At 59.3% G+C, this 57,167-nt stretch carries 53 protein-coding genes and 1 pseudogene (2 of these 54 only partly in view); 27 read left to right on the top strand and 27 right to left on the bottom strand.

Translation table 11 applies throughout. From position 1 onward, the window contains the following. From ACA056_RS28570 to ACA056_RS28590, 5 genes are all read right to left on the bottom strand, one after another. Positions 1-138, bottom strand: the 5' portion of a protein-coding gene (locus ACA056_RS28570; protein ID WP_497269456.1) for a DUF3299 domain-containing protein. The gene continues 399 nt to the left of window position 1, outside the view; 138 of the gene's 537 nt are visible here — the first part of the coding sequence; the start codon lies at positions 136-138; its stop codon lies off the left edge, out of view. 88 nt (positions 139-226) lie between these two features. Further along, positions 227-472 (bottom strand): GlsB/YeaQ/YmgE family stress response membrane protein, encoded by a 246-nt coding sequence (locus tag ACA056_RS28575; protein WP_033059272.1) that lies wholly within the window; start codon positions 470-472, stop codon positions 227-229. 107 nt (positions 473-579) lie between these two features. Continuing rightward, the gene (locus tag ACA056_RS28580; RefSeq protein ID WP_403099900.1) at positions 580-1,662 is read right to left on the bottom strand and encodes a 5-(carboxyamino)imidazole ribonucleotide synthase; all 1,083 of its coding nucleotides are present in this window, start codon (positions 1,660-1,662) and stop codon (positions 580-582) included. 11 nt (positions 1,663-1,673) lie between these two features. Then, entirely contained in the window at positions 1,674-2,165 is a 492-nt protein-coding gene (purE, locus tag ACA056_RS28585) for a 5-(carboxyamino)imidazole ribonucleotide mutase (RefSeq protein WP_008150032.1), read from the bottom strand. Positions 2,166-2,635: 470 nt separating this feature from the next. Continuing rightward, positions 2,636-3,553: a LysR substrate-binding domain-containing protein gene (locus ACA056_RS28590; RefSeq protein ID WP_497269459.1), complete on the bottom strand. Its 918-nt coding sequence runs from the start codon at positions 3,551-3,553 to the stop codon at positions 2,636-2,638. Between the two features lie 180 nt (positions 3,554-3,733). Here ACA056_RS28590 and aspA point away from each other — a divergent pair, with 180 nt between their 5' ends. Further along, a complete protein-coding gene (gene aspA / locus ACA056_RS28595; RefSeq protein WP_010465341.1) occupies positions 3,734-5,158 on the top strand; it encodes an aspartate ammonia-lyase in 1,425 nt (474 codons plus the stop codon). 69 nt (positions 5,159-5,227) lie between these two features. On the opposite strand, the gene ACA056_RS28600 is transcribed toward aspA, so the two are convergent. Next, positions 5,228-5,539: a hypothetical protein gene (locus tag ACA056_RS28600; RefSeq protein ID WP_497269461.1), complete on the bottom strand. Its 312-nt coding sequence runs from the start codon at positions 5,537-5,539 to the stop codon at positions 5,228-5,230. Between the two features lie 144 nt (positions 5,540-5,683). Here ACA056_RS28600 and ACA056_RS28605 point away from each other — a divergent pair, with 144 nt between their 5' ends. The 5 genes from ACA056_RS28605 (at position 5,684) to ACA056_RS28625 (ending at position 11,736) form a co-directional block, all read left to right on the top strand. Beyond that, positions 5,684-7,135, top strand: a complete 1,452-nt coding sequence (locus tag ACA056_RS28605; protein ID WP_192408838.1) for an alanine/glycine:cation symporter family protein — start codon at positions 5,684-5,686, stop codon at positions 7,133-7,135. Between the two features lie 141 nt (positions 7,136-7,276). After that, positions 7,277-8,281, top strand: a complete 1,005-nt coding sequence (locus ACA056_RS28610) for an asparaginase (RefSeq protein ID WP_497269463.1) — start codon at positions 7,277-7,279, stop codon at positions 8,279-8,281. Between the two features lie 164 nt (positions 8,282-8,445). Further along, a complete protein-coding gene (locus ACA056_RS28615; RefSeq protein ID WP_497269465.1) occupies positions 8,446-9,438 on the top strand; it encodes an AraC family transcriptional regulator in 993 nt (330 codons plus the stop codon). Between the two features lie 153 nt (positions 9,439-9,591). After that, entirely contained in the window at positions 9,592-10,623 is a 1,032-nt protein-coding gene (locus ACA056_RS28620) for a histone deacetylase family protein (RefSeq protein WP_497269467.1), read from the top strand. 12 nt (positions 10,624-10,635) lie between these two features. Then, a complete protein-coding gene (locus ACA056_RS28625) occupies positions 10,636-11,736 on the top strand; it encodes a polyamine ABC transporter substrate-binding protein (RefSeq protein WP_497269469.1) in 1,101 nt (366 codons plus the stop codon). A gap of 22 nt (positions 11,737-11,758) precedes the next feature. Here the strand turns inward: ACA056_RS28625 and pdxR are convergent, their stop codons facing one another. Further along, positions 11,759-13,309, bottom strand: coding sequence for a MocR-like pyridoxine biosynthesis transcription factor PdxR (gene pdxR / locus ACA056_RS28630; protein ID WP_497269471.1), 1,551 nt, complete (start codon positions 13,307-13,309; stop codon positions 11,759-11,761). Positions 13,310-13,399: 90 nt separating this feature from the next. Between pdxR and ACA056_RS28635 the strand changes: the two genes are divergently transcribed. From ACA056_RS28635 to ACA056_RS28645, 3 genes are read left to right on the top strand one after another with little or no spacing between them, the layout of a single operon-like run. Beyond that, positions 13,400-14,023 carry an FMN-binding negative transcriptional regulator gene (locus ACA056_RS28635; RefSeq protein WP_497269473.1) on the top strand — a complete coding sequence of 208 codons (624 nt, stop codon included), beginning with the start codon at positions 13,400-13,402 and terminating at the stop codon, positions 14,021-14,023. A gap of 9 nt (positions 14,024-14,032) precedes the next feature. Then, positions 14,033-14,479: a GNAT family N-acetyltransferase gene (locus ACA056_RS28640; protein ID WP_497269475.1), complete on the top strand. Its 447-nt coding sequence runs from the start codon at positions 14,033-14,035 to the stop codon at positions 14,477-14,479. Between the two features lie 17 nt (positions 14,480-14,496). Continuing rightward, positions 14,497-15,168, top strand: coding sequence for a GNAT family N-acetyltransferase (locus ACA056_RS28645; RefSeq protein WP_497269477.1), 672 nt, complete (start codon positions 14,497-14,499; stop codon positions 15,166-15,168). Between the two features lie 106 nt (positions 15,169-15,274). On the opposite strand, the gene ACA056_RS28650 is transcribed toward ACA056_RS28645, so the two are convergent. Beyond that, positions 15,275-16,174 (bottom strand): homocysteine S-methyltransferase family protein, encoded by a 900-nt coding sequence (locus tag ACA056_RS28650; protein WP_497269479.1) that lies wholly within the window; start codon positions 16,172-16,174, stop codon positions 15,275-15,277. A 112-nt stretch (positions 16,175-16,286) separates the two neighbouring features. Between ACA056_RS28650 and ACA056_RS28655 the strand changes: the two genes are divergently transcribed. Together ACA056_RS28655 and ACA056_RS28660 are read left to right on the top strand one after the other, a co-directional pair. Then, on the top strand, positions 16,287-17,108 hold the full coding sequence (locus tag ACA056_RS28655) for an ABC transporter substrate-binding protein (RefSeq protein WP_033059249.1): 822 nt from the start codon (positions 16,287-16,289) through the stop codon (positions 17,106-17,108). Beyond that, positions 17,105-17,941, top strand: coding sequence for an amino acid ABC transporter permease (locus ACA056_RS28660; RefSeq protein WP_258618363.1), 837 nt, complete (start codon positions 17,105-17,107; stop codon positions 17,939-17,941). Before ACA056_RS28655 ends, ACA056_RS28660 begins: the two co-directional genes overlap by 4 nt. 73 nt (positions 17,942-18,014) lie before the next feature. On the opposite strand, the gene ACA056_RS28665 is transcribed toward ACA056_RS28660, so the two are convergent. From ACA056_RS28665 to ACA056_RS28675, 3 genes are all read right to left on the bottom strand, one after another. Beyond that, entirely contained in the window at positions 18,015-18,284 is a 270-nt protein-coding gene (locus ACA056_RS28665) for a hypothetical protein (RefSeq protein ID WP_497269481.1), read from the bottom strand. A gap of 289 nt (positions 18,285-18,573) precedes the next feature. Next, positions 18,574-18,852 (bottom strand): helix-turn-helix domain-containing protein, encoded by a 279-nt coding sequence (locus ACA056_RS28670; protein ID WP_497269483.1) that lies wholly within the window; start codon positions 18,850-18,852, stop codon positions 18,574-18,576. Beyond that, positions 18,849-20,201 (bottom strand): HipA domain-containing protein, encoded by a 1,353-nt coding sequence (locus ACA056_RS28675; protein ID WP_497269485.1) that lies wholly within the window; start codon positions 20,199-20,201, stop codon positions 18,849-18,851. Before ACA056_RS28675 ends, ACA056_RS28670 begins: the two co-directional genes overlap by 4 nt. A gap of 425 nt (positions 20,202-20,626) precedes the next feature. On the opposite strand from ACA056_RS28675, the gene ACA056_RS28680 reads away from it, so the two are divergent. Next, complete coding sequence (locus ACA056_RS28680) at positions 20,627-22,879, top strand: autotransporter outer membrane beta-barrel domain-containing protein (RefSeq protein ID WP_497269487.1); 2,253 nt, start codon at positions 20,627-20,629, stop codon at positions 22,877-22,879. A 78-nt stretch (positions 22,880-22,957) separates the two neighbouring features. Here ACA056_RS28680 and oadA read toward each other — a convergent pair whose 3' ends face one another. Both oadA and ACA056_RS28690 read right to left on the bottom strand, forming a co-directional pair. After that, positions 22,958-24,766: a sodium-extruding oxaloacetate decarboxylase subunit alpha gene (gene oadA / locus ACA056_RS28685; RefSeq protein WP_497269489.1), complete on the bottom strand. Its 1,809-nt coding sequence runs from the start codon at positions 24,764-24,766 to the stop codon at positions 22,958-22,960. 11 nt (positions 24,767-24,777) lie between these two features. After that, positions 24,778-26,193: an acetyl-CoA carboxylase biotin carboxylase subunit gene (locus tag ACA056_RS28690; protein WP_008156643.1), complete on the bottom strand. Its 1,416-nt coding sequence runs from the start codon at positions 26,191-26,193 to the stop codon at positions 24,778-24,780. Between the two features lie 190 nt (positions 26,194-26,383). On the opposite strand from ACA056_RS28690, the gene ACA056_RS28695 reads away from it, so the two are divergent. Continuing rightward, on the top strand, positions 26,384-27,346 hold the full coding sequence (locus tag ACA056_RS28695) for a LysR family transcriptional regulator (RefSeq protein ID WP_497269491.1): 963 nt from the start codon (positions 26,384-26,386) through the stop codon (positions 27,344-27,346). Here ACA056_RS28695 and ACA056_RS28700 read toward each other — a convergent pair. From ACA056_RS28700 to ACA056_RS28710, 3 genes are all read right to left on the bottom strand, one after another. Further along, positions 27,288-27,497 (bottom strand): PA3496 family putative envelope integrity protein, encoded by a 210-nt coding sequence (locus ACA056_RS28700; RefSeq protein WP_046044971.1) that lies wholly within the window; start codon positions 27,495-27,497, stop codon positions 27,288-27,290. The two genes, ACA056_RS28695 and ACA056_RS28700, sit on opposite strands and share 59 nt — an antisense overlap. 216 nt (positions 27,498-27,713) lie before the next feature. Continuing rightward, entirely contained in the window at positions 27,714-28,580 is an 867-nt protein-coding gene (gene hexR / locus ACA056_RS28705) for a transcriptional regulator HexR (protein WP_008156648.1), read from the bottom strand. 135 nt (positions 28,581-28,715) lie between these two features. Beyond that, on the bottom strand, positions 28,716-31,589 hold the full coding sequence (locus ACA056_RS28710; RefSeq protein WP_497269494.1) for an EAL domain-containing protein: 2,874 nt from the start codon (positions 31,587-31,589) through the stop codon (positions 28,716-28,718). A gap of 257 nt (positions 31,590-31,846) precedes the next feature. Between ACA056_RS28710 and uvrD the strand changes: the two genes are divergently transcribed. The 3 genes from uvrD (at position 31,847) to ACA056_RS28725 (ending at position 35,774) form a co-directional block, all read left to right on the top strand. Beyond that, a complete protein-coding gene (gene uvrD, locus ACA056_RS28715; RefSeq protein ID WP_497269496.1) occupies positions 31,847-34,030 on the top strand; it encodes a DNA helicase II in 2,184 nt (727 codons plus the stop codon). Positions 34,031-34,354: 324 nt separating this feature from the next. Then, positions 34,355-35,230 (top strand): Tim44 domain-containing protein, encoded by an 876-nt coding sequence (locus tag ACA056_RS28720; RefSeq protein ID WP_497269498.1) that lies wholly within the window; start codon positions 34,355-34,357, stop codon positions 35,228-35,230. Positions 35,231-35,366: 136 nt separating this feature from the next. Beyond that, positions 35,367-35,774 (top strand): SMI1/KNR4 family protein, encoded by a 408-nt coding sequence (locus tag ACA056_RS28725; RefSeq protein ID WP_008156656.1) that lies wholly within the window; start codon positions 35,367-35,369, stop codon positions 35,772-35,774. A gap of 21 nt (positions 35,775-35,795) precedes the next feature. Here the strand turns inward: ACA056_RS28725 and ACA056_RS28730 are convergent, their stop codons facing one another. After that, the gene (locus tag ACA056_RS28730; RefSeq protein WP_497269500.1) at positions 35,796-37,559 is read right to left on the bottom strand and encodes a cation:proton antiporter; all 1,764 of its coding nucleotides are present in this window, start codon (positions 37,557-37,559) and stop codon (positions 35,796-35,798) included. Positions 37,560-37,764: 205 nt separating this feature from the next. On the opposite strand from ACA056_RS28730, the gene ACA056_RS28735 reads away from it, so the two are divergent. Further along, a complete protein-coding gene (locus tag ACA056_RS28735; RefSeq protein WP_074872148.1) occupies positions 37,765-38,247 on the top strand; it encodes an acyl-CoA thioesterase in 483 nt (160 codons plus the stop codon). A 54-nt stretch (positions 38,248-38,301) separates the two neighbouring features. Here the strand turns inward: ACA056_RS28735 and pdxY are convergent, their stop codons facing one another. Further along, positions 38,302-39,174: a pyridoxal kinase PdxY gene (pdxY, locus tag ACA056_RS28740; RefSeq protein WP_201184571.1), complete on the bottom strand. Its 873-nt coding sequence runs from the start codon at positions 39,172-39,174 to the stop codon at positions 38,302-38,304. Between the two features lie 120 nt (positions 39,175-39,294). Between pdxY and ACA056_RS28745 the strand changes: the two genes are divergently transcribed. Next, the gene (locus ACA056_RS28745; RefSeq protein WP_348125050.1) at positions 39,295-39,708 is read left to right on the top strand and encodes a DUF3301 domain-containing protein; all 414 of its coding nucleotides are present in this window, start codon (positions 39,295-39,297) and stop codon (positions 39,706-39,708) included. A 1-nt stretch (position 39,709) separates the two neighbouring features. Here the strand turns inward: ACA056_RS28745 and ACA056_RS28750 are convergent, their stop codons facing one another. Continuing rightward, positions 39,710-40,681, bottom strand: coding sequence for a CobW family GTP-binding protein (locus tag ACA056_RS28750; protein WP_497269503.1), 972 nt, complete (start codon positions 40,679-40,681; stop codon positions 39,710-39,712). Positions 40,682-40,708: 27 nt separating this feature from the next. Between ACA056_RS28750 and ACA056_RS28755 the strand changes: the two genes are divergently transcribed. Then, positions 40,709-41,065 carry a hypothetical protein gene (locus ACA056_RS28755; RefSeq protein WP_008156668.1) on the top strand — a complete coding sequence of 119 codons (357 nt, stop codon included), beginning with the start codon at positions 40,709-40,711 and terminating at the stop codon, positions 41,063-41,065. Between the two features lie 4 nt (positions 41,066-41,069). On the opposite strand, the gene ACA056_RS28760 is transcribed toward ACA056_RS28755, so the two are convergent. From ACA056_RS28760 to ACA056_RS28770, 3 genes and pseudogenes are all read right to left on the bottom strand, one after another. Continuing rightward, entirely contained in the window at positions 41,070-41,720 is a 651-nt protein-coding gene (locus ACA056_RS28760) for a DUF1826 domain-containing protein (protein ID WP_497269505.1), read from the bottom strand. Beyond that, complete coding sequence (gene zigA / locus ACA056_RS28765) at positions 41,720-42,928, bottom strand: zinc metallochaperone GTPase ZigA (protein ID WP_497269507.1); 1,209 nt, start codon at positions 42,926-42,928, stop codon at positions 41,720-41,722. Before zigA ends, ACA056_RS28760 begins: the two co-directional genes overlap by 1 nt. 201 nt (positions 42,929-43,129) lie before the next feature. After that, positions 43,130-43,478 (bottom strand): annotated as a pseudogene (locus tag ACA056_RS28770) (AMIN domain-containing protein); the annotation flags it as partial. An 86-nt stretch (positions 43,479-43,564) separates the two neighbouring features. Between ACA056_RS28770 and folE2 the strand changes: the two are divergent. The 7 genes from folE2 to ACA056_RS28805 are packed head-to-tail and all read left to right on the top strand — an operon-like array spanning position 43,565 to position 49,675. After that, complete coding sequence (gene folE2, locus ACA056_RS28775; RefSeq protein WP_497269509.1) at positions 43,565-44,461, top strand: GTP cyclohydrolase FolE2; 897 nt, start codon at positions 43,565-43,567, stop codon at positions 44,459-44,461. Further along, a complete protein-coding gene (locus ACA056_RS28780; protein WP_497269511.1) occupies positions 44,458-45,126 on the top strand; it encodes a metal ABC transporter ATP-binding protein in 669 nt (222 codons plus the stop codon). Before folE2 ends, ACA056_RS28780 begins: the two co-directional genes overlap by 4 nt. Continuing rightward, positions 45,126-45,989 (top strand): metal ABC transporter permease, encoded by an 864-nt coding sequence (locus ACA056_RS28785; RefSeq protein ID WP_497269513.1) that lies wholly within the window; start codon positions 45,126-45,128, stop codon positions 45,987-45,989. The genes ACA056_RS28780 and ACA056_RS28785 overlap by 1 nt, the downstream gene beginning before the upstream one ends. Before the next feature lie 14 nt (positions 45,990-46,003). Continuing rightward, positions 46,004-46,879 carry a metal ABC transporter substrate-binding protein gene (locus ACA056_RS28790; protein WP_497269515.1) on the top strand — a complete coding sequence of 292 codons (876 nt, stop codon included), beginning with the start codon at positions 46,004-46,006 and terminating at the stop codon, positions 46,877-46,879. After that, positions 46,876-47,436 carry a gamma carbonic anhydrase family protein gene (locus ACA056_RS28795; protein ID WP_497269517.1) on the top strand — a complete coding sequence of 187 codons (561 nt, stop codon included), beginning with the start codon at positions 46,876-46,878 and terminating at the stop codon, positions 47,434-47,436. The genes ACA056_RS28790 and ACA056_RS28795 overlap by 4 nt, the downstream gene beginning before the upstream one ends. A gap of 2 nt (positions 47,437-47,438) precedes the next feature. Then, the gene (locus ACA056_RS28800; RefSeq protein WP_497269519.1) at positions 47,439-48,776 is read left to right on the top strand and encodes a dihydroorotase; all 1,338 of its coding nucleotides are present in this window, start codon (positions 47,439-47,441) and stop codon (positions 48,774-48,776) included. Between the two features lie 17 nt (positions 48,777-48,793). Continuing rightward, complete coding sequence (locus tag ACA056_RS28805) at positions 48,794-49,675, top strand: His/Gly/Thr/Pro-type tRNA ligase C-terminal domain-containing protein (RefSeq protein WP_497269521.1); 882 nt, start codon at positions 48,794-48,796, stop codon at positions 49,673-49,675. 24 nt (positions 49,676-49,699) lie between these two features. Here the strand turns inward: ACA056_RS28805 and ACA056_RS28810 are convergent, their stop codons facing one another. Beyond that, on the bottom strand, positions 49,700-50,221 hold the full coding sequence (locus ACA056_RS28810) for a DUF3617 domain-containing protein (protein ID WP_497269523.1): 522 nt from the start codon (positions 50,219-50,221) through the stop codon (positions 49,700-49,702). 131 nt (positions 50,222-50,352) lie between these two features. Between ACA056_RS28810 and cls the strand changes: the two genes are divergently transcribed. Next, a complete protein-coding gene (cls, locus tag ACA056_RS28815) occupies positions 50,353-51,792 on the top strand; it encodes a cardiolipin synthase (protein ID WP_497269525.1) in 1,440 nt (479 codons plus the stop codon). On the opposite strand, the gene cfaB is transcribed toward cls, so the two are convergent. The 4 genes from cfaB to hflC all read right to left on the bottom strand — a co-directional run. Beyond that, positions 51,789-52,973 (bottom strand): C17 cyclopropane fatty acid synthase CfaB, encoded by a 1,185-nt coding sequence (gene cfaB / locus ACA056_RS28820; protein ID WP_497269527.1) that lies wholly within the window; start codon positions 52,971-52,973, stop codon positions 51,789-51,791. The genes cls and cfaB overlap by 4 nt on opposite strands. 225 nt (positions 52,974-53,198) lie before the next feature. Next, complete coding sequence (locus ACA056_RS28825) at positions 53,199-55,109, bottom strand: cation-translocating P-type ATPase (protein WP_497269529.1); 1,911 nt, start codon at positions 55,107-55,109, stop codon at positions 53,199-53,201. Continuing rightward, positions 55,106-56,164 (bottom strand): protease modulator HflK, encoded by a 1,059-nt coding sequence (gene hflK, locus ACA056_RS28830; RefSeq protein ID WP_497269531.1) that lies wholly within the window; start codon positions 56,162-56,164, stop codon positions 55,106-55,108. Before hflK ends, ACA056_RS28825 begins: the two co-directional genes overlap by 4 nt. Beyond that, positions 56,161-57,167: the 3' portion of a protease modulator HflC gene (hflC, locus tag ACA056_RS28835; RefSeq protein WP_429533197.1), read on the bottom strand. It continues 34 nt past the right edge of the window; the window shows 1,007 of its 1,041 coding nt (coding positions 35-1,041); the start codon falls outside the window, past its right edge; it ends in the stop codon at positions 56,161-56,163. The genes hflK and hflC overlap by 4 nt, the downstream gene beginning before the upstream one ends.

Raw genomic sequence — 57,167 nt, forward strand, 5'->3', positions numbered from 1 at the left:
GTGGTCGATTTCAGGCATGGCCTCGAGGGCTTTCTGGTCCGACTTTGGCATCAGTTCGAGCCAGTCGGTTTCCGGCAGTTCGCCGGCGTGGGCAAGGCCCGTACCCAGTAATAGGAAAGTCAGCAAAAGACGGCGCATGGAGGTGCTCGGTTAAGAATAGGACTATGCAACGCCGAGCATTCTAGCCCTCCCCGGCTGCGCAGCAGAGAGGGCTTTGTCGCCTGAATCAGTTCTTTTTGATCAAGCCGTAGATCACCAGCAAGATCACGGCGCCCACCAGCGCACCAAGGAAGCCTGCGCCTTGGCCGGCCTGATAGAAGCCCAGAGCCTGGCCGCCATAAGTGGCCGCCAGCGAACCGCCGATACCGAGCAGGATGGTCATGATCCAGCCCATGCTGTCATCGCCCGGTTTCAGGAACCGAGCCAGCAGGCCGACGATCAAGCCGATAAAGATGGTTCCAATAATTCCCATGGCATTTCCCTCTGATTGGTTTGGCTATGCGAAAGCCTAGTCAGACTTTGGCATCCTGCCATGAGAGAACGGCGGGCCCTGAATGGTTCCGCCGCTGCCACATGAAACTATTCGGCGATGAGCGCTTCGACCTTGAGGATCTGCTGCTCCAGCGTGGCCTTGTCGGCGCAGCGCAGGTTGGCGTGACCGACCTTGCGACCGACCTTGAACGCCTTGCCATAGTGATGCAGATGGCAATCGGCAATGGCCAGGACTTTCTCGGTCTCCGGCACTTTACCGATGAAGTTGAGCATCGCGCTCTCGCCGACCTTGGCCGTCGAACCCAGCGGCAGACCGGCAACGGCCCGCAGGTGGTTTTCGAACTGGCTGCACTCGGCACCTTCAGTGGTCCAGTGACCTGAGTTGTGCACGCGCGGAGCAATCTCGTTAGCCTTGAGGCCACCGTCGACTTCAAAGAACTCGAACGCCATCACGCCAACGTAGTTCAGCTGCTTGAGCACACGGCTGGAATAGTCTTCCGCCAAGGCTTGCAGCGGGTGATCGGTGCTGGCCACGGACAGTTTGAGGATGCCGCTGTCGTGGGTGTTGTGAACCAGCGGATAGAACTTGGTTTCGCCATCGCGAGCCCGCACAGCGATCAGCGAGACCTCACCCGTGAACGGCACGAAGCCTTCCAACAGGCAGGCCACGCTGCCCAGTTCCGCGAACGTGCCGACGACATCTTCAGGCTTGCGCAGAACCTTCTGGCCCTTGCCGTCGTAACCCAGGGTGCGGGTTTTCAACACGGCCGGCAGACCGATGGAAGCCACGGCAGCGTCCAGATCGGCTTGCGATTGAATGTCGGCGAACGCCGGGGTGGGAATCCCCAGGTCCTTGAACATGCTCTTCTCGAACCAGCGATCACGGGCGATGCGCAGGGCTTCGGCGCTCGGGTAGACCGGGACGAATTGCGACAGGAAGGCCACGGTTTCGGCCGGGACGCTTTCGAACTCGAAAGTCACCAGATCGACTTCATCGGCCAGCTGACGCAGGTGATCCTGATCGCCGTAATCGGCCCGCAGGTGTTCGCCCAACGCGGCTGCGCAAGCATCCGGCGCGGGGTCCAGGAAAGCGAAGTTCATGCCCAGCGGAGTGCCCGCCAGCGCCAACATGCGACCCAACTGGCCGCCACCGATTACACCGATCTTCATCGTCAACAACCTCAGGCGATGCGTGGGTCTGGATTTTCCAGGACGCTGTCTGTCTGCTCAGCGCGGAATTTTTTCAGCACCGCGTGGAACTGCGGGTGCTTGGCGCCAAGGATGCTCGCCGAGAGCAGCGCTGCGTTGATCGCGCCAGCCTTGCCGATGGCCAGGGTGGCGACCGGAATGCCGGCGGGCATCTGCACGATGGACAGCAGCGAATCGACGCCCGAGAGCATCGACGACTGCACCGGCACGCCCAGTACCGGCAGGTGGGTCTTTGCCGCACACATGCCTGGCAAGTGGGCTGCGCCGCCGGCACCGGCGATGATCACCTCGATGCCACGCGCCTCAGCCTCTTCGGCGTACTGGAAGAGCAGGTCCGGGGTGCGGTGGGCAGAGACCACTTTCACCTCGTAAGGAATGCCGAGCTTTTCCAGCATATCGGCGGTGTGGCTAAGGGTGGACCAATCGGATTTGGAGCCCATGATCACGCCAACCAGTGCACTCATCGTCGTGCCTCTTCTCTCTGGGCGCCCGCAGGCGCGTCAAAAAACAACAAGCCACGCAAATGCGTGGCTTGATTGTACGAATTAGTTTCGGGTGAAAACTGCCTGCGCTCAATCATGCTGCGTTAAAAACAATCTCGAAATGCTCATTGGCTAAAGCCAACTCCGCTTTCTCGCTTGTTTTTGCCTTGCCTGATCTTCGCTCGGCGAGTTTTCACCCTCGAAACTTGGCCGGACGAACCGGCCGAAGGCCGCGCAGTATACCTCAATGAAGCAGATAAACAGCCCCCGATACGACCATCTGTCATTCGGCGCAAAGTACCGGTTTTATTGACTCGAAGGTCAACGGAAGATCGACACTATTCCCTGTGGGAGCGAGCTTGCTCGCGATGGCGTCATAACAGTCGACATTGAAATTGAATGTGAATCCGTCATCGCGAGCAAGCTCGCTCCCACAGGGTTCTTCAGCAGTCTCAAGTGCCGGTTGTACCTTGCGCTGCGCCGCCTTCCAGCTTGCGCCACAGCAACCGCACATTCGCCTTGCGCACCAGCGCGCAGCGATACAGACGAATCTCCAGTGGCACATGCCATTGCGGACCGCCGCAAACCACCAGTTCACCCCGAGCCAATTCGGCGCGCACGCTGAGCTGCGGCACCCAGGCAATGCCCAATCCTTCCAGCGCCATGCTTTTAAGGCTGTCGGCCATGGCGGTCTCATAGATGGTGGTGAAGCGCAGCGCGCGCTGACGCAGCAGCATGTTCACCGAACGCCCGAGAAATGCACCGGCGCTGTAGGCGAGCAGCGGCACACTGCCTTCGCCTTCCAGATCGAACAGCGGCTTGCCCTCGGCGTCCGCCGCGCAGACCGGGAGCATTTCAGTGTCGCCAAGGTGCAGCGACGGGAATATTTCCGGGTCCATCTGCATCGCAGCATCCGGGTCGTAGAACGCCAGCATCAGATCACAACCGCCTTCGCGCAGCGCATGCACTGCATCCCCGACGTTGGTTGCTACCAGGCGCGTCGCGATGTTCAGGCCTTCATTACGCAATTGCGCGATCCAGCGCGGGAAAAAACCCAACGCCAGGGAGTGAGCGGCGGCGACTTGCATCACCTCGCCCTGCCCGCCTTCCAGGTGATGAAGGTGACGCAACACTTCACCGAGCTGCTCGACCACCGTCCGCGCGGTGACCAGAAACAGCTGCCCCGCCGCCGTCAGCTCGATCGGCGTGCGCGAGCGATTGACCAGGGTCAGCCCCAGCGCGGCTTCAAGGCTGCGGATCCGTCGACTGAATGCCGGCTGAGTCACGAAGCGTCGTTCGGCAGCCTGGGAGAAGCTGCGGGTGGCGGCCAGAGCACTAAAGTCCTCAAGCCATTTACTTTCAAGGTTCATCACGGCCTCCCGGACACGCACCAATTTAGGTCACACGCTCGCCGCAGACACGGCGTCACACGGGCATTATGCCGAATGTGCATAGGCTAGTGTTTAACAGCATTGGCCCAAAATTCTCCACAAGCCTAGCATTTGCAGTGTTCCGGCACAGACCGGGTCCATATCGAGATGATTTCTATCATGTCCTCCGCTGCATCTTTCCGCACAGAAAAAGACCTGCTTGGCGTACTCGAAGTACCTGCTCAAGCGTATTACGGCATCCAGACCCTGCGAGCGGTGAACAACTTCCGTCTCTCCGGCGTTCCGATTTCGCATTACCCGAAGCTGGTTGTCGGCCTGGCAATGGTCAAACAGGCCGCCGCTGACGCCAACCGCGAACTGGGTCACCTGAGCGAAGCCAAGCACGCTGCCATCAGCGAAGCCTGTGCACGTTTGATCCGCGGCGATTTCCACGAAGAGTTCGTGGTGGACATGATTCAAGGCGGCGCTGGCACTTCAACCAACATGAATGCCAACGAAGTCATTGCCAACATCGCGCTGGAGGCCATGGGTCACCAGAAGGGCGAATACCAATACCTGCACCCGAACAACGACGTGAACATGGCGCAGTCGACCAACGACGCCTACCCGACCGCGATCCGTCTGGGTCTGCTGCTGGGTCACGACGCGCTGCTGGCTAGCCTCGACAGCCTGATCCAGGCGTTCGCTGCCAAGGGTGTTGAGTTCAGCCACGTCCTGAAGATGGGCCGTACCCAGCTGCAAGACGCCGTGCCGATGACCCTGGGTCAAGAATTCCGTGCCTTCGCCACAACCCTGAGCGAAGACCTGGCTCGCCTGAAAACACTGGCACCTGAACTGCTGACCGAAGTGAACCTGGGCGGCACCGCGATCGGTACTGGCATCAACGCCGACCCGCGTTACCAGCACCTGGCCGTTCAGCGTCTGGCGCTGATCAGCGGTCAACCGCTGGTTCCGGCTGCCGACCTGATCGAAGCCACCTCCGACATGGGCGCCTTCGTGCTGTTCTCCGGCATGCTCAAGCGCACCGCGGTCAAGCTGTCGAAAATCTGCAACGACCTGCGCCTGCTGTCCAGCGGCCCACGCACCGGCATCAACGAAATCAACCTGCCAGCGCGTCAGCCAGGCAGCTCGATCATGCCAGGCAAGGTCAACCCGGTTATCCCGGAAGCGGTTAACCAGGTGGCGTTCCAGATCATCGGCAACGACTTGGCTCTGACCATCGCGGCCGAAGGCGGCCAGTTGCAACTGAACGTGATGGAGCCGCTGATCGCGTTCAAGATCTTCGACTCGATCCGCCTGCTGCAACGCGCCATGGACATGCTGCGCGAGCACTGCATCGTCGGCATCACCGCCAACGAAGAGCGCTGCCGCGAACTGGTCGAGCACTCGATCGGTCTGGTCACCGCGCTGAACCCGTACATCGGCTATGAAAACGCCACCCGCATTGCCCGTATCGCCCTCGAAAGCGGCCGTGGCGTGCTGGAACTGGTGCGCGAAGAAGGCTTGCTCGACGACGAAATGCTCGCCGACATCCTGCGCCCGGAAAACATGATTGCTCCGCGTCTGGTGCCTCTGAAGGCTTAACCGAACGCAACACCGGCGCTTGCTCCTTTAACGAAGAGCACGAAGCGCCACGCTCACCAGGTCGAGGGACTAGACACCTCTCACCTTTTGAGGGCTTGGGGATTTATTCCCCAAGCCCTTTTTTTTAACTTCTGAAAGGAAACCGTCTTCTGTAGGAGTGAGCCTGCTCGCGATGCAGGCACCGCGGTATTTCAGTTGCACCGCGTTATCGTTCATCGCGAGCAGGCTCACTCCTACAAAGACCTGGCGCAAAAAAGTCAGGTGTTTCAAAGGCTTCAATTCGTCGCTTGCACCACAACCGTGCAGACGGACGGCACGCTCATAGGTATAGTGCCGCCCCTCTTCGCGTGAGCGGTCGTCGGTAACGAGGCCCAAACCCATGCGAAACCCGAACTAATAACAAACCCGCAATATGAAATCGGGACGAACACGCGCCTCATCTGTTGTGCCACGCGCACAGCGGTGTAACGCGATGTTTCTGCCTGTCCAACATTTGCCTACACAAAAAACAGCGAGGAATAATCCATGCTCGAAGTCATTAACGACTTCCTCTCAGGGAAAGTACTGATCGTGCTCATTGTCGGGCTCGGTAGCTACTTCACGATCCGCTCGCGTTTCGTTCAATTGCGCCACTTCTTCCACATGTTCGCGGTGTTCCGTGACAGCCTGAAAAGCAGCGCCGGTCAACTCAGTTCGTTCCAGGCCCTGATGCTCAGCCTCGCCGGCCGCGTCGGTGCGGGTAACATCGCCGGTGTCGGTATCGCCGTGACCCTGGGTGGTCCGGGTGCGGTGTTCTGGATGTGGGTGACTGCGCTGGTCGGCATGTCCAGCAGCTTCTTCGAATGCTCCCTCGGCCAGCTCTACAAGCGCTGCGATTCCGACGGAACCTACCGTGGCGGCCCGTCCTATTACATCCAGCACGGCCTGCAAAAACGCTGGCTGGGCATGATCATGGCGTTCCTGCTGCTGATCACCTTCGGCTTCGCCTTCAACGGTCTGCAATCCCACGCCGTGACCCACTCGCTGAACAACGCGTTCGGCCTCGACACCACCTATACGGGCTTGGCCCTGGCGGTGTTGTTGGGTCTGGTGTTCATCGGTGGTATCAAGCGCATCGCCAAGGTCGCTGACTTGCTGGTGCCGGTGAAAACCCTGGTGTACATCGGCGTGACCATCTATGTGATCGTGCTGCAATTCGACCACGTTCCGGCGATGCTGATGACCATCGTCAAAAGCGCCTTCGGTCTCGACCAGGCCTTCGGCGGCCTGATCGGCAGCGCCATCGTCATGGGCGTGAAGCGCGGCGTGTTCGCCAACGAAGCAGGTCTGGGCAGTGCGCCGAACGTGGCTGCGGTCGCGTCGGTCGAGCACCCGGTGGCACAAGGCGTGGTTCAGGCGTTCAGCGTGTTCCTCGACACCTTCGTGATCTGCACCTGCACCGCGTTGCTGATCCTGCTCTCGGGCTTCTACACCCCTGGCTTCGAAGGCGACGGCATTGCCCTGACCCAGAACTCCCTGGCCGCCGTGGTCGGTGACTGGGGCCGCAGCTTCATCTCCGTGGCCCTGTCGTTGTTCGTGTTCACCTCGATCCTCTACAACTACTACCTGGGCGAGAGCAACCTGCGTTTCCTGATCGGTGAAAACCGCAAGGCGCTGATCGGCTACCGCGCGCTGGTATTGGTGTTGATTTTCTGGGGCGCTATCGAGAACCTGGGCACGGTGTTCGCCTTCGCGGACATCACCATGACCCTGCTGGCATTCGTGAACCTGATCGCGCTGTTCCTGCTGTTCAAAGTCGGCATGCGCATCCTGCGTGACTACGATGACCAGCGCGCGGCCGGCATCAAAACGCCCGTGTTCGATTCGAGCAAATTCCCGGATCTGGACCTGGACTTGAAAGCCTGGCCAGCCAATCCGCCAGCGGCCGCCACCAAGGCTGAAGCTGAGCCGCAAGGCGTACCCGCAGCGCAACGCTGATCGGTTAAAGTGCGAAACCCTATGTGGGAGCGAGCCTGCTCGCGAAAGCGGTGCGTCAATCGACATCAATGTTGAATGATCAACCGCATTCGCGAGCAGGCTCGCTCCCACAGGGGAAGTCATTATTCTCGGAGTACCTCCATGAATTCCTCGACCTACCCTGCCGCCCAGCACGTCATGGTGCTCTACACCGGCGGCACCATCGGTATGCAAGCCAGTGCTCATGGCCTGGCCCCGGCGTCCGGTTTCGAAGCCCGGATGCGCGAATATCTGCACAGCCAGCCTGACCTTGTCGTGCCGCAGTGGCGCTTTCGCGAGATGTCGCCGCTGATCGACAGCGCCAACATGAGCCCGGATTACTGGCAGCAACTGCGTGAAGCGGTGGTTGACGCTGTCGATGTTCAAGGCTGCGACAGCGTGCTGATCCTGCATGGCACCGACACCCTCGCCTACAGCGCTGCAGCCATGAGTTTTCAACTGCTCGGCCTGCATGCCCGCGTGGTGTTCACCGGCTCCATGCTGCCGGCCGGCGTGACCGACAGCGATGCCTGGGAAAACCTCAGCGGAGCATTGGTTGCCCTCGGCCATGGCCTGGCGCCGGGTGTTCATCTGTACTTCCACGGCGAGCTGCTGGACCCGACCCGTTGCGCGAAGGTGCGCAGTTTCGGGCGTCATCCGTTCAAGCGACTGGAGCGTCAGGGTGGTGGCGTGAAAGCAACTTCGCTGCCGGCGCAACTGAATTACAACCAGAGCAAGCAACTGGCGAAAGTCGCGGTTCTGCCGCTGTTTCCCGGCATTGGCGCCGAGGTACTGGATGGCGTGCTGAACAGCGGCATTCAAGGCTTGGTGCTGGAGTGCTACGGCAGCGGTACCGGACCAAGCGACAATCCGGAGTTCCTCGCGAGCCTGGAACGGGCGCGGGACAAGGGTGTTGTGGTTGTAGCCGTCACCCAATGCCATGAAGGTGGCGTCGAGCTGGATGTTTACGAGGCCGGTAGCCGGTTGCGTGGCGTTGGCGTGCTTTCGGGTGGCGGCATGACCCGTGAAGCGGCGTTCGGAAAGTTGCATGGCTTGCTGGGTGCCGGGCTCGACACCGCTGAAGTGCGTCGACTTGTAGAACTCGACCTCTGCGGCGAACTCAGCTGACACCCTGCAAAACTCTGTGGGAGCGAGCCTGCTCGCGATAGCGGTCGTCCATCCAACATTGATGCTGACTGACACACCGCCATCGCGAGCAGGCTCGCTCCCACAGGATCTTCATTGGGCATGTAACTTGCTGCCGTTCCAGCATCCCAAGGCTGGAACACCCCATGCTGCGCTCCCACCTCACCACCCTCAACGCTGTCTCCCTGGTGCTCAACACCTTCAAGGCCGAAGGCCTGTCCAGCGAAGCACTGCTCGCGGGAAGCGGCATCAGCGCGGCGGATCTGAGCCGGGCGGACACGCGCATCACCACCAATCAGGAGATGCAGGTCTGCGCCAATGCCGTCGCGCTCAAGCGTGACATCGGCCTCGAACTGGGCCGCCGGATGCATGTTTCGTCCTACGGCATGCTCGGGTACGCCTTACTCACCAGCGCCACTTTAGGTGACGCCTTGCGGCTGGCACTGCACTATCCGGCGCTATTAGGAACACTGTTCGAGTTGAGCCTGGAAGAGGATGACGAGCGCATCTGGCTCACCGCTGGCGACTATCGGGAAAACCCTGCGCTGGCGCCATTCAATGTTGAGTTTTGCCTGGTTTCGATGAAGGTCACTTGCGAAGATCTGCTCGGTCAACCGTTGCCGCTGCTTGGCGCCCGCTTCGAACACCCGGCACCGGACTATCAGGCACGCTACACCGAACGTTTCGATTGCTCCTTGCAGTTCGACGCTGCGTCCAACGCCTTTGCCTTCGACAAAGCCTGGCTGGAGCATCCCCTGCCTCTGGCCGACGCCATCACCCATCAGGCCATGGCCGAACGCTGCCGCAAACAAAACACCGAGTTCACCGGACGCCAGGCTTGGCTGGGGCGCATCCGCCAACTCCTCGCTGCACAATTGAGCGCGGCGCCCGGCCTGGATGGGCTGGCTGAACAGCTGAACTGCTCGGCGCGCACCCTGCGCCGACATCTCAAGGACCTGGGGTGCAGCTATCAAGAGTTGCTCGATGAACTGCGGTTCGAGCAGGCCAAACGCATGCTCTGCGAGGACGAACTGCCGATCTATCGGATTGCAGAAGCGCTGGGGTTCAGCGAGACCGCTAGTTTCCGCCATGCCTTTGTGCGCTGGAGCGGCGTGGCGCCGAGTCAATTCAGACCCTGAGCACTGAGCTGGGGCATTGTCGCGCCAATTAGGGGCGAATTTCGGTCAAATGTTTTGGCCATATCGATCCCCTTTTGGCCTTTCCTGCCGTTCTCTCAAACGCCGCGCGCCGCAAGACTGTGTTCAACCGAATCAGCCTGCGGAGAACAAGAAATGCTGACGATCTACTCGGACGATCACCACCTGCACCATGGCCGTTGTGAATTGATGGACGGGCAACTGATGCCCTGCTTCGAAATGCCTTCGCGAGCCGACCATGTTCTACAGCGCGTGCAGTACCGAGATCTGGGCCCTGTGGAGGCACCCCAGGATTTCGGCCTCGACCCGATCGCGCGCATCCACAGCCGCGACTACCTCGACTTCTTCAAAGGTGCCTGGGCGCGCTGGACCGAATTCGGTACCGACGGCGACTTGCTGCCCTACACCTGGCCAGCCCGCACCCTGCGCCGGATCATCCCCACCAGTCTGCACGGCCAACTCGGCTATTACAGCTTCGACGGCGGCGCACCGATTACCGCCGGTACCTGGCAAGCGGCGTACAGCGCGGCGCAAGTCGCCTTGACCGCTCAAGCCGTCATTCAACGCGGCGCCCGCAGTGCCTTCGCCTTGTGCCGTCCACCGGGACACCACGCCGCCAGCGATTTGATGGGCGGTTATTGCTACCTCAACAACGCCGCCATCGCCGCTCAGGCTTTCCTCGACCAAGGCCACAAGAAGGTCGCAATCCTCGACGTCGACTACCACCACGGCAACGGCACTCAATCGATTTTCTATGAGCGCAGCGACGTGCTGTTCACCTCGATTCATGGCCACCCGGAAGCGGAGTTCCCGTTCTTCCTCGGCTATGAAGATGAGCGGGGTGAAGGGGCCGGCGAAGGCTTCAACTTCAACTACCCTTTGCCGGCCGGGAGCGGTTGGGACAGTTGGAGCGCCGCGCTGGAACAAGCCTGCAAAGAGATCGAAAAGTACGGCGCCGATATCGTCGTCGTGTCCCTGGGCGTCGATACGTTCAAGGACGATCCGATCTCCCAGTTCAAGCTCGACAGCCCGGATTACCTGGCCATGGGCGCGCGCATCGCGGGCCTCGGCAAGCCGACGCTGTTCGTGATGGAAGGCGGCTACGCGGTAGAAGAAATCGGCATCAATGCCGTGAACGTTCTTGAAGGTTTTGAAAGCGCCCAATGAGGAATTAGAACAATGAAAAGTCTCAAGCGTTTTATCGCTCCCGCCCTGTGTGCCACGGTGCTCAGTGGCGCCGTTCACGCTGAAGAGCGGACGTTGCGCGTCTACAACTGGTTCGACTACATCACTCCCAAAGCGCTGGAAGACTTCAAGGCCCAGAACATCCAGACCAAACTGGTCTACGACATCTTCGACACCAACGAAGCGCTGGAGGCCAAGTTGCTGACCGGCAACTCCGGTTATGACGTGGTCGTGCCGTCCAACGTATTCCTTGCCAAACAGATCGAGGCCGGCGTTTTCCAGCCACTGGACCGCAGCAAACTGCCGAACTGGAACCACCTCGATCCCAAGCTGATGAAGCTGATCGAAGCCAACGATCCCGGCAACAAATTTGCGGTGCCGTACATGTACGGCACCATCCTGATCGGCTTCAACCCGGACAAGATCAAGGCAGCACTGGGTGACAACGCACCGGTGGACAGCTGGGACCTGATCTTCAAGGAAGAGAACATCAGCAAGCTCAAGCAGTGCGGCGTCGCCCTGCTCGACTCGCCGTCGGAGATCCTGCCACTGGCCTTGCAACACCTCGGTCTGGACCCCAACAGCAAGAAGCCGGCGGATTACGAAAAGGCTGAAGCGTTGCTGATGAAGATCCGTCCATACGTAACCTACTTCCATTCTTCGAAGTACATGGCCGACATCGCCAACGGTGACATCTGCGTCGCCGTCGGTTATTCCGGCAGCTTCTCCCAGGCAGCGAACCGCGCCAAGGAAGCCAAGAACGGCGTGATCGTCGACATGCGCCTGCCGAAAGAAGGCGCGCCGATCTGGTTCGACATGCTCTCGATCCCCAAAGGCGCGAAGAATCCGGAAGACGCCTACACCTTCATCAACTACTTGTTGCAGCCTCAGGTGATTGCACCGGTCAGCGACTTCGTCGGCTACCCGAACCCGAACAAGGACGCCACCGAAATGGTCGACCCGGCGATCCGCAACAACCCGAACCTGTACCCGACCGAAACGGCGATGAGCACGCTTTACACCCTGCAACCGCTGCCCCGTGACGCCGAACGGGCGCGGACTCGGGCCTGGACCAAGATCAAGTCAGGGACCTGAAACCTGACGGAAGTCCTCGACCTCAGGGACGCCAAGCCTTTTGCAATCGCCCGAGCGCTGCGATGATCGCCGCCTCGGGCACCGCCGCAAAGCCCAGCACCAACCCGGCGCGTTGATCCACAGTGTTTCTCGAATCCGGTAGCCAGTAACTGCTCAGGCCGTTGATCTCGACATCGACGCTGGCGGCGGCTTCGATCAGTTCGCGTTCGCGGGCCTCAGTGTCGACCGCCACCGTCAGGTGCAGCCCTGCCGCCACACTCGGCAGGCTGCCAACCCCGGGAATATCCGAGGGCCAGTTGGCCAGAAGCGTATTGCGGCGACTCAACGCGGCGCGGCGCATGCGGCGGATGTGTCGCTGGAAATGCCCGGCCGCCATGAACTCGGCCATGACGGCCTGGGTGCTCACCTCGGAGTGGCGCACATCGACCGCGCGACGCTGGGCGAAAGCGTCCACCAATGCCGCTGGCAGCACCAGATAACCCAGGCGCAATGCCGGGAATGCCACCTTGCCGAACGTGCCGACGTAGAGCACTCGGCCGTGACGATCAAGTGCAGCCAGCGGTGCCAGTGGCGCGCCGCTGTAACGATACTCGCCATCGTAATCATCCTCGACGATCCACCCCTCAGTTCGCTCGGCCCAGGCCAACAACTCCAGCCGCCGCGCCAGACTCATCACCACCCCGGTCGGGTACTGATGCGACGGCGTGACATAAGCCAGTCGACAATCGTTGAGCCCGTTCAATTCGGCGCAGTCGATACCGTCGCTGTCCACCGCCACCCCGTGCAATCGCGCACCGGCCACGGCGAACGCATGACCCGCCGCCCGATACCCCGGATTCTCAATCGCCACACCATCGCCCGGCTCTACCAGCAGCTGTGCACAAAGGCTAATCCCCTGCTGTGCGCCACTGGTGATCACTATTTGCTCAGCCGTGCACTGCATTCCCCGGGAGCTGCGCAAATACGCGGCAATCAGTCCGCGCAAGCGCGCATCGCCTGCCGGATCGCCGTAACACAACTGCTGGAGATCCGGTTTACGCCAGAAAGCCGCATTCAGCTTGGCCCAGACCTCGAAAGGAAACAGGTCGAACGCCGGAACACCGACCCGAAACGCACGAGGCGGACCACTCGGCGGCAAGGCCAAATGGTTCTTTTCCACGCGTCCGAGCGCACCGCTGTGGATAACTTTGCTGGATGAAACCACAGGTAAATCCAGCCAGTTTGTGGATAAGGCTGTGGGTAACCCTGTTGACAACCCTGTGGATACTTTTGTGGATAGTTTTTTCACCGGCAACACTGATTGAGGCAATTGCGCGACATACGTCCCGTCACCCACACGTCCTTCAATAAAGCCCTCGGCGTAGAGCTGATCGTAGGCCCGGACCACGCTGTTTCGGGAAATCGACAACGCCGCCGCCAGATCGCGACTGGCCGGTAGTCGCGTACCACTGGCCAGTCGACCGTCGAGCACTCGCACCCGCAAGGCTTGATAGAGCTGACGACTCAAACCCTGGCGGCGATCGAGTTCGATACCCGCTGGGTTGAATGACAAGGACAGAGGCTCGCTGGTCATGGTAATGGACCTATGAAATTGGTCGTTAATGGCTCTTACAACAGACCAATAGCCTGCCTAGGATGCAGGCATTCGCCAAGGAAAATCTCCATGTACAACCCAAGCAGCTTTGCCATAGATGATTTGCATGAACTGCACCAGCAGATACTCGGCACCCGCCTCGCTGTGTTGGTCACACACGGGGAACAAGGTCTGCAAGCCAGCCATTTGCCGCTGCTGTTGAGTTCCGACCAGGGCCCGAATGGCACCCTTTATGGACACTTCGCCAAGGCCAATCCGCAATGGAAGGAACTGCAGAACGGCGCCGAAGCCCTGGTGATTTTTGCCGGCGCCGACGCTTACGTCAGCCCAGGGTTTTACCCGAGCAAAGCCGAGCACGGCAAAGTGGTGCCGACCTGGAACTACGTCGCAGTGCATGCGTACGGCACGGCCGAAGTGTTCACCGACGCCGACCGCTTGCGCACTCTCGTCAGCGCGCTGACTGATCGTCATGAAGCGGGTCGTGCCAGTCCATGGAAAGTCGCCGATGCGCCCGCCGACTACATTGATGGAATGCTCAAGGCCATCGTCGGTTTTGCCTTGCCGATCCAGCGCCTGCATGGCAAGCGCAAGCTCAGTCAGAACCGCAACGCGGCAGACATCGCCGGTGTGCGCGAGGGGCTTGCCGCCAGCCCTGATGTGCACGACCAGGCCCTCGCCCACTTGATGCGTTAAGGAATGAACATGAGTCAGATCGACATCCGCCAGGTCACCGCCGACGACCACGCCGCCTGGTTGCCCTTGTGGCAAGCGTACCTGCGTTTCTACAACACCGAACTGCCTGAGGCCGTCACCCAAAGCACCTGGCAGCGCATGCTCGACCCGAGCGAGCCGACCCATGCCGCGCTGGCCTGGGCCAATGGCAAAGCGGTGGGCATGGTGCACTTCATCTACCATCGTTCGAACTGGAGCATCGAAAACTCCTGCTACCTGCAAGACTTGCTGGTAACGCCGGAAACCCGTGGCACCGGCGTCGGCAGGCAGCTGATCGAATTTGTCTACACCACCGCCAAAGAGGACGGTTGCTGCAAGGTCCACTGGCTGACCCACGAAACCAACGCCACCGCGATCCAGCTTTATCAGCGCATCGCCGAACGCCCCGGTTTTATCCAGTTTCGCAAAGCCATTTAAGGTTCAAGGAGAGCAGCATGTCGATTTCACTCGCCGACTGGAAAGGCGTTCCGGCACCGTCGGTTCAAACCATCGAAGGCCGTTTCATCCGCCTGGAAAAACTCGACCCGGCGCGTCACGCCGACGGTTTGTGGGAGGCCCTGCAAGGCCCGGGTTCCGATCCGAAGCTGTGGGATTATTTGCCTTACGGTCCTTTCCCGGAGCGCAGCGCGTTCAACGATTGGCTGAACAATCATGCGGCTAATAGCGACCCGTATTTCTTCTGCGTGATCGACCGTGTCAGCGGCGATGTGCAAGGCATCCTCAGTTTGATGTCGATTGTTCCTTCACAAGGTCGGATAGAGATCGGCCATGTAACGTTTGGCGCGCCAATGCAGCGTTCGCCGAAAAGCACCGAGGCGGTTTATCTGCTCGCCAAAGAGTCGTTTGCCTTGGGTTACCGACGCCTGGAGTGGAAGTGCAACAACGGCAACGCCCGCTCCAAATACGCGGCCGAACGGCTGGGGTTCAGTTTTGAAGGCGTGTTTCGCCAGCACATGGTGGTCAAGGGGCAGAATCGGGATACGGCTTGGTATTCGATTCTGGATTCGGAATGGCCGGCGATCGGGGCGGGGTTTGAGCGCTGGCTGTCCGATGAGAACCAGACGGAATCTGGGCAGGTGAAAACCTTGGCAGAGTGCCGCGGGTAATCTTCGGCGCCCGAACGGACGCCATCGTCGGAACGCCGCCCGGAGCAAGCTCGCTCCCACATGGGTTGCGTTGAACCTGTGGGAGCGAGCTTGCTCGCGATTGGCTTCACGCTAATTTCTGGGCAAGCACCGCGATATGCTCCGGCCCGATCCCGCAGCAACCACCCAAATGACTGGCTCCGCGCTTCTGCCAATCAGCCGCCCACTGCAAATAACCCGGCGGATCAAGGTCTTCACGCAACGGGTCCAGACCGTCATTGGCTGTGGCCTCTTTCGGTTGCGGCGGGAAGGCATTGGCGTAGGCGCCGATGTGAATCTTCACCCCCAAACGCTCGAAGGTTTCCCGCGCGGCATCAATCGCAGCACCGATCACTTCCGGCTGGCTGCAGTTGAACAGCAACGTCTCGACGCCCAGCTCAGCCGCCACTGCTGCGGCTTCAGCCACCGGCTCGCCCGAACGCAAGCGCGACACTTCGTCCGTGTCCTCATCCTTCAAGGTAAACGACAGCCAGAACGGCTTGCCGTCCTTCGGCAGACCGGCATGGATCGCTCGCGCTTCAACGATCGAGCTCTGGGTTTCTGCCAGCCACAGATCGACATGAGGTGCCAGACCCTTCACCAGCGGCGCCAACAATTCGGTCACCCGAGCAGCATCGAAAAGGTCCGGACGATAGGACCCAAACAGCGGCGGCAATGAACCGGCCACGCGCACCGCTTTGCCCGAAGCCTCTACAGCGCGCCGAGCCAGCTCACCGGCCAACGCCGCGAGCGCCTGCCCTTCTACTGCAAAACGCTCTTCGCCAATGTGAAACGGCACCACCGCGTAACTGTTGCTGGTGATCACGTTCGCACCGCTTTCGATATAAGCCGAGTGCACCGCCTCTACCGCTTGCGGTGCTTCGCTCAAGGCCAGCGCCGACCACTCGGGCTGTCTGAACGGCGCGCCGCGGCGTTGCAGCTCACGACCCATGCCACCATCGAGAATTACTGTGCTTGCTGCGCCCATATGCTTTTCACTCATAAGCTTATGAAAATAACTCACTACCAGAGTCGTTCTTATAACTATTTAATACGCACCATCCGGTTAATAACAACCTCTTTTTTATCAGGGATCGACTGTGAAATTCCAACCACTCCTGGCCCTGGGCCTGACGATTCTGGCTGCCTCCACCCAAGCCTTTGGCGGCGCCACGCTGGATCGCGTCGAAAAAAAGAAAGAACTGGTCGGCGTGTTGATGGAGAGCTATCCACCCTTCTCGTTCCTCAATGATCAGAACCAGCTCGATGGATTTGACGTCGACGTGGCCAAGGCCGTGGCAGACAAACTGGGCGTCAAACTGCGCCTCGAAACCCCGTCCTGGGACGTGATCGCCGCCGGACGCTGGAGTGGGCGCTACGACATCTGCATCTGCTCCATGACCCCGAGCAAGGCCCGCGCCGAGGTCTTCGACTTCCCGGTCGAGTACTACGCCTCGCCCGCGGTGATCGTGGTCAACGCCAAGGACGACAGCATCCACAGCGCCAAGGACCTGAGCGGCAAGAAAGTCGGCCTCACCAGCGCCTCCAGCTACGAAAGCTACCTGAACAAGAACCTGGTGATCGAAGGCGCCGAAGACACCCAATTGCAGTACCCGTTCGAAGATGTGCAGATCGCGCCGTATGACACTGACAACGTGGCGTTCCAGGACCTGGGGCTGGGCGCTGGCGTTCGACTGGACGCGATCCTCACCAACCTTGTCACCGCCCAACCGCGCCTGACCGAAGACAAACGCTTCAAGCTCGCCGGCGAGCCGCTGTACTCGGAACCGAACTCGGTGGCCATTGAAAAAGGCGACGCCCAGTGGGACGCCAAAGTGCGTGACGTCTTCGCTCAGCTGAAACAGGACGGCACCCTGAGCAAGCTCTCGCAGAAATGGATCGGCGCCGACATCAGCAAATGACTTCTTTCCCCAAACCTCCTCAGCCGCCACAACCGGTGGCTGAGTCGCTGTTGCAACGGATCTTCGGTTTCCGCACGCGGCTGTACCTGACGTGGGCAGCGATGTTCGGGTTGTTCGCCAGTTTCTTCCTGAGCTTCGACCTGAAGTTCTCGATCATCCTCGACAAACTGCCGAACCTGATCGGCCTGCACCTGGCACCCAACGGCTTTTTGCAGGGCGCGGCGCTGACGTTGTTCTTGTGCCTGTGCTCGATCGTGACCTCCTCGCTGCTGGGCTTCATCACCGCCCTGGCGCGGCTGTCGAAAAGCGCCGTGGCTTTCGGGATTGCGAGCTTCTATGCCTCGTTCTTTCGCGGCACACCGCTGCTTATCCAGATCCTGCTGATCTACCTCGGCCTGCCACAACTCGGCATCGTCCCGGGCGCCATCGCCGCCGGCATCATCGCCCTGTCGCTCAATTACGGCGCCTACCTGAGCGAAATCTTCCGCGCCGGCATCCTCGGCGTCCCCCACGGCCAACGCGAAGCATCCCTGGCCCTGGGCATGCGCGAAACCGTGATCTTCTGGCGCGTCACCCTGCCCCAGGCCATGCGCACCATCATCCCGCCGACCACCAACCAATTCATCTCGATGCTCAAAGACTCGTCGCTGATCTCGGTGATGGGGGTTTGGGAGGTGATGTTTCTGGCGCAATCGTATGGACGGTCGAGCTATCGCTACATCGAGATGCTGACGACGGCGGCGGTGATTTATTGGGTGATGTCGATTGGCTTGGAGCTGATTCAGGCGAGGATGGAGCGGCATTATGGGAAGGCTTACTTGAGCCGTAGTTAGCGAAAAAATCGCAGCCTTCGAAATATATGCATATCCCATGTAGGAACTGCCGAAGGCTGCGATCTTTTGATCTTTAACGTGCGGTTTTATCCAGCTTCCAGCCCAACGCATCCAAGGCGTCACAGCCATCCTGGATCAACATATGCGCAGCGTTGGCAAAGTGTTCCAAGTCATGACCTTCCGCATCCTTCACGCACAGACACGCGACGCTATTGAGCAGATTGCGTGCGGCTTTGATTCGATGGGTGGCAGTTTCAAGAAGGTCGGAAGCACGGGCTTCGGTGTCGATGTACAGCGTCGGGCCGACGCTGAAATTACCTTGGAGCGGGTGATATTTGGACATGGGGATTTCTCTCTGAGTGAAGAGCCGCCATAGGCATAAAAACATAGGCGGCAAAAAGCGCCTCCTTTCAGGGGGCGCCCGTGCACTCTTTGTTCGATCGGCTAAGATCGATCACCGATTCGTCGGCGACGGGCGAACCATAGGCGAGCCCTCAATCGATGTAAAACCCGGTTTTCTTATCTCAGAGCGGTCCTACACCAAGCACCGAATGAAGTGACGAATTCAATTCTTGGTTGACTGCTGTGTCGCCATCGCGAGCAAGCTCGCTCCCACTTTGGTCCGTGCAGTATCAGCTGAAATCGCGCCGAATCCGAACTACGCCCATCTTCAATCCAAACGGCCGGAACACCGAATTCAGCGATTTCAGCGTCTGATTGCCTTCTCCATGTTCGATATGCACCAGCGTGCGCACCGAGATTTTGCACATCTTTGCAAACTGGATTTGGTGCAAACCGGTGACTTCCACTCGCAAGCGGCGGACTGCTTCACCAATTTCAAGAGTGCCCTGGGCCAGTGCCTCTTGAATGCTTTCTATGAGCAGAGTGCGCTCGGCAACGGTGATGCTCATTTCAGGTCCCACTCTTTCAAACGCTGCTCCAGATTTTTCAAAGCTATTCGTGGGTGATTCATTGTTGCTTCGGGCAATCCGCTGTCAGTCAGAATGTCCGGGAGAGCCAACAAGTGTTTGGCATCCTCACGCAGGCGTTCAAAAGAACCCGGCAAATAAATTAGCGCTGCCAGCGGATCATTCGGATCAGCGATGTCGGCCAATGCCTGGCACACACCACGCCAATTTACATCCCCAGCCCTCTCCAACTCTTTCGGCCACTTGGTGGTTCTTGTGACGCCTTCGTCGTCCATCACCATTGGCGCCAAGTCATAGATCGGTGCCAGGCGAAACGAGGCTGTATCGCGGATGATTGCGGTATTGCGCCCGTGGTTATCTGAGTTGCCGAGGATTTTATTGAGCAGATCCCGACGCAGATAGTCAGCAACGAGATTCGGGATTTGGTCCGCCTGCCCCGCATCACGCCATAGCCCCGCAAGCATCCGGATAACTTCCATGTGGTCCATCGGGCTACCGGGCGTGGTGATTTGCGCCAGAGAGTAGATCGACTCCACGGCAAACCGCTCGACACCCTGAGGGGTCACTTGCCGATCAAAACGCTGCATCCACAAGCTAGGTTTGGTCGCTTCCTCCAAGGCCAAGCCCTGTTCTGCCACCGTTTCGATGCCTAGTTTTTGTAGTGCCTTGTAGTAGTGGTACTCGCTTCTGAGAATGTCCTGATCGTTCCGGGTTCCTTTATTGCGAGAGAACTTCACGAACCAGTGCTGGGTAACGTCTGCATCGTCCAATACAGCATCGGGGTATAGATCTGCGCCCTTACACTGAGCTAACAAAAGTTTTGGCGCCTCGCCACCTGCCCCCGTTGCTCCACCAATTGCAGCGCCCTGCTCATAGGCATATTCGAGAAACCGGTTATCACGACTAATGACGTCCTGGCGTTTAAACCCTACAGGCTCGCGCTGATCTACTGCCTCGGCGGATTCCTTTATTCGCATATTGCCAATCGGTGCCGGAGTGCTTCTGGCCAGTAAATAAAGGTCGGCACTGACGTCAGCAGGCTTGTCGCGACCTATGTGTGTCATCAGAAATTTCTTGGCAGCACCGGCAGGTGCGATGTCATGCAGAAATGCTGGAGCGTTGGATCGCTTACCCTCCCAGTCCAAAGGAAACCTAGCACTCACTGCCTTGGCAAAGGGTGTTCCAACACCTTCAATGTTTTCGACTAGATAGGGGGTTTCGTAGCCGAAGTTGCATCGACTTTCGAAACCTTTTTCAGGGCTGTCGAAGCTTAGGATCATGGCGTCGTGCCAATTCCCGGAGGTAAAGATCTGTAAAGTCAGGTCGTACATATCGTCATCACCTGCATTTAAATGCATCTCTCAGAAGCTATTGCGTACCAGAACTGCAATATAGTGCATTTATAGCCACCAAACACCGTATCTACGCGCAATAAAATGCAAATTAACTCAACCTTATGTAGAAAATACGCAAAATAATGCAGATTCGAACCAATATTGGTATCGGCAGCAACAGACGGAGTCTGGGTTGACCAGTCAGTGGCAGATGAGTTTCCGAGTTTGGGATAGTCGACCATGTCTCGATTTGTTGTAAGAAAAAGCGTCAGTCCGAACGGGTAAAAACAGCCTTCCTCAAGCGGCTGGCAATTTTCTACACAACCTTCTGACAACCCCCGCAAGCCCGCCGGAAGCAGCTGACATCGGCACCTATAGCCTCTCTCTTAGAGTTGGCCTCCTTTCAAAAGAGGCCGTACTCGATGCCCGTTCAACACAGATACCGACCAAAACATCTGGCGCTAGCCGTTGCGCTTGCAGTGGGTTGCATAGAAGTCTCCATGGCGCAGCAACCGGAGCCTCAAGTCAATTCCGACGCGCCGACCACCAAACCTCGTAAAAAAACCGCCAAACCCAATGAGCGCTTCGATGATCTTTTCGCGATCAAGGAGTTCATCGGTCCACGTGAAAATGCTGCCCGGGCCACAAACGGGTCGGGTGAAGGGCAGACAGTTCGGCCAGTAACAACTGAACCGCTTGCCACCGTTGCAGTCGACTTCGATGACGCCTTCTATGAGTCTCTTAACTTTCCCGAGCCCACCGCTTCCGAAGTAGCATCCGCTCCTGCGGAGGTAGACCCGTTCCTTCAGTTCCAGAACGACTACACCACTCAACACACCCTCATTTCAGAGCCACTCCAAAACATCGACGGCGTCTCGCTGGTGTTGGGCGACGCGGATGACCTCCTGGTCATCAACAAAGGCGCTCGATGGGATGGAAAACTTGATGGCGGCAACGGAGTCAACGGGCTGCTCCTTAACTCCGCAGGCGGTGGCACAGTAGGAGAAACAACCAATTTTGCTGCCCTGCGGGTCGCGAAAGGCGCATGGACATTAAACGACAGCAACGACTTCCATAAAGGTGTTGAAGTAAGGAAAGACGCTACGCTATTTAACCTAGGCGCTATAAAAGGCACTGTGTACGTTGATCACGGAGGCACCTACGGCGGCTACGGTAAAGTAGGTGGCTTGCACGTGGACGGTCAGTTACTGGTCAGTGAAAATTTGGGGGCTCCTTCCATTAGAGGGGATCTTACGCTTAGCGAAAGCGCCACACTGTTCTACGAAGTAACGGATAAGGCTGATACTTCACAGACTATTTACGTCGAGGGAATCGCCAAGCTTGGTGACGCGTCTTTACTGATTACCGCTCTGCCAGGCGACTACGCACAAATCACTAATCACACAGTACTTTCCGCAGAACGGGTCGAAGGAACATTCAAGCTAGTCGACAGCAATCTGGCGTTCATGAAGGCTACCCCGGACTACAGCAACAAACAGGCCGTCCGCCTGAGCTACGCTCGCAACGAAGTGCCTTTCGAAAATCTCGCGACCAACGAAAACGGTCGGGAACTCGCCCGCAGTATTGAAGAGCCCAAAGCCAGTCCGACGGCGCAGACACCTACCAATACCGCGAACGCCGCTGTCACTGCCCTGCTCGCCTCCACCACCGAAACAGCCTCCCAGGCCATTGACCAACTGGACGGCGGCCAGAACGCCAACCTTGCGAAAGCGACCCTGAACAGTGACAGCCCAATCAGCGCGACCATGCTCTCGGCCATGCGACAGCTGGACAGCGCCAGTAGCTACAGCAATTCCACCAGGCGCAATGCACCACGCCTGGCCACCGGCAGCGAAGACAATGGCCGAGTCTGGCTTCAAGCATTGGGTCACGGTGGGACGCTGGATCGCGACTACGACGCTCTGAAACACACAACTCACGGCCTGGTACTGGGAGCGGATTGGGGCATCGATGAGGAATGGCGCATCGGTGTCTTGGGCGGGAAGTCCGAAACGCGCCTGGACAGCCGCGGACTCGATGGCGACCTCGACAGCTGGCACTTGGGTGCTTATGCCCTGCGTCAAAACGGCCCCATGTCCCTACGCCTGGGCGCGACCTATAGCAGCCACGATGGCAGCACCAAACGCCGGGTTGCCTTCAAAGGTTTCAGCGACCGCCCCGAAGGCCGTTACGATGCCAACACCCAGCAGGCCTTTGCGGAATTGGGTTACAACCTGGGCCGGGCGAACGTCAGCATCGAACCGTTCGCCAGCCTGGGCTACCAACGCTATCAGCGCGACACCTACACGGAAAAAGGTGGCGCAGCGGCACTGAAGGTACACGGTCAAACGCAGAACAACTTGAACAGCACATTCGGCCTGCGGCTGGCAAAGCTCAACACGCTGGATAACGGCATGCAACTGACGCCGCGGTTCAGTGCCGGCTGGAAACACACTTACGGGGACGTCTACAGCGATACCCGTCAACGATTGGTGACGGGCGGAAAAAACTTCACGGTTTCCGGCGCGCCGCTGGACCGTGACAGTTTGCTGGTCGATGCAGGGCTGGACCTTGGGTTGTCAGCGAAACATACGCTGGGTGTCGGCCTTACCGGTGAGATCGGCACTGACAGCCGAAACCATGGCGTAACGGGTCAGTGGCGAATGAGCTTCTAACACCCACAAATCCCGGGCGAAAAAAAAGGGGAGCACGTGCCCCCCCGAGGTTTAAAGCGGTGTATCGAGGCTGTTAACTCAGCCTTCGATCTCGATCAGGATTTCGCCCGGGTTCACCCGGTCGCCCTTGGCCACGTGGATGGCGGTGACTTTGCCGGCGATGGCCGCCTGGACTTCGGTTTCCATCTTCATCGCTTCGGTGATCAGCACGGCCTGGCCGGCTTTCACGGTGTCGCCTTCCTTGACCAGCACGTCGACGATGTTGCCCGGCATAGTGGTGCTGACGTGGCCCGGTGCAGTGGCTTGTTTGCGCTTGCTGCTGCCACCGCTGACGAATTCGTTGAGCGGCTCGAACACCACTTCTTCCGGCATGCCGTCGATGGACAGGTAGAAGTGGCGCTTGCCTTCAGCCTTGACGCCGACACCGGTGATATCGACGCGGTAGGTTTCGCCGTGGACGTCGATGACGAACTCGGTCGGCACGCCTTCGCCACCGGCCGAGGTCACACCGCCTGCTTCAGGAATCGGCAGCAGCACTTCTGGAGTCAGGGTGCCGGCGGCGCGTTCTTCGAGGAACTTGCGACCGATGTCCGGGAACATGGCGTAGGTCAGAACGTCTTCTTCAGACTTGGCCACGGTGCCGATTTCGGCACGCAGCTTGGTCATTTCCGGCTTGAGCAGGTCAGCCGGACGCACGTCGATCACTTCTTCGCTGCCGATGGCCTGGCGACGCAGTTTTTCGTTCACGGTGCCCGGCGCCTTGCCATAGCCGCCTTGCAGGTAAAGCTTCACTTCGTTGGTGATGGTCTTGTAGCGCTCACCGGCCAGCACGTTGAAGAACGCCTGGGTGCCGACGATCTGCGAGGTCGGGGTCACCAGCGGCGGGAAGCCGAGGTCTTCACGAACGCGCGGGATTTCGGCCAGCACTTCGCTCATGCGATTCAGGGCGCCCTGCTCTTTCAACTGGTTGGCCAGGTTGGAAATCATCCCGCCCGGTACCTGGTTGACTTGAACACGGGTGTCGACGGCGGTGAACTCGCTTTCGAACTGGTGGTACTTTTTGCGCACGGCGTAGAAGTACAGACCGATCTCTTGCAGCAGCTCCAGGTTCAGGCCGGTGTCGAACTCGCTGCCTTTAAGGGCGGCAACCATCGACTCGGTGCCCGGGTGGCTGGTGCCCCAGGCGAAGCTGGAGATCGCGGTATCGATGTGGTCGGCACCGTTTTCGATGGCCTTGAGTTGGCACATCGCGGCCAGGCCTGCGGTGTCGTGCGAGTGAATGAACACTGGCAGCGATTGCTCGGATTTCAATGCCTTGACCAGTTCGCCGGTAGCGTACGGAGTCAGCAGGCCGGCCATGTCCTTGATCGCCACCGAGTCGCAACCCATGGCTTCCATTTGCTTGGCTTGCGCCACGAACGCCTCGATAGTGTGCACCGGGCTGGTGGTGTAGGCGATGGTGCCTTGGGCGTGTTTGCCAGCGGCTTTCACCGCTTCGATGGCGACGCGCAGGTTACGCACGTCGTTCATGGCGTCGAAGACGCGAAACACATCGATGCCGTTGACTGCGGCCTTGGCGACGAAGGCTTTGACCACATCGTCGCTGTAGTGGCGGTAGCCCAGCAGGTTCTGGCCACGCAGAAGCATTTGCAGGCGAGTGTTAGGCAACGCCGCGCGCAGTTGGCGCAGACGCTCCCACGGGTCTTCTTTGAGGAAGCGTACGCAGGCGTCGAAGGTCGCGCCGCCCCAGACTTCCAGCGACCAGTAGCCGACTTTGTCGAGCTTGTCGCAGATCGGCAGCATGTCTTCGGTGCGCATGCGGGTCGCGAGCAGCGATTGGTGGGCGTCGCGCAGGATTGTGTCGGTAACGTAGATTTGTTTGCTCATTGTTCTATTCCTCACAGGCCTGCGTGGGCGGCGATGGCGGCGGCGATGGCCAGGGCCAGCTCTTCGGGTTTGCGCTTGATCGAGTAGTTGGTCAGTTCAGGGTGGCTTTCAACGAAGCTGGTGTTGAACTGGCCGCTACGGAATTCCGGGTTACGCAGGATTTCCTGGTAGTACGCGGCGGTGGTCTTGACCCCTTGCAGACGCATGTCGTCGAGGGCGCGCAAGCCACGGTCCATCGCCTCTTCCCAGGTCAGCGCCCACACCACCAGCTTCAGGCACATGGAGTCGTAGAACGGCGGAATGGTGTAACCGGTGTAGATCGCCGTGTCGGTGCGCACGCCGGGACCGCCAGGTGCGTAGTAACGGGTGATCTTGCCGAAGCTCGGCAGGAAGTTGTTTTTCGGGTCTTCGGCGTTGATCCGGAACTGCAGCGCGAAACCGCGGTGCTGGATGTCTTCCTGTTTCACCGAAAGCGGCAGGCCGGACGCGATGCGAATCTGCTCACGAACGATGTCGATGCCGGTGATTTCTTCGGTGATGGTGTGTTCCACCTGCACCCGGGTGTTCATCTCCATGAAGTACACCTCGCCCTCGGCGAGCAGGAACTCCACGGTGCCGGCGTTCTCGTAACCCACGGCCTTGGCTGCGCGCACCGACAGGTCGCCGATGTAGGCGCGCTGTTCAGGGGTCAGTTGCGGGCTCGGGGCGATCTCGATGAGCTTCTGGTTGCGGCGCTGGATCGAGCAGTCACGCTCGAACAGGTGCACCACGTTGCCAAAGCTGTCGCCGAGGATCTGCGCTTCGATGTGTTTCGGATTGACGATGCATTTTTCCAGAAACACTTCTGCGGAACCGAAAGCCTTGGTGGCTTCGGAAATGACCCGAGGGAATGCTTGTTCAAGTTCTTCCCGGCTGTCGCAGCGACGGATACCACGACCACCGCCACCGGAAGTCGCCTTGAGCATCACCGGATAACCGATGCGGTCGCCTTCGATCAACGCTTCCGCGATATCCGCGACGTTGCCTTCGGTCCCCGGGGTGACGGGTACGCCAGCCTTGATCATGCTGCGACGGGCTTCAGTCTTGTCGCCCATGCGGCGAATCACTTCAGCCGATGGACCGATGAACTTGATGCCGCGCTCTGCGCAGATATCTGCCAGTTCAGCGTTTTCCGAGAGGAAACCGTAGCCGGGGTGCAGCGCATCGCAACCGGTTTCTACCGCCAGATTCACCAGCTTGCGCGCATTCAGGTAGCCGGCCAGTGGCTCGGCACCGATGCTGTGGGCCTCGTCCGCACGCTTCACATGCAACGCATGGCGGTCGGCGTCGGAATAGATCGCGACCGAGCGAATGCCCATCTCGGCGCAGGCACGTACGATTCGTACGGCAATCTCACCACGGTTGGCGATCAGGATCTTTTTTATCACTTGGAGGTTCCCTTGAGCCGGTGGTACCCACGACCTGCTAGACCAGGTCGGCGCGTGACCAAATGTTTCAATTCAGTCGCAGCCCCACACTAGCCCCCACAAGGGATTAACAAAAATGAATAATAATTGGGTCAGGCATAAGTAAAGACTTATAGTTGACTCGTCAGCCTGCGACCAGAGTCCTTAGATAATGCGTAAGTCATTGATGCGTATGACATTGCGTCAATTGCAGATCTTCAATGAAGTCTGTGATTTGCGGTCCTACAGCCGTGCAGCCGATGAAATGTCTCTCACACAACCTGCCGTGAGCCTACAGATTCGTCAACTTGAAGAGCTGATTGGTCAGCCTTTGTTCGATTACGTCGGCAAAAAGCTCTACATGACCGAGGCAGCCGAAGCCCTTCAACGCGCCAGCCGGGACATTTTCGGGCGACTGGAAAACCTCGACATGCAGCTTTCGGACATGCAGGGATCGCTGCAAGGTCAGCTGAAACTGGCGGTGGAATCCAGCGCCAAGTATTTCGTGCCGCATCTGTTTGCCGCGTTCAAGCGCCAGCATCCGGAAGTGAACCTGCAACTGACGGTGGTCAACCGCGGGCAGGTCATTCGACGACTGTCGGACAACCGCGACGACCTGGTGATCATGTCCATGGTGCCGCAGGACATGGGGCTGGAGTTCTTGCCATTCCTCAACAACCCGATCGTTGCCGTGGCGCCACCGGGTCATCCGCTGTGCCACGTGGGCCCGCTGCGTTTGCAGGATCTTGAACCCTACACACTGCTGATGCGCGAATCCGGCTCCGGGACGCGACTGGCTTGCGAAGAATATTTCAAAGAGAAGCGCGTGCACTTCAACCAGACCCAGGAAGTCTCGTCAGCCGAAGCACAGCGTGAATGTGTGCTGGCGGGTCTGGGCGTGGCGCTGTTGACGCGTCACGCCCTGAACCTTGAGTTGGCGACCGGCGGATTGATCGAGCTGCCAGTCGAAGAGCTGCCGTTGTACCGCAGCTGGTGCCTGGTGCAAGCCAAGGCGAAACGGCTGTCACCGGTGGCGCACGCTTTCCTTGCGTTTATTCGCAGCGAGCGGGTGCAGATCAGCGCGCTGGTTGAGCGTTTCGACGGGAAGTTGCCGGTGCCGCCTGCCAGTAGTTGAGCTCCAGCTCAGGAAAATCACCAATCTCGGCCAGCAGCTGGCGACGTTCGCAGCGATCTTCGATAGCGCGGCGAAACTCCATGCGGCGCTGGTCTTCTTGCTGACGACGGGTTCTGGCGGCGCTGTTGCGTTCTTCGTAGGGCTGGGCCATTTCGAGTCTCCCAAGGCGATTACGGGAGTTACACGATGAACGCTGAGAATGACGGTTTGGCGGCGGGAGGGTTACAGGGATGTGAATTTTCGGCGCTTTCCAGGACGCCATCGCGAGCAGGCTCGCTCCCACACTTGACCGCTTTGTTCAGCGATCGCGATTCAATGTGGGAGCGAGCCTGCTCGCGATTAAGGTCGGAACGACCTTACGACGACGTCAGTCGTCGAGGGCTTTCACTGATTTGGGCGACAGCCGCAAGCTGCGCAGGCTGCGCTTGACGCTCTTGAGGTGATTGACCAGGCTCGGCCCGCGCGCCATGGCCACGCCCATGGCCAACACGTCGATCACCACCAGGTGAGCGATACGCGAGGTCAGGGGCGTATAGATCTCAGTGTCTTCGTGCACATCGATCGCCAGGTTGACAGTCGACAGTTCGGCCAACGGTGTCTGGCTCGGGCACAAGGTAATCAGCGAAGCGCCGCTCTCGCGCACCAGGTTGGCAGTGATCAACAAATCTTTGGAACGCCCGGACTGGGAAATACAGATCGCCACGTCGGTCGGTTTCAACGTGACCGCCGACATCGCCTGCATGTGCGGGTCGGAATACGCCGCCGCCGTCAGTAACAAACGGAAGAACTTGTGCTGGGCATCGGCCGCCACTGCGCCCGAAGCACCAAAGCCATAGAACTCGACCCGCTGGGCCTGGGACATAAGCGACACAGCCCGCTGCAACTCCACCGGATCGAGCTTCTCGCGAACCTCCATCAGCGTGTGCAGCGTGGTGTCGAAGATTTTCAGGCTGTAGTCAGCGACCGAGTCGTCTTCATGAATCGCGAATTGTCCGAAGCTCGCGCCGGCAGCCAGGCTCTGTGCCAGCTTCAGCTTCAAGTCCTGGAAACCGGAGCAACCGATGGCGCGACAGAACCGCACGATGGTCGGTTCGCTGATGCCCACGTTGTGGGCCAGGTCGGCCATGGAGCTGTGCATCACCGCCGCAGGATCAAGCAGCACGTGGTCGGCGACCTTGAGCTCCGACTTGCGTAAGAGGTGGCGTGACTGGGCGATGTGTTGCAGCAGATTCAAAGGGCTGGACTCTTTGTTATTGGCAGGTGCCGGGGATGTAGCAAGCTTGTAGTTATACTACATGAATCGGCTTTTTGCCTGCTCAATGCGTAACTCGATGTCCCCATTTCACGCCACATGCGCTCCATGTAGCCCCTACAAGGGTTTCGCGTCCGCACGCAACAGCGCCGCCAGACCATCGGCCTCGACAGGGCGGCTAATCAAATAGCCCTGCACTTCATCGCAGTGCTCGGCTTTCAAAAACTCCAACTGCTCTGCCCGCTCCACGCCCTCGGCCACCACTTTGAGCGACAAGCCGTGCGCCATGGCAATGATTGCCCGGGTGATCGCCGCATCCTCGCTACCCTCCCCCAGACCGCGGATAAATGCCTGATCGATCTTCACGTAATCCACAGGGATGCGCTTCAGGTAGCTCAGGGACGAATACCCGGTGCCGAAGTCATCAATCGCCAACTTAACCCCCAAATCACGCAATTGCTGGAAGGTCGCGATGATGTGCTCGACGCTGTCCAGCAGCTGACTTTCGGTGAGTTCCAGCTCGAGGTAGTGCGGCGCCAGACCGCTTTCCTCCAGCACCTGACGCACCAGACTGACCAGTTTGCCCTGACGCAATTGATGCACCGACAGATTGACCGACACCCGAATCGGCGCAAGCCCCTGACGCTGCCACTCACAGGCTTGCCAACAGGCCTGACGCAGCACGAACTCGCCGATCGGGCCGATCAACCCGGTTTCCTCGGCCAGGCCGATGAAGTCCCCCGGCGGCACACGGCCCATGGTCGGGTGATCCCAGCGCACCAGCGCCTCGGCGGCATTCAACCGCCCCGTGGCGAGGCACAGCTTCGGTTGGTAAAACACCTTCAGCTGCTTCTCTTCGATGGCTTTTCGCAGCTGATTTTCCAGCTGCAAGCGCTCCAGCGTGCTGGCTTGCAGACTGTCGGTATAGAACTGGAAGTTATTTCCGCCCAGGTGCTTGGCGTGCTGCATGGCCATATTTGACTGATGGACCAGCGCGGAAATTTCTCGCGCGTTGTCCGGCAACATACTGATGCCCATGGACGCGCTAACCACCAGTTCATGGCCCTCGACAGTGATCGGCAAGCGCAGCTTGGTCGAGAGTCGGGTCGCCACCCGCGCCAGGCTCGACAGGTTGCCGTAGGCATTGAACAACACGGCAAACTCATCACCGGATAAGCGAGCGATGGTGTCTGCTTCAGGCAACGCATTGACCAGCCGCCGGGCCATCTTCTGCAAGAGCTGGTCGGCGATTTCATGGCCCAGGCTGTCATTGAGCAGTTTGAAACGATCCAGATTGATGTGCAGCAACGCCAGACTGCGGTAGCCGCCCTGGCGCACCCGCTGATGAGCCTCGCTTAGCCGTTCTCGGAATAGTGAACGGTTAGCCAGACCCGTTAATTCGTCGTAATGCGTCAGGTAACGCATGCGCTCTTCAGATTCGCGCCGAGCCGATAAATCGGCGAAGAAGCCTACAATATGGCTCACATTTCCCCGAGCATCGCGCACAGCGTTCAGTTGCAACCATTGGGGATACAACTCGCCATTCTTGCGGGTTTCTACCAGCTCGCCCTGCCAACTGCCGTGCTGCTCCAGCGCCTGATGAATCGCCGCGTAGTGCCGGCGCGCATCGCGGCTGCATGCCAACTCGACCACGTTGCGTCCGATCATGTCTTCAATGTCATAGCCGGTGACTCGGCTGAAGGCCTGATTGACCGCGATCAACGCGTAATTCGGATCGAAAATCACGATGCCTTCGCTGGCGGCTTCGAACACCGTCGCGGCCAGTTGCCGTTGCTCTTCCAGAGCTTTGCTGACGCTGATGTCGCGACGGGTGCCGACCATGCGGATCACCCGGCCATTTTCGCCGCGCTCAACCGCTCGACCTCGGTCCTCGATCCAGACCCAATGGCCATCGCCGTGGCGCACGCGGTACTCAATCTGGTAGTCCTCGCTGCGGCCCTTCAAATGCTCGACCAGCGCGCGCTTGAGCGACGGCAAGTCATCGGGGTGCAGGCGCGGCTTGAGGTGGCGAAGCATCGCCGTCACGAATTCCGGCTCCAGGCCGAACAGCTCCTGAAGCTGGGTGTGATGGACTTCGTCGGTTTGCAGGTTCCAGTCCCACAACCCGAGCTCACTGGCCTTCAACGCCAGCGCCAGGCGCGCTTCACTCTTGCTCAGGGCCTGATTGGCGGCGTCCAGCTCCAGGCTGCGCTGGGCAACACGGCTTTCCAGCTCGATCTGAATTTGACGTAGCTCGTCTTCGGCACGACGGCGCTGGTCGATTTCCTTGCCCAGCTTTTGATTGAGCTGGTCGCTGCAGCTTTGGGCCTGCTGCAAGTGTTCGATCAGCGCCTGATTCTGGAAGCGCCGCAACAGTCCGCTATCGATGAGCCGATTGACCTGCCAAGCGACCACACTCAACGCGCCCAGCAATATGAGGCCGAACCAGCCCCATCCCTGATCTTGCTCATCGCCGCCCCAGAACAGATAGCCGATGGCCGGCAACAGACAGGGCAAGGTAAAGGACAGGAACGCCGGCAGGCTGACCGCGTAGGCAACACTGGCCGAAAGCGCTGCAGCGCCGATCAGGCCGAACACCCAGGCTTGTTGCATGAAGTTGTCGGCGGGGACTAGCGCAATGCCGGCGCCGGCCAGGGTCAGGCCGGTCATGGCTGAACCCAGCAAAAACATGCGGCGCCAGATCGGATGGGCCTGACGGTTGGGTATCGCCGAATCGAAGGCCGCGACTTGAATCACCCGCAACGCCACCAGCGACAACAGCCACACCAGCCAGACGCTGACCAGAAAGTAACGCTGCGGACTCCAAAGCAAGCCAGCGCAGACCAGACCATTGATCAACATGAATAACGTGGGCAGTAATGAACCCTGATAAAGCAGACGCGTGCGTTCGACCGCCATTTCCATGGCGTACTGTTTGCGGATAACCCGGGGCTCCACAACGGGGCCCGACAGGTCGGTGCTGAGGGTCATAGGCAATGTTCTTGTTCTTATAATGGTGAGCATGCGCCCGAAACGTCGACGGAGCATACACAAGCAAATGCCCGGACCAAACTGCCCCAGGTCATAAATAGACCAAAGTATCGACTGCCTGGCCCCGTGTAAAAGCAACCAAGCGAGCCCCGCCAACGCTTGCAGCCAGTGACTGACCGGTCGTCCTGCACCTATCTTTCATCGGCTAATACAATGCGGGGTTTGCCCGGTGTGACGCCGCCCCCTAGAATGCCCCGATGCGCGATGATCTCTCCCTTCTGCTGAACTCCCTCAACGATGCCCAACGCCAGGCTGTAGCTGCCTCCGTGGGTCGTCAGTTGGTCCTGGCCGGTGCTGGTTCCGGTAAAACCCGAGTGCTGGTGCACCGTATCGCCTGGTTGATCCAGGTCGAAAACGCCTCGCCCCACTCCATCCTGTCGGTGACCTTCACCAATAAGGCCGCTGCCGAGATGCGTCATCGCATCGAGCAGCTGATGGGTATCAACCCGGCCGGCATGTGGGTCGGCACCTTCCACGGCCTGGCGCACCGCTTGTTGCGGGCGCACTGGCAGGAAGCCGGCCTGAGCCAGACGTTCCAGATTCTCGACAGCGACGACCAGCAACGACTGGTCAAGCGGGTGATCCGCGAGCTGGGCCTGGACGAACAACGCTGGCCGGCCCGTCAGGCCCAGTGGTTCATCAACGGACAGAAAGACGAAGGTCTGCGTCCGCAACACATTCAAGCCAGCGGCGATCTGTTCCTGGCGACCATGCGCAGCATTTATGAAGCCTACGAGGCTGCCTGCCTGCGCGCTGGCGTGATCGACTTCTCCGAATTACTGCTGCGTGCCCTCGATCTGTGGCGCGATCACCCGGGCTTGCTGGCTCATTATCAGAAACGCTTCCGCCACATCCTGGTAGACGAATTCCAGGACACCAACGCCGTGCAGTACGCCTGGTTGCGTCTGCTGGCCAAGGGCGGCGACAGCCTGATGGTGGTCGGCGACGACGATCAGTCGATCTACGGCTGGCGCGGCGCGAAAATCGAAAACATTTATCAGTATTCCGACGATTTTCCGGATGCCGAGACCATTCGTCTGGAGCAGAACTACCGCTCCACCGCCGGCATCCTCAAAGCGGCCAACGCCCTGATTGCCAATAACACCGGGCGCATGGGCAAAGAGCTGTGGACCGACGGCGGCGAAGGCGAAGCAATCAACCTGTACGCCGCGTTCAACGAACACGATGAAGCACGCTACGTGGTGGAAACCATCGAAAGCGCGCTGAAAACCGGCTTGGCTCGCAGTGATATCGCGATTTTGTACCGATCCAACGCCCAATCACGCGTTTTGGAAGAAGCCTTACTGCGTGAGCGCATTCCGTACCGCATCTATGGCGGTCAGCGCTTCTTCGAGCGGGCAGAAATCAAAAACGCCATGGCCTACCTGCGCTTGCTGGAAGGCCGTGGCAACGATGCAGCGTTGGAGCGGGTGATCAACATTCCGGCCCGTGGTATCGGTGAGAAAACCGTTGAAGCGATTCGCGACCATGCCCGTCACAGTGATGTGTCGATGTGGGAAGCCATGCGCTTGCTGGTGGCAAATAAAGGCCTGACCGGTCGTGCAGCTGGCGCGCTGGGCGCATTTATTGAGCTGATCGAGAACCTCGCCGCCAAGTGCATGGAAATGCCCCTGCATCTGATGACCCAGACCGTCATCGAGCAGTCCGGGCTGATCGCTTATCACGAAGCGGAAAAAGGCGAGAAAGGCCAGGCTCGGGTAGAAAACCTTGAGGAACTGGTCAGCGCCGCGCGCAACTTCGAAAACGCTGACGAAGACGAAGACCTGTCGCCACTGGCGGCGTTCCTCGGTCACGCGTCACTGGAGGCCGGAGATACTCAGGCCGACGAGCACGAAGACAGCATTCAGTTGATGACTTTGCACAGCGCCAAGGGTCTGGAATTCCCTTACGTGTTCCTGGTGGGCATGGAAGAAGGCCTGTTCCCGCACAAGATGAGCCTTGAAGAACCGGGTCGTCTTGAAGAGGAGCGCCGTCTGGCCTACGTCGGTATCACCCGGGCGATGCAGAACCTGGTGATGACCTATGCTGAAACCCGACGCCTGTACGGCAGCGAGACCTACAACAAGGTGTCGCGTTTCGTACGTGAAGTGCCGAAAGGCCTGATCCAGGAAGTGCGGCTGTCCAACAGCGTCAGCCGTCCGTTCGGCGGTGGCCAGCAGCAGAGCTCCAGCAGCCTGTTTGGCGGCAGCGAGATCCCGGATACCGGGTTCAGCCTCGGCCAAGCGGTACGGCATTCGGTGTTCGGCGATGGCGTGATCCTGAACTTCGAAGGTGCCGGTGCACAGGCCCGGGTCCAGGTGAATTTCGGTGAAGGCAGCAAGTGGCTGATGCTGGGATACGCGAAGCTGGAAGCGATCTAAAGTCCGCCAGTAATTCAATGTGGGAGCGAGCTTGCTCGCGATGGCGGCACCGTGGAGTATCAGAAATACCGCGTCATCGTTCATCGTCGGAACGCCGCCCGGAGCAAGCTCGCTCCCACAATTTGATCTGCGTAGCGCCAACTGCTAGCTATTCCTACAGAACTAATTAACAAATCCTACAGACCAAAGTTAACAGGCCTTATTGCGCTGACTGAAGCTGAACACAACCTGTCAGGCAAAAGCCCGAAACACTCTGCCGCTAGCCAGTACCACTTCAGCTGTGCAACATGGCGCGCGTGCCTTCCACAAATGGGAATTCCCTTTATGAAACGTTTTCTTAGCATCGCCATGGCGTTGTGCATTGGCCTGACGATGAGCCTCGACGCCAATGCCGCCAAGCGCTTTGGTGGCGGCAAGAGCTCCGGCGCTGCGCCGACTCACCAGACCAGCCAAATGGCTCCTTCTTCTGCCGCAGGTGGCGCTGCTGCTACTGCCGGCGCGGCCGGTGCCGCTGGCGCTGCCGCCAAGGCCGGCGGTGCTTCGCGCTGGCTCGGCCCTCTGGCCGGTATCGCTGCCGGTGGCCTGCTGGCCTCCATGTTCATGGGCGGCGGCTTCCAGGGCATGCAGATCTTCGACATCCTGATCATGGCCGTCATCGCCTTCCTGATCTTCCGCTTCATCGCCGCTCGTCGCCGCAAGCAGCAAGAGCACATGGCTCCAGCTGGCGCACCAATGCAGCGTGAAGTGTTCGAGCAGAAGCCAACGGCCATGGGGTCGATCTTCGGCGGTTCGGCAGCACCGGTTGCCGCTCGTCCGGTAATCAATGCTCCGGCCTGGTTCAATGAGCAGAACTTCATTGAAGCGGCTCGCAACCACTTCCAGTCCCTGCAGCAGCACTGGGACGCCAACGAAATGGACAAGATCGCCGAGTTCGTGACTCCGCAACTGCTGGAGTTCCTCAAGCGCGAACGTGCCGATCTGGGCGACGGTTTCCAGTCCACCTACATTGATAACCTCAATGTTCAACTGGACGGCGTGGATGATCGCGCCGACAAGACCATCGCCACCCTGACCTTCACCGGTGTGTCGAAGACCTCGCGTTTCGACCAGGGCGAAGTGTTCAGCGAAAGCTGGAACATGGAACGTCCGCAGGGCGAAAACCAGCCTTGGCTGGTCGCCGGTATCCGCCAGAACGGCTGATCCCCTCTGCGTTAAGCATGTTGTAATAAAAACCCCGGCCTCGGCCGGGGTTTTCTATTTCGCGGTTGCATCTATAGCGAGCTACTGTATAAACCGCCCCAACTAAACCGCGCCATCAAGCAAGAGGATCCCGGACGTGGAAGAAATCATCGAACAACTGCGTGAAGCCAACGAACCGGTACCAGTCCCCTTGGAGTTACCCGACGAAGATCAACTGGTGGAAATCGAAGAACAGCTGTTCATCGACATTCCATTTGTCTTCAGAGAATTTTTGCTGACCGTCAGCGACGTCGTCTACGGCAGCCTGGAGCCGGTAACCGTTACCGACCCGCAATCCCACACCTACCTGCCGGACGTTGCCGCCAACGCCTGGGATGCGGGTGTTGATCGCAGCATGATTCCGATCTGCCAGGACGGTGACAACTACTACCTGGTCGAAGAAGACGGCACCGTGGTGCTGTGGTTGGCCGAAGAAGAGCTGATCGCCGAAGAAACCTGGGAATCGGTGTGGCACTGGGCGCGGGACGTCTGGCTGGAAAGCTGAGCCGTCTGACGCTCCGCGTGGTCAATGCCCGGACAAATCCTTGTGGTTGTCCAGGGTTTCCAGCAAGGCCACTTGCATGCGCGTGTGCACGCGAATGAACCAGCGCCAAAGCAGAGCCGCCACGGCGGCCGCGACGACGACGATCAGCACCAGCAACTTGTTGGTCGGCAGAATACTGGCCGACAAGGCTGCCAGCAGCAGAAAAATCACCAGCAGCGAGAGGATCGGGATCACTTCGGCGATCACCCGACGCACTCGCTGCGTGTGGCGACCGGCCATCTCCGGCTTCACGCCCATCTCCGCCAACAGCATCGACAGCGCCTTGAGCTTGCGATAGGCGGCGATCAGGAACGGTAGCGACAACAGCAACGCTCCGCCCCAAATCAACGCTTTCTGCCAGCTCGGGTCGCTGATCCAGTCTTGCAGGTAAGTGGACATGCGCTCGGCGAAATAAGCGCCCGAGAAGAAGATCGCAATCACCAACGCCAGATTGACGCCCACCTGTAACAGAATCCGCCGAATCATCGACGCCAACAGCGCGCCCTCGCCCTGAGGCTGGATGCTGCGCAGCCATTCGCCGTACATCCCCAATACCCTGCCCAGTCGCTTCGGCATCACCGCGGCAAGCTTGATCGACAGCGGATCAGCCGCTCGGATCAGGTAAGGCGTCAGCAACGTGGTGATCACCGAGACGGCAACGGCGACCGGGTAAAGGAAGTTGCTGGTGACCTGCAACGTCATGCCCAGCGCCGCGATGATGAAAGAAAATTCGCCAATCTGCGAAAGCCCCATCCCGACTCGAAGTGAGGTGCGTCCATCATTGCCAGCGATAAAGGCGCCAAGGCCGCAAGAGAACATTTTGCCCAGCACCACGGCCACGGTGATCACCGCAATCGGCCATGCATATTGCAGCAAGATCATCGGATCGAGCATCAGCCCAATGGCGACAAAGAAGATCGCACTGAACAGATCGCGAACCGGTTCGATCAAGCGCTCGATTTTCAGCAATTGCCGGGATTCAGCCATGATCGCGCCAATCAGGAAGGCACCGAGCACCATGCTGTACTCAAGTTTGACCACCAGTAAACAGAAGCCGAAACACAGCCCCAATACAGTGATCAGCAGCATTTCATTGCTTTCGAACTTCGCCACGTACGCCAGTAATCGCGGCACCAACAGGATGCCGATAACCAGTGCGACGATCATGAACAGTGAGAGCTTGCCGACCGTGGAAAACACTTCGCCAGAACTGACCGTGCCGCTGACCGCGATGCTCGACAGCAAGGCGATGATGCCGATGCCAAGGATGTCTTCAACGATCAGTACGCCGAAAATCAGCTGTGCGAAGCGCTCGTTCTTCATCTTCAGATCGTTGAGCGCCTTGACGATGATGGTGGTTGAGGAAATCGCCAGGATCGCGCCAAGGAACAGCGAGTCCATGGTGTTCCAATCGAACCAGCGACCAATTTCGTAGCCGATCCAGATCATCAGCACGATTTCCAGGAACGCCGCAATGAACGCTGTGGCGCCGACCTTGAACAGCTTGCGCAGGCTGAACTCCAGGCCCAGACAGAACATCAGGAAAATCACCCCGAGTTCGGCGAGGGTTTTGATGGTTTCTTCATCGTGGATCAGGCTGAACGGCGGGGTATGCGGGCCGATGATGAATCCGGCGACGATGTAACCGAGTACCACCGGTTGTTTGAAGCGATGGAACAGCACGGTCACCACACCTGCGATCAACATGATCACTGCCAAATCCTGAATAAAACTGATGGCATGCATGGTGTGGGGCTCCTTAAGGGGGACTTTTGGAGGTTAACACCACGACTTCCGCTGCAAAGGCGGTGCAATATATGGAAACAGATCGATCCGGGCGTGACGGCAGCCACCCGCCCGGCGTCCCGATAACTGTTGGTTTGAAAAAGCTGACGAGGCCCCCGCAGAGGTGCCGCCCTCCCGAAATTCTGCCTTGAACCGTGAGAACGCTATGGAACCCGGAAACGCACAACTGTCGATGACGGTATTGATGACCCCCGACATGGCCAACTTCTCTGGCAATGTCCACGGCGGTACCTTGCTCAAATACCTCGACGAAGTGGCCTACGCGTGCGCCAGCCGTTATGCCGGCCGCTACGTGGTGACCCTGTCGGTGGACCAAGTGATTTTCCGCGAGCCGATTCATGTCGGCGAACTGGTGACCTTTCTGGCCTCGGTGAACTACACCGGCAACACCTCCATGGAGGTGGGCATCAAGGTGGTGACCGAAAACATCCGTGAGCGCTCAGTGCGCCACACCAACAGCTGCTTCTTCACCATGGTCGCAGTGGATGACGACCGAAAACCGGCTGCTGTCCCGCCACTGCAACCGCAGAACAGCGAAGACAAACGCCGCTTCATGCAGGCCCAGCAACGTCGGCAGATTCGTCAGGAGCTGGAAAAGCGCTATCAGGACATCAAGGGCGACGCCTGATATCGACAAAGTCGCAGCCAGCGCAAAGGCTGCGATTTTTTTCCACGAATGTTGTTACAAACTGATCGCCGTTGCTTCGAACCGGACCCGCGGGTGGGAAATCCGGTCCTGAGCCCGTACCAGTTCCAGCTCATAGCTGGAGCAAGCCTGGGTTTCCAGCAGCACCTCATGTACCGCCGACGCGGCGAATTCGAAAGCCGCCACCAGGCTATCACCCAACAGCACGCGAGCCAGAAACAGTCCGGAGGTCAGGTCGCCGACGCCCACCGGCTGACGCGGGAACGCCAGCAGCGGACGGCGCAGATGCCAGCTGTCTTCGGCCGTCACCAGCAACATCTCGAAAACATCCCCCGGTTTACCGGGATAGTCCAGATGCTTGACCAGCACTGCCTTCGGACCACGCGCCAGCAGCGCTCGCGCCATGGCCAGGCAATCGAACAACGATTGCGGCTTGCGCCCCGAAAAGCTGTCCAGCTCCAGCTGGTTCGGGCACATGAAGTCCGCCACGGCAGCCGCCTCCTCCAGCAGGAAATCGCTGACTTCCGCCGGCACGCTGCAACCCTTCTCCGGATGGCCCATCACCGGGTCACACAGATACAGTGCCTTGGGATTCATCGACTTGATCCGCGCCACCCCCGTCAGGATCGCCCGACCCTGGGCAGCACTGCCGAGATAGCCAGACAGCACGGCGTCGCAGTTGCCCAGTTCGCCAATCGCCGCGATGCCTTCGACCAGGTCGGGAATCTGATGCGGCGCGAGCACTTCACCGGCCCATTGGCCGTACTGGGTGTGGTTGGAGAACTGCACGGTATTGAGCGGCCAGACATTCACCCCGACCCGCTGCATCGGGAAAACCGCGGCGCTGTTGCCAGCGTGGCCGAACACCACGTGGGACTGGATGGCGAGCAGATGGGGCGTACGTTTCATGCGGTGGGTTTTCCGTCAAACGATTGAAATTCAAGCCGCGCAGTATGCGACTAAACGCAGCCTGTACGACAGACCGGCGACGCAGTTAAGCTGACACTATCTTGTTGGAGCAACGTGTTGATGCTGACCCTTGGAAATATCTTCGTCCTGATGCTGCTTGCCACCGGTGGCGCGTGGTTGTGGCACAACCATGGCCTGCGCGAGCGCGCGCTGGAGCGGGTCAAGCTGCATTGCGCAAAGCTCGGAATCGAGCTGCTGGACGGCAACGTGGCCTTGAAGAAGATCGCGTTCATTAAAGACGCCAACGGCCGGCGGCGCCTCGCCCGTGTGTATAACTTCGAATTCACCGTGACCGGTGAAAGCCGTCACAACGGCACCATCACCCAGTTCGGCGCCCACAGTGCGCAGATTGAGCTGGCGCCCTACCCGATGCCGTTCGACGACACGCCTGCGGTGGCCGATGTAGTGAAACCGCGCGCCGAGGTGATCGAGATGAGCCAGTGGCGGCAAGAACACACTAAATGGCGTCCTTGATTTAAATCTTGCTCGACCGGCAGTCGGCTAGATCTCTTTGCAATGAATCAACATTCTGCGGCTCACTGAAAATCAGCTCGATGCGCGAATCACGCCGCCATTCGCTGGGCTGCCAGTCCAGCACCGCGTTTTCCAGCGCATTCACCGAAACCCACCCATCGACGCTGTGGATAACCAGCTTCGCCCGCCGCCAGGCAAGGCTTTCAAGCCAGCGGCCAAGGAGCGTCGCATCGAAAGTCTGACTTGGATGCCAACGCCACCCAACACTCCAGCCGCCCTCCTGTTCCTGGCTCAAGCAAATTGGCAGCGTGGGATCGGTCCAGATGGCTGGCAGCTGTGCCAATCCTTTGGGCGCAACGAAGTTATCCACACCCGCTACAGCCTGAACCCCAAGCCCTGGTAGCTCACTCAATGGCAACGCGGCTTGCTGCGTCCAGTACAACGGACGCGCCGGCAACTGTGCGGCGATTCGCTGGCGATCAGCGTCGTCGATATTTTCGGCTTTATTCATCAGCAACAACCCGGCGCTCTTGAGCGCTTCCTGTTGCGCCACCGGCAGCGGTTTACCGGCAGCAAGTGCCTGGGCGTCCAGCACCAGCACGCAGGGTTGAACAGCCAACACGCCTTGCCACGGCGCCTCACTCAATTGCCTGAGCAATTGCGCCGGATGCCCCAGCCCGGAGGGCTCGATGAACAGCCGATCCGGCCGCGCCTTGCGCAGCAAACGCCCGAGGCCGATCTGAAACGGCGCACCATTCACGCAACACAAACAGCCCCCGGCCACTTCACCCAGTGCGATACCATCGGCGTCCCGGGTCAGCAACGCAGCGTCGAGGCCGATCTGGCCGAACTCGTTGATCAGCACCGCCCAACGCTCATTCGCCGGCCGCTGCGCCAGCAGGTGCTTGATCAGGCTGGTCTTGCCGGCACCCAATGGGCCAGCAATGACGTGCGTGGGAATGTTCTGCAACATGGTCGAAGTTTTCTGAGGAGGTAAAGGATGCGGTTAATGGGATTGTCGTTGCTCCTGGCGCTCACTTCAGGTGAAGCGCTGGCCCAGGCTTGCGTGGTACATAGCACGGCTGCGCGACTCGACGTGAAAGTCTGCCAGCAGAACCGCAACATCCCGGAAAAGCTATTCGCCGATGGTTTCTGCCAGCCGAACCTTCCTGGCCAGAAAGTCGAGGTGCAGTACGTCGACCAATGCCCCACCGGCGCGTTCGGCGTGTGTAGCAACGCCCAAGTCGCCAATATGCCTTACCGGCAGGATATTCACTATTACGGCGTAGCCACGGATGCGGCGTATTTGAAGCCGTTTTGCGAAGCCCAGAGCCAGGGAACCTGGCTCAAACCGTGAGCCGCTAGCTTAGCCAGTCGAGCGTCAGGATCAGCCGCCGCTCACCGGACGCAAGCTGTGGCGAGCGGTGAATAAGGCCGAAGCCTTCGTTGCCATGCCATTTCTCGCCTTTGAGCAACGCGACTTCGCCGCTGACGATCTGCTCGATCAGCGGACCGCCCTGAGGTTCGGCTTCGGCTTTGCCCAGGTGCCGGCGATCCATCGCACCTTCCTTCAGCCACTGGCTGCCGATCCCGGAATACGTGGTGATCAACCGCACCGGCACATGATCGACGTGGAAACGCGGGCACATGGCCTTGTCCAGGACCCGCAGGCGCAGGCCGACACGCTTGGCGCCCATCAAACAGGCGAAAGCACTGACCAGCCAGGAGACGTCGGCGATGAAACCTTCGTAACCTTCGAGATCGCTGAAACCTGAGGCTAATCCGTGAAGATTGGGTTCGGTATCGTCGCTGGGCAGTTCCAGGACCAGCGACTCCGCCAACGGCTCGTTCAGGGACAGCAACAAACTCCCGAAATCAGCGATGTGCGCCGGCAGTTGGCGCTGCCAAACGGCGAGGTTTACGCCGTCATCCAGTATTCGGGTGAGCGCTTGCGGCGTCTCGCCTTGAACCTGATGAATGATCGGCCGCAGTTTCAGACTGGGTGCCAACATCAGGCTGCCGCCTCTTCATGCCACGGGCCAAATGGATCTGGCAGCAATCGCCAGCCCTCGGCGCCTAACGCCATTTCATCGTCGGTCAGCAGGCAATTGTCGAGTTCGTTGGTGAGTTGCGCGAAGTCGATGTTCTGGCCGATGAACACCAGTTCCTGGCGGCAATCGCCGCTGGCTGCGGTCCAGTTTTCCATGATCCCAGCGGTGCTTTCTTCGTCCTGCGGCCACTGGGCTTTCGGCACGAAACGCCACCAGCGCCCGGCGAAACCATGGCGCATCAGTCCGCCCGCCTGGGACCAGCTACCGGCGTCCATATGCTTGCTGGCTAGCCAGAAGAAACCCTTGGAGCGCAGCAGTTTTCCGTTCACCCACGGGCGGTCGATGAAGCTGAAAAAGCGCTGCGGATGAAACGGTCGGCGTGCTCGGTAGGCTGTCGAGGCAATGCCGTATTCCTCGGTTTCGGGCACGTGTTCGCCACGCAATTCCTGTAGCCAGCCCGGCGCCTGGGCGGCCTTCTCGAAGTCGAAACGACCGGTATTCAGGATCTTCGCCAAGGGAATTTCGCCCATGACCATCGGGATGATTTCCGCCTGGGCGTTAAGCCGCTCAAGGATCGCGATCAGCTCCTGGCGTTCGCTGCTGCTGATCAAGTCGATCTTGCTGATCAGAATCACGTCGGCGAATTCGATCTGCTCGATCAACAGGTCGGTGATCGAGCGTTCGTCCTCTTCACCCAAGGTTTCACCACGGGATGCGAGGCTTTCGGCGGCCTGATAGTCGATCAGGAAGTTCATGCCATCGACCACGGTGACCATGGTGTCGAGCCGGGCGATGTCGGCCAGGCTCTGCCCTTCTTCATCGCGGAAGGTGAAGGTTTCCGCCACGGGCAGCGGCTCGGAAATGCCGGTGGATTCGATCAATAAATAATCAAAGCGACCCTCCTTGGCGAGTTTGCTCACCTCTTCTAGCAAGTCTTCGCGCAAGGTGCAGCAGATGCATCCATTGCTCATCTCCACGAGTTTTTCTTCTGCGCGGTTCAGGCTGACATCGCGCTGGACCTCGCCGCCATCGATGTTGATTTCGCTCATATCATTGACGATCACGGCGACGCGCAGGTTGTCGCGATTACGCAGCACGTAGTTAAGCAGCGTGCTTTTGCCAGCGCCGAGAAAGCCAGACAGGACGGTTACGGGGAGACGATTGGGCATCAGGTATTCCTCACAAAGATGCCCGGGCGCAGTGTCGGGCTTAACTTGATGTTATAGTATAACAACACAATCAAGCCACTCCCCTCTTGCCCATGATGACAAAGGGCACGATGCTCAAGCCCGCTCGGTCCGTGAGAAATCCTATGCGTGTAGCCCTGACAATAACGCTGATAAGCGTTTCGCTGTTGGTCGCTGTCGACGCTTGGGCGCAGCCGCCATTTGTAACGACGCAGCCATCCTCAGATCGAGTACCAGTCGATGGCCCTGGCCGAAGGGGCCCGGAGCGTATCGAGCGAATCACGGTGTTGCTGAGCACCAACTGACGGAAGTCGCCACTGAGGTTGGCACCACTCAGATCGATGATCAGCCGTTCGGGAGCGCTCAGGGAAAACGTCTTGTATTGCACCGGCCCGCTCAGATCGAACACCAATTGCAACTTGTCATCCGAACGCCAGAGCCGCGCATTGCGAATCTGTGTGGCCGAGGCGCCAAACGGTAAAGCGAAGGCCGCGCTGGCCAGCATCAGGTTGAGCAAGTGACGTCTGTGCATGATGAAAGCCTGTTCATGAAAAAGGCATGGTCGATTTTAATGTAATAACATAACATGCAGAATCGACTCCCACGATGGACCTGCTCATGAATGCGCTGACTCTGCCGGATATCGCCGCGCAGGCCTCACGCCAAGCCCTGCCACTCGACTGGGTGGGCATGTGCGGCATTGCTCTTCCTGTTTTGTTCGATGGCCAACGACTGAGTGCGAAAGCCGACGCCGGCGTTAGCCTGGATGATGGAGAGGCGCGCGGAATTCATATGTCGCGGCTGTACTTGGCGCTTGAAATGCTCGAGCAAGAAAACCTGACACCTACCTTGTTGCGGAAAGTTTTGCAACGTTTCCTCAAGACTCATGAAGGATTGTCCAACAGCGCGTACTTAAAAATTCACACCGATTTACTGCTCAAAAGACCAGCGCTGGTCAGTCCATTGGCCGGCTGGAAAACCTATCCAGTGAGCATCGAAGCACGTTTGAAAAACGCGATGTTCCACGTGGAACTAAAAATCGACGTGCCTTATTCCTCGACTTGTCCGTGTTCGGCCGCGCTTTCGCGGCAGTTGATTCAACAGCAATTCGTCGATGACTTCGCCAACAAGCCGCTGCAACACGCCGACGTGTTGACTTGGCTCGGCTCCACAAAAGGCATCGTCGCAACGCCTCACAGCCAACGGAGCAACGCGAAATTGCGGCTTCGAGTGGACGACTATCTGGATGACTTGCCGCTGATCGCGATCATCAACGACGCTGAAGCAGCCCTCGGCACCGCCGTACAAACCGCCGTAAAACGCGCCGACGAACAAGCCTTCGCGTTGGCCAACGGTCAGAACCTGATGTTCTGCGAAGACGCCGCACGACGTTTGAACCTGGCGCTGAAACGCTCCCCCGGCATCAACGCCTTCCACATACGAGTCATCCACGCGGAAAGCCTCCACGCCCACGATGCCGTCGCAGAAAGCCGCTGGAATTGGGAGGCCGCATGATTCATTGCCAAGCCTTGCGTTGGGGTGCACCCGGCCAGCCACTGACTCCATCCGTGGATTTCGAACTGGCCAAAGGAAGTCTGACCGCCGTAATCGGTGCCAATGGCTCGGGTAAAAGCAGTCTGCTGAAAGTCATCGCGGGTTTGCAAAAACCGCTGACCGGCAAAGTCATCTTGGATGTACCACGCAAGGGAAAGCTCTCGTTCCTGCCCCAGCAACAACACCTGGACCGCCAATTCCCCATCAGCTTGGAAGAGTTAGTGGCCGCCGGTTTCTGGGGTAGCACGCAGTCTCCCGAGATACGCAGACAACGCCTCAAAGCCGTTCTGGAAAACTGGTGTCTGAGCGGACTGGAACAGCGCCCATTGATGGCCTTGTCCGGCGGTGAATTACAGCGTGCCCTGCTCGCCCGTTTGAGCCTCGCGGAGGCGCCAGTGCTGCTGCTCGACGAACCCCACGCCTCCCTCGACGAACTCGGCCAGGCGCTGCTCTGGAATCACATCCATGCCTGGCATGCCGAAGGCCGAACCCAAGTGATCGTGTGCCATGACCTGGCCGCCGTTCGCCAACACATTCCTCAAACGCTGTTGATCAAAAGCAGCGGCTGCGTCCTCGGATCGAGCGTTGAGCTGATCCACCAACAACCACAAACGCGGGTGGCCTGATGCTCGCGGCTGCTCATCTTTGGCAACCGTTCCACGAGTTCGTGTTCATGCGCCGAGCACTTTTCGGCGGGTTGGTTCTGGCATGTAGCACCGCACCGCTGGGTGTGTTTTTGATTCTGCGGCGCATGAGTTTGATTGGCGACGCAGTGGCTCACGGCATTCTGCCAGGGGCCGCGCTGGGCTTCTGGTTCGCCGGATTGAGTCTGCCGGCGCTGACCGTCGGCGGCCTCGGCGCCGGTCTCGGCATGGCCGGACTCGCCGCCTGGATCACCCGTCGCACCGGCCTGCGCGAAGACGCCAGCCTCGCCGCGATCTACCCGATCTCCCTTGCCTGCGGTGTGCTGATCCTCGGCATCGCCGGCAAACGTCTGGACCTGTTGCACCTGTTGTTTGGCTCGGCACTGGCGGTCGATGGCCCGACGTTGACGGGCATGCTCTGGGTCTCCGGCTGCAGCCTGATCGCCATGGCATTCATCTACAAACCGCTGTTGCTGGACACCCTCGACCCACTCTTTCTGCAAACCGTCAGCCGACTCGGTCCCTTGGCTCACGGCGTATTTCTAACCCTGGTGGTGCTGAATCTGGTGATCGGTTTTCAAGCCATCGGCGCGCTGATGGTGGTCGGTTTGATGATGTTGCCCGCCGCCGCGTCGCGCTTCTGGAGTCGTCGCTTGCCGACGTTAATGGCCATCGCCGCCCTGCTCGGCTGCCTCTCGGTGTGGCTCGGATTGTTGCTGTCGTTCTACTTCTCGCTCCCCAGTGGCCCGGCGATCGTGCTGGTGGCTGGCGGTTTGTATCTGCTGTCCGTGGTGTTCGGACCGGTGCACGGTTTGCTGCGCCGCCCGCCTTTGCTCACATCCTAATGAGGTGTTACCCGATGCGCGCTTTACTCGTGCTGTTCAGTTTGCTGCTGTCGATGTCGCTGTCTGCTGCGGAAAAACTTCAGGTAGTCACCAGTTTCAGCATCCTCGCCGACATGACCCATCAAGTCGGTGGCGACCATATCCAGATCACCAACATGGTCGGTGCGGACGCCGATGCTCACACGTATGAGCCGACGCCGGACGACGCCAAAGCGTTGCTCAAAGCCAAACTCATCATTAAAAACGGCTTGGGTTTCGAGCCATGGCTGGACCGCCTGGTGACCAGCACCGAGACCAAAGCGCCAGTGATCAGCGCGAGCCGCGGCGTCATCCCGCGCTCCCTGGATGAAGATGGCGAGACGATTCCCGACCCGCACGCTTGGCACAATCTGGCGAACGCTGAGCTGTATATCAGCAACATCACCAAGGCACTGATTGCCGCCGACCCGACGAACAAACCCGACTACGAACGCAACAGTCAGGCCTACCTGAAACAGATCTACGCGCTGCTTGCCGAAGCCAAGACCAAACTCGGTTCGCTGCCACCGGGCAATCGCAAAATCGTGACGTCCCATGGCGCCTTCGGTTATCTCGGTCAGGCTTATGGCATCGACTTCATGGCGCCTCAAGGCCTGTCCACTGAGCGCGAACCGTCAGCCGCCGAAGTCGCTGCGCTAATCACCCAGATACGCCAGGCCAAGGTCAAAGCGGTGTTCATGGAAAACATCAAGGATGCACGCCTGCTCAAGCAGATTGCCGATGAAAGCAGCGCGCACATCGGTGGCACGTTGTACTCCGATGCGCTTGCGGCGACCGGGCCGGCCAGCACCTTTATCGGGTTGTTCGAGTACAACCTCAAGACCCTGTACGACGCATTGAGCAAGCCATGATCCGCAAGAATCCTTCGGGTGATTTACCACTGATTGCCGAGTCAGCGTACGTGGATAAAACTGCAATCATCTGCGGCAAGGTGGTGATCGGCGAGAACGTCTTCGTCGGTCCTTACGCGGTGATACGCGCTGACGAAGTGGATGCCTCAGGCAAGATGGAGCCGATCACCATCGGCGCCAACTCGAACATCCAGGATGGTGTGGTGATCCACTCCAAGTCCGGCGCGGCAGTGACCATCGGCGAGTTCAGTTCCATCGCCCACCGCTCGATCGTTCATGGTCCGTGCAAGGTTGGCGACCGGGTGTTTATCGGGTTCAACAGCGTGCTGTTCAACTGCGTCGTCGGTGACGGTTGCGTGGTGCGGCACAACTCGGTGGTCGATGGTCGCGACTTGCCCGAAGACTTCTATGTGCCCTCCACCACCCGCATTGGCCCGAAGACCGATCTGTCGCAATTCCCACCGGTGAGCGTCAGCGCCTCGGAGTTTTCCGAGGACGTGGCGCGCACCAACGTCGACCTAGTGCGCGGCTACAAAGCCCTGCAGAACGAGTTCTGACCATGAGCAGCGTGCTGATTCGCAATGCCCGGCTGGTGAATGAAGGCCGTGAGTTTGACGGTGATCTGTTGGTGAGCAACGGGCGAATCGTGAAGATCGCCAGCAGCATCCACGGTGAAAATGCCGACGTGGAAATCGACGCACAAGGGCAATGGCTGCTGCCCGGAATGATCGACGATCAAGTGCACTTCCGCGATCCAGGCTCGCCAGACAAGGGCAGCCTCTACACCGAATCGCGGGCTGCGGTGGCCGGTGGCATCACCAGCTTCATGGACATGCCCAACACCAATCCGGCGACCCTGACCCTCAGCGCACTGGCTGACAAAAAGCGTCGAGCGGCGATCAGCTCAGTCGCCAATTACGGCTTTCATTTCGGCGTGAGCAACGACAATCTCGATACCGTCGCCACGCTGAATCCCTGTGAAGTTGCCGGCGTCAAAGTGTTCATGGGCGCTTCGACCGGCAACATGCTGGTCGATGACCCAAGGATTCTCGAGCGGTTATTTGCCGAGGTGCCGACCATTTTATTGGCCCACTGCGAACACACGCCCAGCATCGACGCCAATGCCGCGAACCTGCGTGACTTGTTCGGCGAACACATTCCAGCTGCGGCCCACCCGCTGATCCGCAACGCCGAGGCCTGCTTTCGCTCCTCCTCAATGGCCGTGGACCTGGCCAAGCGTCACAGCACCCGTTTGCACGTTTTGCACCTGACCACCGCCCGCGAACTGGCGTTGTTCGAAGACAAGCCGCTCGCCCAGAAACGCATCACCGCCGAAGTCTGCCTGCACCACTTGCTGTTCGATGACCGGGATTACACGAGCCTCGGCAACCTGATCAAGTGCAACCCGGCGATCAAAACCCAGGCCGACCGCGATGCCTTGCGCGAAGCATTGCTGAGCCATCGCCTCGACGTGATTGGCAGCGATCACGCGCCACACACCTGGGCTGAAAAACAGCGGCCGTACAGTCAGGCACCTTCCGGTTTGCCGTTGGTGCAACACGCCCTGCCCGCGTTGCTGGAACTGGTCGCGGATGAAGTGTTGCCGATCACTACGCTCGTGGCCAAGACCAGTCATCGCGTCGCCGATCTGTTCGCCATTCCCGACCGCGGTTATCTGCGCGAAGGCTATTGGGCCGACCTCGTTCTGATCAAACCAGAACCCGGCGGCGTCGCCGTTTCTCAGCAGCCGCTTCTGTCTCAATGCGGCTGGACACCTTTTGCCCGACAGCGTTTCCGGCACAGCGTCAGCACCACGATCGTGTCGGGGCAAATTGCCTGGCACGACAAACGTCTTAATGACAACTGCCAGGGTTTACCACTACGGTTTATGCGCTAGCACTCGAGAGCACCGACATGATTCACATCACCCTGAGCGATGGTTCATTGCGTGAATACGACCAGCCACTGTCGGTGTACGAGCTCGCCGCGAGTATTGGACCCGGACTGGCAAAAGCGGCGGTGGCCGGCCGAGTGGACGGCATCCTGGTGGACTGTGAGTTCATGATCGAAGCCGATGCCCGGGTCAGCATCGTCACGCCTCAAGAGCCCGATGGGCTGGAGATCCTGCGACGCTCCTGCGCGCTGATGCTGGCCATGGCCGTTAAACAACTCCATCCACAGGTGCATCTGCACACAGGGTCGGCGCTGGGCGACGGGTTCTTTCATGAGTTTTCTGTAGAGCGATCCTTAACGCAGGCAGACCTGCCACTGATCGAGGCTCGCATGCAGACGCTGGCGGCGACCAATCACTCGATTCGCCGTCAAGGAAAGACGCCGCTGTACCGCTTGGGGAACTTCGAATTTACAACCACTGGCCCGCATGTCCCCGCGACCAGAGTGCTGCAAGCGTTCACCCTCGACCACATCAGCGGTACATTTCCGCAACGGATTTACGGCACGTGCTGGCCCTGCCAACAGGAGCTTGATAACTGGCGGACGCCGCCACACGTCATGATCGTCAGCATGGACGAACGTCAGGCGGATTACGCGCAGTCGGTGACCGAGGCATTGCGCAGAAGTGGCGTGCGCGCCCGTGCGGATCTGCGTCACGAGAAAGTCCGCCAAAAGATTCGCGAGCACAGTCAGCACGTGCCGTATCTGGTGGTGATCGGGGAGAAAGAAGAAGCAGGCGGGTTTGTCAGTGTGCGTAGTCGCACAGGTGAAGACTTCGGGAGGATGGGTGTAGAGACGGTGTGTGAGTGGTTGAGTCAGGCCCGCCCCCACACGGTCATGTAGGGGCGCGGGCCTGCTGGCGAGCTTTTAAGCCCTCGGCTTGACGGTCCCGCAATCCTGCCCCAACCACACAGCGCGGCTATCGAGGCTGCCCTTCTGCTGAATGCCGGTGGCGTTGAACGTGCCATTAACCTTAGTGGTGAACTCACGATCACTGAGGAAAGTGGCGACACCAGTGCCCTGCGCTTTCGGACAGCTGAAGCGGAATTTCCACTGATTCCCGGTGCGGTCGGTGATTTCCTGCTTGCAGCCCGACTGCGGATCGGTCAGCGGAATGTTGTCGCTCTTCACCTGTTCCGGCGTCAAGCAAGCCCGAATCCCTTTGCCGCCCATGGTGATGCCCTGCTTCTCCAGCTGCGCGCGCTGTTCAGGGGTCATCTGGCTCTGTATCTGGCCAAGGATCAGCTGCAAATCCGGGAGATTCTGGTCATCGACCTTCATGTTGCTTGTGGTCATTTCCCACAAACCGGGCTGCAACATCTGCGCCTGAGCGGCCACAGGAAGTGACAAACCAACAGCCATGGCCAAACCCAGCAGACGAACGTTCATCGAGTAACTCCTGATCAGTAGTGGCCGTTAGACGTCAGCCAGTGGCTTCGGTTCATGGGCCAATTAAATAGCGACATTCTGCACGGAACATGGTCTGTTAAGCATTGAATCTTCAGGAGCAAGGCTGCCCCATGGATTACTTTGGACCGCATATTTTCGGCTACATGATTGCACTGCTACACACGCTGGGCCTGATCGCTGCCATCCACGCCGTGCTCACCGTCCGGACCGCCCAGGGATCGATCGCCTGGGCCCTGTCGTTGGTGTTTATTCCCTACCTCACGCTCATCCCCTATCTGGTCTTCGGCAGCAGTACCTTCGATGGTTATATCAAGGCTCGGCGCCAGGCCAACGAAGAAATGCGCAAGGCTATCTCCGAGCTGAATTGGCGCCCTTGGGTAGAAGAGGCGCTGACTGCTCGCGCCTCAAATGCTTATGCATCCCTGAGGGCCATGCCGAAACTGGGGCGCATGCCGTGCCTGGCGAACAACGAAGTGCGCTTGCTGATTAACGGCCAGGCCACCTTCGACGCCATTTTTGAAGCCATCCGCAACGCGAAGGAAGCGGTGCTGATTCAGTTTTTCATCATCCACGACGATCGCCTCGGTCAACGCCTGCAAACCTTGCTACTGCAGAAAGCCGCCGAAGGCGTGGCGGTTTATTTATTGTACGACCGCATCGGCAGCCATTCCCTGCCTCACAGTTACGTGCAGCCGCTGCGCGATGCCGGCGTCGAGGTCAAAGCCTTTGCGACCCGCAGCGGCTGGCTCAACCGCTTCCAGGTCAACTTCCGCAACCACCGCAAGATTGTGGTGGTCGATGGAGTACTGGGTTTCGTCGGTGGGCATAACGTCGGCGACGAATACATGGGCGAGAAACCACCCCTGGCGCCGTGGCGCGATACCCATGTGCAAGTGCGCGGGCCGGTGGTTGCCTGCATGCAGGAATCGTTTGCTGAAGACTGGTTTTGGGCTGCCCGCTCATTGCCGCCGCTGATCCTGCCGGACGTTTACCCGGACGACGGGGTGCTCTGCCAATTACTCGCCAGCGGTCCGGCGGATTCCTACGAAACCTGTTCGTTATTCTTCGTCGAAGCCATCCATGCCGCCACCGAGCGGGTGTGGATCACCAGCCCGTATTTCATCCCCGACGAAGCCGTATTCGCAGCGTTAAGGCTGGCGGTTCTGCGAGGCGTGGATGTACGACTGCTGCTGCCCTCTCGACCGGACCATCGAATCGTCTACGCCGCCTCCAGCCTTTATGCCTTCGAAGCCGTGCGCGCCGGCGTGCGGGTGTTCCGCTACGAGCCGGGATTCCTGCATCAGAAAGTGGTGTTGATCGACAGCGAAATCAGCGCCATTGGCAGTGCCAATCTGGACAACCGCTCGTTCCGGCTGAATTTTGAAGTGATGTTGTTGACGGTCGACAGCGCGTTTGCCGCCGAAGTTGAACAGATGCTCAACGATGACTTCGCCCAGGCTCACGAGATCGCCAAAGAAGAAAGCCGGGAGACCCACCGCCTGCAACAGATCGGCATGCGGATCGCCCGGCTTATTTCACCGATACTTTAAGGGTTGTAGATATCGTCTCGCGTCCATGGCAGTTCATGGCTGCCATCAGGGTGAGCTTTCACAGCCAGGATCTGGTGCAAGTTGATCCAGCCCTTGGCGAACGCGTAAGCGCATCCCGCCAGGTACAGCCGCCAGATCCGTAAGGCCTGCTCTGGCACCAGCCTGGAAGCAGCTTCCAGATTGTCTTCCAGGCGTTCGCTCCAATGGTCCAGCGTACGCGCGTAATGCAGGCGCAGACTCTCGACGTCGACAATCTCCAGCCCAGCTTCGCTGATCTCGGCAGAGATCATCGACAAATGCGGAAGCTCGCCATTTGGGAACACAAACTTCCCGATGAATTCACCGGCACCGCGCCCCACTGGACGGCCATCGATGCGCTTGGCGGTGATGCCGTGGTTCATCACCAGGCCACCCTCTTTCACCGCACCGAACAAGGTCTTGCAGTACTCGGCCAGATTGGCGTGGCCAACGTGTTCGAACATGCCGACACTGACCACTTTGTCGAAGCGACCGTCCTGAGGCAGGTCGCGGTAGTCGAGCAGTTGCAGTTCGACCAGATCGTCCAGGCCTTCGGCCGTCACCCGTTCACGGGCAAGTTCCAATTGCTCTTTACTGAGTGTGATCCCGAACACCTTCGCGCCAAACTCCCGAGCCGCATACCGTGCCAGTCCGCCCCAACCGCAGCCGACATCCAGCAGATATTCCCCTGGCTGCAGCCGCAGCTTGCGGCACAAGTGGCGGAATTTGGCTTGTTGGGCTTGTTCCAGCGTTTCGCTGCCGGTCTCGAAATAGGCGCAGGAATACGCCATGTCACTGTCGAGCCATAGCTGATAAAACGCATTGGAAAGGTCGTAGTGGTAGGAAATCGCCTTGGCGTCGGTTTCCTTGTCGTGAGCGGTGCGCACTGGCTGACTGTCCTGGTCACCGAGCAACGCCTGGCTCCACTCATCGCAGACGCGGATCACGTCGCTGATGGAGCCTTCCAGCTCAAGTTTACCTTCGACAAACGCCGCTCCGAGCGCGTCCAGGCTTGGATGAGTGAACTGGGTAACCATTTGTGGGTCCTTGACCACAATTGTGACGCTAGGCGTCGGCCCCAGGTTGAATTCATGGCCGTCCCAGAGTCGCAGGCGTAGCGGTAGCTGCAGATTCTGTAAGGCCGGAGGAAGGTGCGCGAGCATGGACAGACCCTCTTGTTTCAGACGTCTGATGTGAGGGTAGTCCATCCTTGAAAAATAGCTGGCTATCGAATTAATAGCCCTTTTCTATAATTCGTAACGCTGAACCCACCGTTGCGAATTCACAAAACTGATTGCCCTCACCTAGATGACTACGAATTCGTCGTACAGTTCTGAAAACTTCAAATCGACCGTGATCGCGCTGTTTAGAGCATTCACCTGGCGTACTCAATCCTCTTCCTTAAGCTTGAGCAAGGGTTCCTGAAAACGCAGTAAACGCCCGGCGTTCCCCAACACCAGCAAGGTACTGAAATTGTGCAGCAGCGCAGCAATCATCGCGCCCGCCGCGCCAAGCCAACCGAAGGCAGCGAAGGCTACAATCGCCAGCGTCCAGCCCAGACCGATGATCACGTTAACCTGCAACGTGTGCCGGCATTGGCGACTCAAGCGCACACACGTGCCGAGTCGACGCAGGTCGCTGCCGATCAGGACGATGTCGGCCGAGGCCAGCGCGATGTCCGCCCCGCCAGCGCCCATGGCTACGCCGACCACACCGGCCTTGAGCGCCAGCGAATCGTTGATCCCATCTCCCACGACCATCGGCCGGAAGCCGCTGCCGATTTCTTTCAAAACACGATTGAGTTTGTCCTCCGGCAACGCTTGAGCTTCAACGTCGCTGATCCCGACATCTCGCGCCAATGTGTGCGCGACGCTTTGCCGATCACCTGTCAGCAGCAACTGCCGGCCCAACCCCAATTCACGTAGCTCGCTCAAAGCAAAGCGAGCCTCGGGTTTGACGCTGTCGGCCAGCAACAGCCAGGCGAGGAATTCGCCGTTGAGCGCCAGCCCGGCAATCGGGCCATCGTGGTCGGGGACATTTGAAGTGGCGATACCCAATTGGGTGAACAACTCCGGACGACCGAGCGCCGCCTCGCCCTGCTCCGTCATCGCCACCACGCCCAGCCCCTGACGCTCGTGGATGTCGGAGAGCAGCAGAAAATGTTCCTGGGTGACCAACCCGGCGAGCGCGCGACTAACCGGATGACTGCTGGCAGAACCGAGGCTGGCAGCGAGTTTAAGGACGTGACTGCGATCCTCGAGCGGACTGTCGATGGATTGCAAACGCAAGGTGCCAAAGGTCAGGGTTCCGGTCTTGTCGACCACCAGTGAAGTCAGGTCTGCCAACTCTTCGAGGAACGCGGAGCTGCGAATCAGAATCCCGTGACGAGCCGCCACCGCCACGCCGGCAATCGCCGTGGCCGGTGCCGACAACACCAGCGCGCAAGGACAGGCCGCCACCAACACCGCGAGCATGGCCTGGGCATCGTTAGTGATGAACCAGGTCACGGCGGCCAGCAGCAACACCAGCACCATGTAGCTGCCAGCGTAGCGTTCCAGCAAACGCGTGATCGGTGGTTTGGAACGTTCGGCACTTTGCATCAGCGCAATGACTTTGCCGAGGGTCGACTCATTGCCGGTGCGAGTCACCTCGATGCGCAGCAAACCGTCGAGGTTGATCGCGCCGCCGAAGACTTGCATGCCGACGCCCGCCTCCATCGGCACCGATTCGCCGGTAATCGAAGCGGTGTCCAGACTCGCCTGACCAGACAACACCCGACCATCCGCCGGCACTCGATCACCCGCGCGCACCTCGACGAGGTCGCCGGCCTTCAGTGTGCCGTTATCGACTTCGACGATGGAGCCGTCGGCCTGAACCTTGCGCGCATGGCTGCGAGTCAGTTTGCCGAGGGCGCGAATCGCCTCCTGCGAGCCGATCACGCTGCGCTCTTCCAGCACGTGGCCGAAGATCATGATGATTGGCAGCAACGCCGCGGTCAGCAGATCACCCGTGGCCCACGCCCCCAGCATGGCCAAGGCGATCAATTGATCAGTGATCCCGTGCAAGCTCGGATAGCGCAGGCTGTACCAGGCCGAACGCATCACGGGCACGGCCACCAATAACGAAGCAAAGCCCAGCAGCAATTGACTGACGCCCGTCTGCTCCGGCGACAACCAGCGCCAGGTCAGACCGAGCGCGAGCAGGCCCAATGCGAGCATGGCCAGGGTCAATTGGCGGGCGGCGCTGCGTTGTTCAGCCGAGGACAACATGCTCGGTGCGGCGGCGGTTGGGGTGGTCATTGTGCAGCTCCCTGAATGATCAGGCGGGAATCGTCTTTCGGATTGACCGTGGTCACCGAGCCGGCCTGACCGAGAATCTTCGGCATCCGCTCGCGGTAGATGCGCAGCAGCATTTGCGGGTCGGTGCCCTGCTGCTGCGCCTTGGCCAGGCTCAACACCGTGGCCGTGTCAGCCGAGGCTTTGGCCAGACGTTCGCTCGCTTGGGCGTGAGCGACTTGTAGCGTGCGATCGGCTTGTTCGTTGGCAGTCTGAGTCAGTTTCTCGGCTTCAGTGCGAGCATTGGCCACAGCTTTATCGGCTTGTTGACTGGCGGTCAGAACCGCGTTGAAGGCGTTGACCGCCGGGCCGGGCAGACTCGATTGCACGTCGACCCGCGCCACTTCAATGCCCAACCCCTGCCCGGTCGCGGTCAGGTCAGCCAAGCGCTGATTGATGCCTTGCACCAGATCGCCGCGTAGACGTTCGCGTCTTTCGGCAGCCTGTTTATCCGCGCCGATGAGTTCCGGTCGCGCCACTAGAATGGTGTCCAGATCTCGTGCGGCAGTAAGGGCCACCGCACTGCGAGTCACCAATCGATCCAATGCCGGCAACACATGTTCGCCTTGAAGAACGAAGGCATACGGCTCGGTGACTTTGTAGAAAACCCGCACATCCAGTTGCACCACGCCCGCGTCTCCGGTGAGCAAATAACCGGAGCCGGCGAGTGCGTCGCTGATCGGTGTAACGAAACTCGCCGCTCGGTCAGCCTGCAACGCAGCATCGGTGCGCAACAGATTTTCCACCCGACGCTCCATCACCCGATCCGCCGCGGGCAACAAAATCACCTGTTCAAATGGACGTGGCCAGGCCAATAGCAGGCCAGCATTCTGGATGCGATCCAGCGCGCCGAAGTGCAAAACCACCGCGCGATTTTGCGGATCGATCTGCCGCACATTGGAGAACGCCCACACCAAAGCGGCCAGTACCGTCACGGCGTAAAGAGCCAAAAAAGCCAATCGCCCAGCCTGAATCCAGGGACTGCTTAACTCATTTGTTCCACGTGGAACTAATTTCATGGCTGCGACCCGGCCTTGTTATCAAGCGTCGGCGGACCGTCAACCAACACCCGGAACGGCGCGGCGTCGGTACGCAGAATCAGTTTTGTTCCGGGCGTGACAATCGTGCCTAATGTGTCGAGGGAGCGAAGCAGGTTGTAGAGCTGTGGCGACCCGGCGTAGGCGCGGCCATAAATCTGTGCGGCTTCGACGCGCGATTGAGCTTCGATATCGGCAGCTTTCACCGTCGCATCGGCCTGCACGATGCGCGCGTCACGCTCGGCAGCGGAACGGATTTGCGCCGCTTCGCGCTTACCGATGGCTGTGCGTTCGGTGGCGATTGTTTCACGCTCGGCACGCATGCGATCGACCGTGGCCGTGAGGGTTACCGACGGCAAAGTCAGACGCTCGATGCCGACTTGCAGCACCCGCACGCCATAAGTCGTGAGCAGCTGCTGATCGATTTGCTGACGCAACTGCGCTTCAAAATCAGCGATGTGTACTTTGTTGGCGTCGGTGTTCACCAGGTTAGCCAGATCAAAACTGCTGGCCGTGGTTTCCAGAGCAGAGCCAACAAACGTGCGAATCTGCCGCGCTGCTTCGTCCGGCTGATTCTGTACGGCGCGCATGAAGCGTTGCACGTTGTCCGGATCGCCCTGAACCTGCCAGGCCACGTAAGCCTGAACGATGATTCGCAAACCGTCCCGCGTACCCACATCCTGTAAACCACTCGAGGTGGTGCGCAGTCGCAGATCGACAGGAATCGCCGCTTCAAAAGGAGCAGGCCAACGCCAGCCAAGACCCGGTTCCAGCAATACCCGCGATGGATTACCAAAACGCGTGATCACCGTCGCCTCCCCCGACCGCACTTGGACCAGGCTCGCTGCCGCAATGGCGAACGCCACCAGCAACGCCGCCCAGCCCATTCGCCGCCACGGGAACGGGCCAGCTTCTTGCGGATCACCGTGGTGGTGATGGTGATGTCCGTGGTGATGCCCGCCATGGCCGTGATCGTGGCCAGTGT

Source organism: Pseudomonas sp. LBUM1666, from assembly GCF_059695775.1.

Coding starts and splice junctions, on each gene's coding strand:
- cfaB (WP_497269527.1), bottom strand. CDS start 52,973: ATGCTCGCGCACCTTCCTCCGGCCTTACAGAATCTGCAGCTACCGCTA.
- pdxR (WP_497269471.1), bottom strand. CDS start 13,309: ATGACCAGCGAGCCTCTGTCCTTGTCATTCAACCCAGCGGGTATCGAA.
- ACA056_RS28590 (WP_497269459.1), bottom strand. CDS start 3,553: ATGAACCTTGAAAGTAAATGGCTTGAGGACTTTAGTGCTCTGGCCGCC.
- ACA056_RS28660 (WP_258618363.1), top strand. CDS start 17,105: ATGACTTCTTTCCCCAAACCTCCTCAGCCGCCACAACCGGTGGCTGAG.
- ACA056_RS28790 (WP_497269515.1), top strand. CDS start 46,004: ATGCGCGCTTTACTCGTGCTGTTCAGTTTGCTGCTGTCGATGTCGCTG.
- ACA056_RS28750 (WP_497269503.1), bottom strand. CDS start 40,681: ATGTTGCAGAACATTCCCACGCACGTCATTGCTGGCCCATTGGGTGCC.
- ACA056_RS28625 (WP_497269469.1), top strand. CDS start 10,636: ATGAAAAGTCTCAAGCGTTTTATCGCTCCCGCCCTGTGTGCCACGGTG.
- ACA056_RS28710 (WP_497269494.1), bottom strand. CDS start 31,589: ATGACCCTCAGCACCGACCTGTCGGGCCCCGTTGTGGAGCCCCGGGTT.
- zigA (WP_497269507.1), bottom strand. CDS start 42,928: ATGCCCAATCGTCTCCCCGTAACCGTCCTGTCTGGCTTTCTCGGCGCT.
- ACA056_RS28700 (WP_046044971.1), bottom strand. CDS start 27,497: ATGGCCCAGCCCTACGAAGAACGCAACAGCGCCGCCAGAACCCGTCGT.
- uvrD (WP_497269496.1), top strand. CDS start 31,847: ATGCGCGATGATCTCTCCCTTCTGCTGAACTCCCTCAACGATGCCCAA.
- ACA056_RS28575 (WP_033059272.1), bottom strand. CDS start 472: ATGGGAATTATTGGAACCATCTTTATCGGCTTGATCGTCGGCCTGCTG.
- ACA056_RS28730 (WP_497269500.1), bottom strand. CDS start 37,559: ATGCATGCCATCAGTTTTATTCAGGATTTGGCAGTGATCATGTTGATC.
- ACA056_RS28640 (WP_497269475.1), top strand. CDS start 14,033: ATGAGTCAGATCGACATCCGCCAGGTCACCGCCGACGACCACGCCGCC.
- ACA056_RS28810 (WP_497269523.1), bottom strand. CDS start 50,221: ATGAACGTTCGTCTGCTGGGTTTGGCCATGGCTGTTGGTTTGTCACTT.
- ACA056_RS28785 (WP_497269513.1), top strand. CDS start 45,126: ATGCTCGCGGCTGCTCATCTTTGGCAACCGTTCCACGAGTTCGTGTTC.
- ACA056_RS28620 (WP_497269467.1), top strand. CDS start 9,592: ATGCTGACGATCTACTCGGACGATCACCACCTGCACCATGGCCGTTGT.
- aspA (WP_010465341.1), top strand. CDS start 3,734: ATGTCCTCCGCTGCATCTTTCCGCACAGAAAAAGACCTGCTTGGCGTA.
- purE (WP_008150032.1), bottom strand. CDS start 2,165: ATGAGTGCACTGGTTGGCGTGATCATGGGCTCCAAATCCGATTGGTCC.
- ACA056_RS28580 (WP_403099900.1), bottom strand. CDS start 1,662: ATGAAGATCGGTGTAATCGGTGGCGGCCAGTTGGGTCGCATGTTGGCG.
- ACA056_RS28780 (WP_497269511.1), top strand. CDS start 44,458: ATGATTCATTGCCAAGCCTTGCGTTGGGGTGCACCCGGCCAGCCACTG.
- ACA056_RS28605 (WP_192408838.1), top strand. CDS start 5,684: ATGCTCGAAGTCATTAACGACTTCCTCTCAGGGAAAGTACTGATCGTG.
- ACA056_RS28825 (WP_497269529.1), bottom strand. CDS start 55,109: ATGACCACCCCAACCGCCGCCGCACCGAGCATGTTGTCCTCGGCTGAA.
- ACA056_RS28755 (WP_008156668.1), top strand. CDS start 40,709: ATGCGGTTAATGGGATTGTCGTTGCTCCTGGCGCTCACTTCAGGTGAA.
- ACA056_RS28795 (WP_497269517.1), top strand. CDS start 46,876: ATGATCCGCAAGAATCCTTCGGGTGATTTACCACTGATTGCCGAGTCA.
- ACA056_RS28695 (WP_497269491.1), top strand. CDS start 26,384: ATGCGTAAGTCATTGATGCGTATGACATTGCGTCAATTGCAGATCTTC.
- ACA056_RS28675 (WP_497269485.1), bottom strand. CDS start 20,201: ATGTACGACCTGACTTTACAGATCTTTACCTCCGGGAATTGGCACGAC.
- ACA056_RS28760 (WP_497269505.1), bottom strand. CDS start 41,720: ATGTTGGCACCCAGTCTGAAACTGCGGCCGATCATTCATCAGGTTCAA.
- ACA056_RS28745 (WP_348125050.1), top strand. CDS start 39,295: ATGCTGACCCTTGGAAATATCTTCGTCCTGATGCTGCTTGCCACCGGT.
- ACA056_RS28615 (WP_497269465.1), top strand. CDS start 8,446: ATGCTGCGCTCCCACCTCACCACCCTCAACGCTGTCTCCCTGGTGCTC.
- ACA056_RS28670 (WP_497269483.1), bottom strand. CDS start 18,852: ATGAGCATCACCGTTGCCGAGCGCACTCTGCTCATAGAAAGCATTCAA.
- ACA056_RS28680 (WP_497269487.1), top strand. CDS start 20,627: ATGCCCGTTCAACACAGATACCGACCAAAACATCTGGCGCTAGCCGTT.
- oadA (WP_497269489.1), bottom strand. CDS start 24,766: ATGAGCAAACAAATCTACGTTACCGACACAATCCTGCGCGACGCCCAC.
- ACA056_RS28650 (WP_497269479.1), bottom strand. CDS start 16,174: ATGGGCGCAGCAAGCACAGTAATTCTCGATGGTGGCATGGGTCGTGAG.
- ACA056_RS28610 (WP_497269463.1), top strand. CDS start 7,277: ATGAATTCCTCGACCTACCCTGCCGCCCAGCACGTCATGGTGCTCTAC.
- ACA056_RS28600 (WP_497269461.1), bottom strand. CDS start 5,539: ATGGGTTTGGGCCTCGTTACCGACGACCGCTCACGCGAAGAGGGGCGG.
- ACA056_RS28720 (WP_497269498.1), top strand. CDS start 34,355: ATGAAACGTTTTCTTAGCATCGCCATGGCGTTGTGCATTGGCCTGACG.
- ACA056_RS28635 (WP_497269473.1), top strand. CDS start 13,400: ATGTACAACCCAAGCAGCTTTGCCATAGATGATTTGCATGAACTGCAC.
- pdxY (WP_201184571.1), bottom strand. CDS start 39,174: ATGAAACGTACGCCCCATCTGCTCGCCATCCAGTCCCACGTGGTGTTC.
- ACA056_RS28805 (WP_497269521.1), top strand. CDS start 48,794: ATGATTCACATCACCCTGAGCGATGGTTCATTGCGTGAATACGACCAG.
- ACA056_RS28735 (WP_074872148.1), top strand. CDS start 37,765: ATGGAACCCGGAAACGCACAACTGTCGATGACGGTATTGATGACCCCC.
- ACA056_RS28665 (WP_497269481.1), bottom strand. CDS start 18,284: ATGTCCAAATATCACCCGCTCCAAGGTAATTTCAGCGTCGGCCCGACG.
- ACA056_RS28645 (WP_497269477.1), top strand. CDS start 14,497: ATGTCGATTTCACTCGCCGACTGGAAAGGCGTTCCGGCACCGTCGGTT.
- cls (WP_497269525.1), top strand. CDS start 50,353: ATGGATTACTTTGGACCGCATATTTTCGGCTACATGATTGCACTGCTA.
- ACA056_RS28800 (WP_497269519.1), top strand. CDS start 47,439: ATGAGCAGCGTGCTGATTCGCAATGCCCGGCTGGTGAATGAAGGCCGT.
- hflK (WP_497269531.1), bottom strand. CDS start 56,164: ATGAAATTAGTTCCACGTGGAACAAATGAGTTAAGCAGTCCCTGGATT.
- folE2 (WP_497269509.1), top strand. CDS start 43,565: ATGAATGCGCTGACTCTGCCGGATATCGCCGCGCAGGCCTCACGCCAA.